This window comes from Vulcanisaeta sp. JCM 16159 (genome assembly GCF_001316265.1).
Taxonomy (GTDB): Archaea; Thermoproteota; Thermoprotei; order Thermoproteales; family Thermocladiaceae; genus Vulcanisaeta.
Window position 1 is genome coordinate 113,229 of sequence record NZ_BBDN01000001.1, and the last position, 56,478, is coordinate 169,706.

General features: G+C 44.8%; 65 protein-coding genes and 13 pseudogenes (1 of these 78 cut by a window edge). 33 read left to right on the plus strand and 45 right to left on the minus strand.

Translation table 11 applies throughout. The features are described from left to right. Together ndhC and JCM16159_RS00625 are read right to left on the minus strand one after the other, a co-directional pair. Positions 1 to 190, minus strand: the beginning of a protein-coding gene (gene ndhC, locus JCM16159_RS00620; protein ID WP_243665443.1) for an NADH-quinone oxidoreductase subunit A. The gene continues 206 nt to the left of window position 1, outside the view; only the first 190 of its 396 coding nucleotides appear in the window; the start codon lies at positions 188 to 190; its stop codon lies off the left edge, out of view. Between the two features lie 44 nt (positions 191 to 234). Continuing rightward, complete coding sequence (locus JCM16159_RS00625; protein ID WP_054856602.1) at positions 235 to 687, minus strand: RecB-family nuclease; 453 nt, start codon at positions 685 to 687, stop codon at positions 235 to 237. A gap of 76 nt (positions 688 to 763) precedes the next feature. Between JCM16159_RS00625 and JCM16159_RS00630 the strand changes: the two genes are divergently transcribed. Together JCM16159_RS00630 and JCM16159_RS00635 are read left to right on the plus strand one after the other, a co-directional pair. Next, positions 764 to 994: a CBS domain-containing protein gene (locus JCM16159_RS00630; protein ID WP_054856603.1), complete on the plus strand. Its 231-nt coding sequence runs from the start codon at positions 764 to 766 to the stop codon at positions 992 to 994. Then, positions 973 to 1,920: a CBS domain-containing protein gene (locus JCM16159_RS00635; RefSeq protein WP_054856604.1), complete on the plus strand. Its 948-nt coding sequence runs from the start codon at positions 973 to 975 to the stop codon at positions 1,918 to 1,920. The genes JCM16159_RS00630 and JCM16159_RS00635 overlap by 22 nt, the downstream gene beginning before the upstream one ends. A 189-nt stretch (positions 1,921 to 2,109) precedes the next feature. Here the strand turns inward: JCM16159_RS00635 and JCM16159_RS00640 are convergent, their stop codons facing one another. The 4 genes from JCM16159_RS00640 to JCM16159_RS00655 all read right to left on the minus strand — a co-directional run bounded on the left by JCM16159_RS00640 (position 2,110) and on the right by JCM16159_RS00655 (position 3,794). After that, on the minus strand, positions 2,110 to 2,592 hold the full coding sequence (locus JCM16159_RS00640) for a hypothetical protein (RefSeq protein WP_243665444.1): 483 nt from the start codon (positions 2,590 to 2,592) through the stop codon (positions 2,110 to 2,112). Between the two features lie 156 nt (positions 2,593 to 2,748). Then, entirely contained in the window at positions 2,749 to 2,991 is a 243-nt protein-coding gene (locus JCM16159_RS00645; RefSeq protein ID WP_243665445.1) for a hypothetical protein, read from the minus strand. 68 nt (positions 2,992 to 3,059) lie between these two features. After that, a complete protein-coding gene (locus tag JCM16159_RS00650; protein WP_243665446.1) occupies positions 3,060 to 3,287 on the minus strand; it encodes a hypothetical protein in 228 nt (75 codons plus the stop codon). Positions 3,288 to 3,455: 168 nt separating this feature from the next. Further along, positions 3,456 to 3,794, minus strand: coding sequence for a hypothetical protein (locus JCM16159_RS00655; protein WP_054856608.1), 339 nt, complete (start codon positions 3,792 to 3,794; stop codon positions 3,456 to 3,458). A 226-nt stretch (positions 3,795 to 4,020) separates the two neighbouring features. On the opposite strand from JCM16159_RS00655, the gene JCM16159_RS00660 reads away from it, so the two are divergent. Together JCM16159_RS00660 and JCM16159_RS00665 are read left to right on the plus strand one after the other, a co-directional pair. Beyond that, entirely contained in the window at positions 4,021 to 4,335 is a 315-nt protein-coding gene (locus tag JCM16159_RS00660; RefSeq protein ID WP_054856609.1) for an RpoL/Rpb11 RNA polymerase subunit family protein, read from the plus strand. Continuing rightward, the gene (locus tag JCM16159_RS00665; RefSeq protein WP_054856610.1) at positions 4,332 to 4,913 is read left to right on the plus strand and encodes a hypothetical protein; all 582 of its coding nucleotides are present in this window, start codon (positions 4,332 to 4,334) and stop codon (positions 4,911 to 4,913) included. Before JCM16159_RS00660 ends, JCM16159_RS00665 begins: the two co-directional genes overlap by 4 nt. Here the strand turns inward: JCM16159_RS00665 and JCM16159_RS13165 are convergent. Further along, entirely contained in the window at positions 4,842 to 5,117 is a 276-nt protein-coding gene (locus tag JCM16159_RS13165; protein WP_243665447.1) for a hypothetical protein, read from the minus strand. The two genes, JCM16159_RS00665 and JCM16159_RS13165, sit on opposite strands and share 72 nt — an antisense overlap. A 101-nt stretch (positions 5,118 to 5,218) precedes the next feature. On the opposite strand from JCM16159_RS13165, the gene JCM16159_RS13170 reads away from it, so the two are divergent. Further along, on the plus strand, positions 5,219 to 5,443 hold the full coding sequence (locus JCM16159_RS13170; protein ID WP_243665448.1) for a hypothetical protein: 225 nt from the start codon (positions 5,219 to 5,221) through the stop codon (positions 5,441 to 5,443). A 5-nt stretch (positions 5,444 to 5,448) separates the two neighbouring features. Then, positions 5,449 to 6,207, plus strand: coding sequence for a winged helix-turn-helix transcriptional regulator (locus JCM16159_RS00675; RefSeq protein WP_243665520.1), 759 nt, complete (start codon positions 5,449 to 5,451; stop codon positions 6,205 to 6,207). Here the strand turns inward: JCM16159_RS00675 and JCM16159_RS00680 are convergent. Further along, on the minus strand, positions 6,193 to 6,378 hold the full coding sequence (locus JCM16159_RS00680; protein ID WP_054856612.1) for a hypothetical protein: 186 nt from the start codon (positions 6,376 to 6,378) through the stop codon (positions 6,193 to 6,195). The genes JCM16159_RS00675 and JCM16159_RS00680 overlap by 15 nt on opposite strands. A gap of 127 nt (positions 6,379 to 6,505) precedes the next feature. Between JCM16159_RS00680 and JCM16159_RS00685 the strand changes: the two genes are divergently transcribed. The 3 genes and pseudogenes from JCM16159_RS00685 (at position 6,506) to JCM16159_RS13175 (ending at position 10,502) form a co-directional block, all read left to right on the plus strand. Beyond that, on the plus strand, positions 6,506 to 7,159 hold the full coding sequence (locus tag JCM16159_RS00685) for a hypothetical protein (protein WP_054856613.1): 654 nt from the start codon (positions 6,506 to 6,508) through the stop codon (positions 7,157 to 7,159). Positions 7,160 to 7,419: 260 nt separating this feature from the next. Continuing rightward, positions 7,420 to 10,108: pseudogene (acnA, locus tag JCM16159_RS00690) on the plus strand (aconitate hydratase AcnA). A gap of 256 nt (positions 10,109 to 10,364) precedes the next feature. Next, complete coding sequence (locus JCM16159_RS13175) at positions 10,365 to 10,502, plus strand: hypothetical protein (RefSeq protein WP_243665449.1); 138 nt, start codon at positions 10,365 to 10,367, stop codon at positions 10,500 to 10,502. A 5-nt stretch (positions 10,503 to 10,507) separates the two neighbouring features. Here the strand turns inward: JCM16159_RS13175 and tpiA are convergent. The 4 genes and pseudogenes from tpiA to JCM16159_RS13185 all read right to left on the minus strand — a co-directional run bounded on the left by tpiA (position 10,508) and on the right by JCM16159_RS13185 (position 13,307). Further along, positions 10,508 to 11,178 (minus strand): annotated as a pseudogene (gene tpiA, locus JCM16159_RS00695) (triose-phosphate isomerase). A gap of 501 nt (positions 11,179 to 11,679) precedes the next feature. Beyond that, positions 11,680 to 12,534, minus strand: a complete 855-nt coding sequence (locus JCM16159_RS00700) for a metallophosphoesterase (protein ID WP_054856614.1) — start codon at positions 12,532 to 12,534, stop codon at positions 11,680 to 11,682. Between the two features lie 51 nt (positions 12,535 to 12,585). Next, a complete protein-coding gene (locus JCM16159_RS13180) occupies positions 12,586 to 13,053 on the minus strand; it encodes a hypothetical protein (protein WP_243665450.1) in 468 nt (155 codons plus the stop codon). After that, the gene (locus JCM16159_RS13185) at positions 13,053 to 13,307 is read right to left on the minus strand and encodes a ParA family protein (protein WP_243665451.1); all 255 of its coding nucleotides are present in this window, start codon (positions 13,305 to 13,307) and stop codon (positions 13,053 to 13,055) included. Before JCM16159_RS13185 ends, JCM16159_RS13180 begins: the two co-directional genes overlap by 1 nt. Before the next feature lie 84 nt (positions 13,308 to 13,391). Between JCM16159_RS13185 and JCM16159_RS00710 the strand changes: the two are divergent. From JCM16159_RS00710 to JCM16159_RS00720, 3 genes and pseudogenes are all read left to right on the plus strand, one after another. Beyond that, positions 13,392 to 13,864 (plus strand): annotated as a pseudogene (locus JCM16159_RS00710) (PaREP1 family protein). Positions 13,865 to 13,904: 40 nt separating this feature from the next. Further along, positions 13,905 to 14,294 carry a hypothetical protein gene (locus JCM16159_RS00715; RefSeq protein WP_054856615.1) on the plus strand — a complete coding sequence of 130 codons (390 nt, stop codon included), beginning with the start codon at positions 13,905 to 13,907 and terminating at the stop codon, positions 14,292 to 14,294. 46 nt (positions 14,295 to 14,340) lie between these two features. Beyond that, on the plus strand, positions 14,341 to 15,795 hold the full coding sequence (locus JCM16159_RS00720; protein WP_054856616.1) for a DUF402 domain-containing protein: 1,455 nt from the start codon (positions 14,341 to 14,343) through the stop codon (positions 15,793 to 15,795). Here the strand turns inward: JCM16159_RS00720 and JCM16159_RS00725 are convergent, their stop codons facing one another. The 11 genes from JCM16159_RS00725 to JCM16159_RS18150 form a co-directional block, all read right to left on the minus strand. Continuing rightward, positions 15,796 to 16,455: a translation initiation factor IF-6 gene (locus tag JCM16159_RS00725; protein ID WP_054856617.1), complete on the minus strand. Its 660-nt coding sequence runs from the start codon at positions 16,453 to 16,455 to the stop codon at positions 15,796 to 15,798. 370 nt (positions 16,456 to 16,825) lie between these two features. Further along, positions 16,826 to 17,122 (minus strand): hypothetical protein, encoded by a 297-nt coding sequence (locus tag JCM16159_RS13190; RefSeq protein WP_243665452.1) that lies wholly within the window; start codon positions 17,120 to 17,122, stop codon positions 16,826 to 16,828. Beyond that, the gene (locus JCM16159_RS13195; protein ID WP_243665453.1) at positions 17,041 to 17,556 is read right to left on the minus strand and encodes a radical SAM protein; all 516 of its coding nucleotides are present in this window, start codon (positions 17,554 to 17,556) and stop codon (positions 17,041 to 17,043) included. Before JCM16159_RS13195 ends, JCM16159_RS13190 begins: the two co-directional genes overlap by 82 nt. After that, positions 17,549 to 18,376, minus strand: coding sequence for a hypothetical protein (locus JCM16159_RS13200; RefSeq protein ID WP_243665454.1), 828 nt, complete (start codon positions 18,374 to 18,376; stop codon positions 17,549 to 17,551). The genes JCM16159_RS13195 and JCM16159_RS13200 overlap by 8 nt, the downstream gene beginning before the upstream one ends. A gap of 4 nt (positions 18,377 to 18,380) precedes the next feature. Then, a complete protein-coding gene (locus JCM16159_RS00735) occupies positions 18,381 to 19,061 on the minus strand; it encodes a hypothetical protein (protein WP_054856618.1) in 681 nt (226 codons plus the stop codon). 58 nt (positions 19,062 to 19,119) lie between these two features. Beyond that, positions 19,120 to 19,938 (minus strand): pseudouridine synthase, encoded by an 819-nt coding sequence (locus JCM16159_RS00740; RefSeq protein WP_054856619.1) that lies wholly within the window; start codon positions 19,936 to 19,938, stop codon positions 19,120 to 19,122. A 52-nt stretch (positions 19,939 to 19,990) separates the two neighbouring features. Continuing rightward, complete coding sequence (locus JCM16159_RS00745; RefSeq protein WP_243665455.1) at positions 19,991 to 20,239, minus strand: sulfurtransferase TusA family protein; 249 nt, start codon at positions 20,237 to 20,239, stop codon at positions 19,991 to 19,993. 101 nt (positions 20,240 to 20,340) lie between these two features. Beyond that, positions 20,341 to 20,574 carry an acylphosphatase gene (locus tag JCM16159_RS00750; protein WP_243665456.1) on the minus strand — a complete coding sequence of 78 codons (234 nt, stop codon included), beginning with the start codon at positions 20,572 to 20,574 and terminating at the stop codon, positions 20,341 to 20,343. Positions 20,575 to 20,688: 114 nt separating this feature from the next. Next, positions 20,689 to 21,018 (minus strand): aldo/keto reductase, encoded by a 330-nt coding sequence (locus tag JCM16159_RS18140; RefSeq protein WP_367834183.1) that lies wholly within the window; start codon positions 21,016 to 21,018, stop codon positions 20,689 to 20,691. After that, complete coding sequence (locus JCM16159_RS18145; RefSeq protein ID WP_367834196.1) at positions 21,003 to 21,455, minus strand: aldo/keto reductase; 453 nt, start codon at positions 21,453 to 21,455, stop codon at positions 21,003 to 21,005. The genes JCM16159_RS18140 and JCM16159_RS18145 overlap by 16 nt, the downstream gene beginning before the upstream one ends. Beyond that, positions 21,395 to 21,529: a hypothetical protein gene (locus tag JCM16159_RS18150; RefSeq protein ID WP_367834184.1), complete on the minus strand. Its 135-nt coding sequence runs from the start codon at positions 21,527 to 21,529 to the stop codon at positions 21,395 to 21,397. The genes JCM16159_RS18145 and JCM16159_RS18150 overlap by 61 nt, the downstream gene beginning before the upstream one ends. A 190-nt stretch (positions 21,530 to 21,719) precedes the next feature. On the opposite strand from JCM16159_RS18150, the gene JCM16159_RS00760 reads away from it, so the two are divergent. Beyond that, a complete protein-coding gene (locus tag JCM16159_RS00760) occupies positions 21,720 to 22,118 on the plus strand; it encodes an Sjogren's syndrome/scleroderma autoantigen 1 family protein (RefSeq protein ID WP_054856621.1) in 399 nt (132 codons plus the stop codon). On the opposite strand, the gene JCM16159_RS00765 is transcribed toward JCM16159_RS00760, so the two are convergent. After that, the gene (locus JCM16159_RS00765; protein ID WP_054856622.1) at positions 22,099 to 23,151 is read right to left on the minus strand and encodes a pelota family protein; all 1,053 of its coding nucleotides are present in this window, start codon (positions 23,149 to 23,151) and stop codon (positions 22,099 to 22,101) included. The two genes, JCM16159_RS00760 and JCM16159_RS00765, sit on opposite strands and share 20 nt — an antisense overlap. A gap of 36 nt (positions 23,152 to 23,187) precedes the next feature. Continuing rightward, positions 23,188 to 23,925, minus strand: coding sequence for a hypothetical protein (locus JCM16159_RS00770; RefSeq protein WP_243665457.1), 738 nt, complete (start codon positions 23,923 to 23,925; stop codon positions 23,188 to 23,190). A 105-nt stretch (positions 23,926 to 24,030) separates the two neighbouring features. Here JCM16159_RS00770 and JCM16159_RS00775 point away from each other — a divergent pair, with 105 nt between their 5' ends. The 3 genes and pseudogenes from JCM16159_RS00775 to JCM16159_RS13205 all read left to right on the plus strand — a co-directional run bounded on the left by JCM16159_RS00775 (position 24,031) and on the right by JCM16159_RS13205 (position 26,514). Continuing rightward, positions 24,031 to 25,266: an MFS transporter gene (locus JCM16159_RS00775; protein WP_054856624.1), complete on the plus strand. Its 1,236-nt coding sequence runs from the start codon at positions 24,031 to 24,033 to the stop codon at positions 25,264 to 25,266. After that, positions 25,256 to 26,169, plus strand: a pseudogene (locus JCM16159_RS00780) (carbohydrate kinase family protein). The gene JCM16159_RS00775 and the pseudogene JCM16159_RS00780 overlap by 11 nt, the downstream one beginning before the upstream one ends. Positions 26,170 to 26,277: 108 nt before the next feature. Further along, positions 26,278 to 26,514: a hypothetical protein gene (locus tag JCM16159_RS13205; protein WP_243665458.1), complete on the plus strand. Its 237-nt coding sequence runs from the start codon at positions 26,278 to 26,280 to the stop codon at positions 26,512 to 26,514. 119 nt (positions 26,515 to 26,633) lie between these two features. Here JCM16159_RS13205 and JCM16159_RS00790 read toward each other — a convergent pair whose 3' ends face one another. Continuing rightward, a complete protein-coding gene (locus JCM16159_RS00790; protein ID WP_243665459.1) occupies positions 26,634 to 26,870 on the minus strand; it encodes a hypothetical protein in 237 nt (78 codons plus the stop codon). A 46-nt stretch (positions 26,871 to 26,916) separates the two neighbouring features. On the opposite strand from JCM16159_RS00790, the gene JCM16159_RS00795 reads away from it, so the two are divergent. Continuing rightward, positions 26,917 to 28,242 carry an MFS transporter gene (locus tag JCM16159_RS00795; RefSeq protein ID WP_243665460.1) on the plus strand — a complete coding sequence of 442 codons (1,326 nt, stop codon included), beginning with the start codon at positions 26,917 to 26,919 and terminating at the stop codon, positions 28,240 to 28,242. A 7-nt stretch (positions 28,243 to 28,249) separates the two neighbouring features. Here the strand turns inward: JCM16159_RS00795 and JCM16159_RS00800 are convergent, their stop codons facing one another. Together JCM16159_RS00800 and JCM16159_RS13210 are read right to left on the minus strand one after the other, a co-directional pair. After that, the gene (locus JCM16159_RS00800; RefSeq protein ID WP_243665461.1) at positions 28,250 to 29,023 is read right to left on the minus strand and encodes an ATP-binding protein; all 774 of its coding nucleotides are present in this window, start codon (positions 29,021 to 29,023) and stop codon (positions 28,250 to 28,252) included. 86 nt (positions 29,024 to 29,109) lie between these two features. Beyond that, positions 29,110 to 29,328: a hypothetical protein gene (locus JCM16159_RS13210; protein ID WP_243665462.1), complete on the minus strand. Its 219-nt coding sequence runs from the start codon at positions 29,326 to 29,328 to the stop codon at positions 29,110 to 29,112. An 89-nt stretch (positions 29,329 to 29,417) separates the two neighbouring features. Between JCM16159_RS13210 and JCM16159_RS00805 the strand changes: the two genes are divergently transcribed. Beyond that, positions 29,418 to 29,975, plus strand: a complete 558-nt coding sequence (locus JCM16159_RS00805) for an ADP-ribose-binding protein (protein ID WP_054856625.1) — start codon at positions 29,418 to 29,420, stop codon at positions 29,973 to 29,975. 314 nt (positions 29,976 to 30,289) lie between these two features. Then, complete coding sequence (locus JCM16159_RS00810; RefSeq protein WP_243665463.1) at positions 30,290 to 30,658, plus strand: hypothetical protein; 369 nt, start codon at positions 30,290 to 30,292, stop codon at positions 30,656 to 30,658. Between the two features lie 33 nt (positions 30,659 to 30,691). Here the strand turns inward: JCM16159_RS00810 and JCM16159_RS00815 are convergent, their stop codons facing one another. From JCM16159_RS00815 to JCM16159_RS00845, 7 genes and pseudogenes are all read right to left on the minus strand, one after another. Further along, positions 30,692 to 31,108 carry a 30S ribosomal protein S12 gene (locus JCM16159_RS00815; RefSeq protein WP_054856626.1) on the minus strand — a complete coding sequence of 139 codons (417 nt, stop codon included), beginning with the start codon at positions 31,106 to 31,108 and terminating at the stop codon, positions 30,692 to 30,694. Positions 31,109 to 31,180: 72 nt separating this feature from the next. After that, positions 31,181 to 31,633, minus strand: coding sequence for a NusA-like transcription termination signal-binding factor (locus JCM16159_RS00820; protein ID WP_054853275.1), 453 nt, complete (start codon positions 31,631 to 31,633; stop codon positions 31,181 to 31,183). Positions 31,634 to 31,638: 5 nt separating this feature from the next. Beyond that, on the minus strand, positions 31,639 to 31,950 hold the full coding sequence (locus JCM16159_RS00825) for a 50S ribosomal protein L30e (RefSeq protein ID WP_054856627.1): 312 nt from the start codon (positions 31,948 to 31,950) through the stop codon (positions 31,639 to 31,641). Positions 31,951 to 32,012: 62 nt separating this feature from the next. After that, positions 32,013 to 33,163: pseudogene (gene rpoA2, locus JCM16159_RS00830) on the minus strand (DNA-directed RNA polymerase subunit A''). Positions 33,164 to 33,186: 23 nt separating this feature from the next. Further along, positions 33,187 to 35,858 (minus strand): annotated as a pseudogene (rpoA1, locus tag JCM16159_RS00835) (DNA-directed RNA polymerase subunit A'). 39 nt (positions 35,859 to 35,897) lie between these two features. Further along, positions 35,898 to 39,282: pseudogene (locus tag JCM16159_RS00840) on the minus strand (DNA-directed RNA polymerase subunit B). A gap of 157 nt (positions 39,283 to 39,439) precedes the next feature. Continuing rightward, positions 39,440 to 39,711 (minus strand): annotated as a pseudogene (locus JCM16159_RS00845) (DNA-directed RNA polymerase subunit H). Between the two features lie 129 nt (positions 39,712 to 39,840). Between JCM16159_RS00845 and JCM16159_RS00850 the strand changes: the two are divergent. After that, a complete protein-coding gene (locus tag JCM16159_RS00850; RefSeq protein ID WP_367834185.1) occupies positions 39,841 to 41,106 on the plus strand; it encodes an arginine--tRNA ligase in 1,266 nt (421 codons plus the stop codon). Between the two features lie 29 nt (positions 41,107 to 41,135). Continuing rightward, positions 41,136 to 41,738 (plus strand): arginine--tRNA ligase, encoded by a 603-nt coding sequence (gene argS / locus JCM16159_RS13215; protein ID WP_367834186.1) that lies wholly within the window; start codon positions 41,136 to 41,138, stop codon positions 41,736 to 41,738. 7 nt (positions 41,739 to 41,745) lie between these two features. On the opposite strand, the gene JCM16159_RS00855 is transcribed toward argS, so the two are convergent. The 5 genes and pseudogenes from JCM16159_RS00855 to JCM16159_RS00870 form a co-directional block, all read right to left on the minus strand. Further along, positions 41,746 to 42,963, minus strand: a complete 1,218-nt coding sequence (locus JCM16159_RS00855) for a redox-regulated ATPase YchF (protein WP_243665464.1) — start codon at positions 42,961 to 42,963, stop codon at positions 41,746 to 41,748. A gap of 53 nt (positions 42,964 to 43,016) precedes the next feature. Next, complete coding sequence (locus JCM16159_RS00860) at positions 43,017 to 43,655, minus strand: mechanosensitive ion channel domain-containing protein (RefSeq protein WP_054856715.1); 639 nt, start codon at positions 43,653 to 43,655, stop codon at positions 43,017 to 43,019. 125 nt (positions 43,656 to 43,780) lie between these two features. Next, positions 43,781 to 44,065: a thiamine phosphate synthase gene (locus JCM16159_RS18155; protein WP_367834187.1), complete on the minus strand. Its 285-nt coding sequence runs from the start codon at positions 44,063 to 44,065 to the stop codon at positions 43,781 to 43,783. Then, positions 44,034 to 44,396, minus strand: coding sequence for a thiamine phosphate synthase (locus JCM16159_RS18160; protein WP_367834188.1), 363 nt, complete (start codon positions 44,394 to 44,396; stop codon positions 44,034 to 44,036). Before JCM16159_RS18160 ends, JCM16159_RS18155 begins: the two co-directional genes overlap by 32 nt. Positions 44,397 to 44,533: 137 nt before the next feature. Continuing rightward, positions 44,534 to 45,479, minus strand: a pseudogene (locus tag JCM16159_RS00870) (aldo/keto reductase). A gap of 120 nt (positions 45,480 to 45,599) precedes the next feature. On the opposite strand from JCM16159_RS00870, the gene cutA reads away from it, so the two are divergent. Further along, entirely contained in the window at positions 45,600 to 45,929 is a 330-nt protein-coding gene (cutA, locus tag JCM16159_RS00875) for a divalent-cation tolerance protein CutA (protein WP_054856629.1), read from the plus strand. A 47-nt stretch (positions 45,930 to 45,976) separates the two neighbouring features. Continuing rightward, positions 45,977 to 47,220 (plus strand): annotated as a pseudogene (locus tag JCM16159_RS00880) (2,3-bisphosphoglycerate-independent phosphoglycerate mutase). 13 nt (positions 47,221 to 47,233) lie between these two features. Here the strand turns inward: JCM16159_RS00880 and JCM16159_RS00885 are convergent. Then, positions 47,234 to 47,787, minus strand: a pseudogene (locus JCM16159_RS00885) (GNAT family N-acetyltransferase). Between the two features lie 50 nt (positions 47,788 to 47,837). Then, entirely contained in the window at positions 47,838 to 48,269 is a 432-nt protein-coding gene (locus JCM16159_RS00890) for a signal peptidase I (RefSeq protein WP_054856630.1), read from the minus strand. Between the two features lie 87 nt (positions 48,270 to 48,356). Here JCM16159_RS00890 and thsA point away from each other — a divergent pair. Both thsA and JCM16159_RS00900 read left to right on the plus strand, forming a co-directional pair. Next, positions 48,357 to 50,017, plus strand: a pseudogene (gene thsA / locus JCM16159_RS00895) (thermosome subunit alpha). A 58-nt stretch (positions 50,018 to 50,075) separates the two neighbouring features. Continuing rightward, positions 50,076 to 50,429, plus strand: coding sequence for a DNA-directed RNA polymerase subunit K (locus tag JCM16159_RS00900; RefSeq protein ID WP_054854385.1), 354 nt, complete (start codon positions 50,076 to 50,078; stop codon positions 50,427 to 50,429). 2 nt (positions 50,430 to 50,431) lie between these two features. Here JCM16159_RS00900 and JCM16159_RS00905 read toward each other — a convergent pair whose 3' ends face one another. Next, entirely contained in the window at positions 50,432 to 50,776 is a 345-nt protein-coding gene (locus JCM16159_RS00905) for an arcadin 1 (protein WP_054856631.1), read from the minus strand. Between the two features lie 137 nt (positions 50,777 to 50,913). Here JCM16159_RS00905 and JCM16159_RS00910 point away from each other — a divergent pair, with 137 nt between their 5' ends. Both JCM16159_RS00910 and JCM16159_RS00915 read left to right on the plus strand, forming a co-directional pair. Next, on the plus strand, positions 50,914 to 51,411 hold the full coding sequence (locus JCM16159_RS00910; RefSeq protein ID WP_054856632.1) for a hypothetical protein: 498 nt from the start codon (positions 50,914 to 50,916) through the stop codon (positions 51,409 to 51,411). Positions 51,412 to 51,421: 10 nt separating this feature from the next. Beyond that, on the plus strand, positions 51,422 to 51,994 hold the full coding sequence (locus JCM16159_RS00915) for an ATP/GTP-binding protein (RefSeq protein WP_054854390.1): 573 nt from the start codon (positions 51,422 to 51,424) through the stop codon (positions 51,992 to 51,994). A gap of 57 nt (positions 51,995 to 52,051) precedes the next feature. Here JCM16159_RS00915 and albA read toward each other — a convergent pair. Together albA and JCM16159_RS00925 are read right to left on the minus strand one after the other, a co-directional pair. Further along, a pseudogene (albA, locus tag JCM16159_RS00920) lies at positions 52,052 to 52,334 on the minus strand (DNA-binding protein Alba). Positions 52,335 to 52,493: 159 nt separating this feature from the next. Beyond that, complete coding sequence (locus JCM16159_RS00925) at positions 52,494 to 52,748, minus strand: hypothetical protein (RefSeq protein ID WP_243665466.1); 255 nt, start codon at positions 52,746 to 52,748, stop codon at positions 52,494 to 52,496. Between the two features lie 72 nt (positions 52,749 to 52,820). Here JCM16159_RS00925 and JCM16159_RS00930 point away from each other — a divergent pair, with 72 nt between their 5' ends. From JCM16159_RS00930 to JCM16159_RS13230, 6 genes are all read left to right on the plus strand, one after another. Further along, positions 52,821 to 53,153 carry a hypothetical protein gene (locus JCM16159_RS00930; RefSeq protein WP_054856633.1) on the plus strand — a complete coding sequence of 111 codons (333 nt, stop codon included), beginning with the start codon at positions 52,821 to 52,823 and terminating at the stop codon, positions 53,151 to 53,153. A 6-nt stretch (positions 53,154 to 53,159) separates the two neighbouring features. Next, positions 53,160 to 54,470, plus strand: a complete 1,311-nt coding sequence (locus JCM16159_RS00935) for a heat-shock protein Hsp70 (protein WP_054856634.1) — start codon at positions 53,160 to 53,162, stop codon at positions 54,468 to 54,470. Positions 54,471 to 54,541: 71 nt separating this feature from the next. Beyond that, complete coding sequence (locus JCM16159_RS00940; protein WP_243665467.1) at positions 54,542 to 55,024, plus strand: hypothetical protein; 483 nt, start codon at positions 54,542 to 54,544, stop codon at positions 55,022 to 55,024. Continuing rightward, entirely contained in the window at positions 55,000 to 55,227 is a 228-nt protein-coding gene (locus tag JCM16159_RS13220) for a kinetochore protein SPC24 (RefSeq protein WP_243665468.1), read from the plus strand. The genes JCM16159_RS00940 and JCM16159_RS13220 overlap by 25 nt, the downstream gene beginning before the upstream one ends. Beyond that, entirely contained in the window at positions 55,220 to 55,396 is a 177-nt protein-coding gene (locus JCM16159_RS13225; protein ID WP_243665469.1) for a hypothetical protein, read from the plus strand. The genes JCM16159_RS13220 and JCM16159_RS13225 overlap by 8 nt, the downstream gene beginning before the upstream one ends. Beyond that, positions 55,380 to 56,474 carry an AAA family ATPase gene (locus tag JCM16159_RS13230; RefSeq protein ID WP_243665470.1) on the plus strand — a complete coding sequence of 365 codons (1,095 nt, stop codon included), beginning with the start codon at positions 55,380 to 55,382 and terminating at the stop codon, positions 56,472 to 56,474. Before JCM16159_RS13225 ends, JCM16159_RS13230 begins: the two co-directional genes overlap by 17 nt. The last annotated feature ends 4 nt before the right edge of the window (positions 56,475 to 56,478 follow it).

The following is a 56,478-nucleotide window of genomic DNA, read 5'->3' on the forward strand; positions in this document are numbered from 1 at the left end:
CGTACTGTATGGGGAAGACATACCTAGCCTCACCAACCGGTGGGTTACCAGCCTCATACCTCTGGAGCTTAGATGCGTTTGGGTTCCTTGCGGCAATTCTCCTCGCTATGTATATTATTGAGGCATCGGCTATTAGGGCTATCACCACAAGCACTATCAGTATCGCCAATGCATCAATGAAGGCTGACATCGTGACCGAAAGAACTAATAATGAAGCATTTTTAAGTAATAACCTCATTCAACACATTGTCCAAGCAATTTATTAAGCGCCAGTGTTAGTAGTGCCGTACTACCCACGTCCCTACCAACAACCTTAACCTGCCGCCCCAGGCTCAACTCGCTCTGCATAAATGGCTGGTCAGACGCCTGTATCACAACCAAAACCCTACCCCTAACCTCATCCCCCATGGAATCACCCCTGGTGCTCAAGAAGTATACAGAGTCTGGGTGAAGAAGCTCAACGGCATCCTTAATGTCAGGCAGTACAATCAATGTAGCCCCAGACCTGAGCACAAGCCTAAAGGCCTCAGGCACGCCCTGCTGAGCCGCTGTACCCACGGCCTTAGTAACCACTATGGTCTTCAAGCCAAAGCCAAGCGAGACCTTAACCGCATCCAGTAATTTCTGCACACTGGCTGGGTTATGGATTACGGGTATTACGTTGTTAACGGCTTGTTGGCAATCCATCACGCCGCAACCCAGCGTCTCCTATAAAACTATAACCCAATTAAATTATTAAAGGGCCTTACAAATTAAATTCCCAATGAGTACACCACTGGTCAGTGAACTCATGGATAACGTAGTAGTTATTGCAAAGCCCAAGGACATTATTTCCAAGATAATTTCAGACATGAGGGATTATAAGGCTTGGGTTGTCCCAGTCATTAACGAGAACGGCAAATTAGTGGGCGTACTGAGCTACAGGGATTTGCTTGAGCGAAGGATCAGCTTAGATCAAAGGTTTCAAGCGCCATGTCACCACCATACTCGATAAGCCAGGACTCAGACCTCGTTAAGGCAATGACTAAGATACTAACCCTAAGGGTTAGGGCGATACCCGTGATTGACTCAAACATGAGCCTTGTCGGTATACTGACAAGAGAGAAGATAATGAGGTACCTACTTAATAATAAGATGCTACCCCGCATGTCTGTTTCATCAGTGATGTCTAAGCCGGCAATTACGATTGATGCCGACGAGGCTGTGGCAAGGGCCAAGTGGCTCATGATTAGGCATGGAATAACACGCCTACCAGTGCTTGATTCAGGGAAGCTTTACGGCATAGTTTCAATGCGAGACATAGTTGAGCGATTATACTATGCATCAATACCACGGCGTAGCAGAAGGGGCGACGTTGTTGGTACCGAGGACGACGTACTCGCGGCCCCCGTGAAGGCGATAGCAACTACTCCGGTAATAACCGTTAATGAAGCCGATGATGTTTACACAACGGTCAATTTAATGCTTGATAAGGGCATTTCAGGAATGCCCGTGGTTTCAGGAGAGTCCGTGGTGGGCGTCGTATCGAGCTACGACGTGATAAGGGCCGTACTTAAACCCTACGAGGAGATACCCGTTGAGGCGAAGCTCACCGAGATTGACGAGGACACTAAGCCACTAGTTGAGAAGGTTGTTTCAAATTACATCGCCAAGATCAATAGGATGACTAATGTCATCGACATGAAGATAAACATTAAGAAGTACGAGAGAGGAGGCGAGGAAAAGAGGAGTAAGTACTCAGTCCACATAATGCTCAAGGACAATGCAAACACGTACACGGTCAACGAGGTTGATTGGGACCCAGTAAACGCCGTCAGGTACGCCTTTGAGACCTTGATCAAGAGAATCGAAAGGGAAATAAACAGAACAAGGGACATAAAGAGGAGAGGAAGGCTACGCGGAGGACCACCCAGCGAGTAATTGATTAGCCCGTGATGAACGCACCCTTTAATGACCGGTGATTACTTCGCCAACGACTGACACAAAACAAAAGAATATCACTACATTTCACAAAACAAGCATGATAAACATCAAGACCTCATTACCTTAGTCCCTAACCCGTGCGCCAACATCATGCGCTTCCAATAGGCTTTAAGCTTCGTTTCCTATTTAGCCTGTGCATGCCTGTGTTGTTTGGTTCGTTGGTATGTACGTCGTTGCTGTGCATGTTATTGTTCTCGTGCCAAGTGGCGTTTGGTATGTTGATTGCCAGGTGACTACGAAGCTTGTTGGTGGTGAGAGCATGAGCTGTGCGGCCTGGCTCAGTGATATGCCGCCTATCAACACAGTAACATTCACAGAATTTGGCTGCAGCTCAACCGGTAGGTACTCTGGCTGTAGTGTTATGGTTACGCCATCACTGAAAGCCACAGTGGCGCTAGAACTAACTAGACTCACTGGGTACGGGTTCGGATTCTCAAGCCAATACCTAACATAAATAACAACACTTGCTATGGAACTCTGGCTCGAAATACCCCAATCGCTCGAGACGACCTCTGGAGACTTAAAAGTCATGTATGGGTACAAAAACACGAGGACCAGAGCTACAACAATAATAACCACAACAATCAAAACCAAAGTACGAAAATGCATACAAAAAGAAAAACAAAGAGACCCATATTAAAGCATTGCAATGCCGCTACACTTACGTATCAACGCCCTTAATTAACTCCATAAGCTTGGCAACACCTGCCCCTCCTGGTCTTACGTCTTCTGCCGTGTCAATTCCGTTGTTACGTAGTTTCTCTCTCACGCTATTCGGCACGGTATAGCGTGTAACGAGTATTGCCCTTCTAGCATGAACTGCCTGATGTATGGTATGACTTGCTCGTCAATATCATTCTCCCAATTTCCATAGGGTAATGCCTTACACTTAATCAATAAGTCAATCCCACTGCTTGACTTAATGAGGTCGGTGACGTTGTCAAACCTGCCCCTAACAACAATGTTGTCAGGCCTAACAGTCCTTCTACCTGGTGGTCTAACAAACACTAACTTACCGTTTTCATGAACAATATTGGCATCCAGAAATACATGAATGGCCGGGTTTACCTGGAATTCTACCACATTGTAAATTCGCCATGTGGCGTGTCGAGCATTGCGAAGCTTGTTTCACCACCCTGCTCAAACCAAACAGTTACTGGTCTATTGGCAAATGATTCAATAGTCTCCCAACTCCTCCTTATCAACTCCCTCGTATTCAATGCCTCGGCGACCTTTGCGGCTACCCAATTCTCGTAGATTAGGGACATGGTTGTTTTTAACATCTCTAACCCTACCGGCATCACTCGGTATGCTTAACTCCGTGAAGTAGTAAATCCTTGGGTCAGTGAAGAATTCATGTCCCCTAGAGGCATGACCCATGAAGCTCAATTCGCCATTAATTGACTTCCAATAGTTCCTTGTCTCATTAGTCATTACAACGAACTCGCTAAATAACTCACTCAGTAAGTCCCTTAACTCGGGGTTTTGAACTCTGAAGCTAACATTCTAACATTGCTCAGCCAATCATTTACCGCATCCTCGATGGTCTTACTCTCGCAACGTCCTACAGAGGACGTTGCATCGACGTAGTCACCGGGTGGGCATCTAATGACACTGCCATAACCACTTCTACTGAAGTGGAATATGTATATCCAGGGTGAGACGTTGCTCGGTACTTCATATACATACTCATCATCACCACGCCTAACAAGCCTACCAACCTCAGAGACATGAACAAGCTCATTACCAATGAGGACGTAGGCATGCACAGAGCCACGGGTACCACCCCTCCTCAACTCACGAATAAGCATAAACCATTCACAGGAACTAGTAAGTGAATGCAATTAAGTGTTCCTAAGTTATGAATTGACAAAGCAGACAATGAACTCGTATAAAGCTGGGTTAGGTGTGGTCAGTCGGTACGTGAATTCTTCATTGGTCTGTTCCGGGGGTTGTCATCACTTTGTTATTCGCTTAATGTATTATTTTTAAGCTAGAGCTAAAGCTTTTATTTTGCTACTATTCCACATTGTTTTCGTGATCAAGATAAACATTGTTAGGGCTGAGGATAACTACCTGGAGGCTGTGGTGCAGGGTGAGACGTATACGTTGTTCGCGCCGTTGATTGAGTACTTACTTAAGAGGCCTGATGTTGAGTATGCAATGTACGATGTTGATCACCCATTGACTCAGAATGTTAGGTTTAGGATAAAGACCAAGGGGAAGCCACCGCTTGATGTTATTAAGGATGCCGTAAATGCGATATTGAAGGATATTGAGGAGTTGGAGAACGGTTTTTTTTACACTCGTCTTAAGTGGTTAATTTTTCCATCCCTGGTGATTGAGCCTTGATTTATATATTTGGTAAATCACCACAATGGCTTGTTGATGTGGTTAGGAAGTTGGGTGAAGAGGTTGTGGAGGTTGGTAATTGTGACGTGCCCCCACGTAGTGTCGTTATTTCGATAAGTGGTGCATGCAGAGCTAGGGGTTCCGTTGTTTTATCGTTGCTGCCCTATGGAAATTCCATACCAATTCAAAGGGGTACTGCGAGGGGTGTATTATTGTCGGTAGTGAACATGCTTAGGAAAATTCAGGGCGTGGGTACCATGGGTGATGCGTTGTCGCTGCTCGGCTTTGTTAGTGTTAATGTAATTGATGTGGTTGGTGTGGCTGAAATTGCGGTTAGTGACCGTGTGGTCCCTGGTTCTATTTATACCGTTGTTATGGCCAATAAGGACCAGGGGGAGTACGTTGTGGCGTTGGGTAGGGGTACTGCAAGGAATACGTTGCTTCTTGATTCACCAGTAACCTGGCTGTTGGATAATGGTGGTGATACGTATTTGGCCAGGGGTGATTTAATGCTCGAGCTCGTTGCCCTGTCCATGATTTTTGGAATTAGCCTTAGGCGTTCGAACCCGCCTTATTAGGTTGATTGCGGAGAGTATTGTTGATGCGCCGTTTAGTACTAGGAATATGGTGTTCCAATTTAGTGCTGAGTATACCGTTAATAGGGTGCTCCCTAGTAAGTACGGTATTGTTAACTTAAGTGGTGGTACATCACCTAGCGTGAGTGTCCAGCCTACTGCGATGAATACTAGTCCGAGTATGCCGATAATCATTGCTGTTAGCATTCAGGTAGGTGCCTACCCGCGGTTTTTAAGGCATACATTACAGGGGTTTCTGATGGGTGGTAAAAAAATAAAATTCCTTGATTATTCTATAATTAGCAAAGATGAAGGGATTATTGATAGCGATGCCCAGTGTTATTGATGAGGTTAAGAAGATCATTGGCAATTATTCTTCCTTCACCGTCGTCACCGAGGTAGGTAGTGATGTCGATGGATATGATGTAGTGGGTGTTATTGGGACAGATAGGTTCATACTCATGAACCTTCATAGGTTGAATTCGTGGGAGGGGCCTGTCCTTACCGTGGGCTTCGGATTAAGTTTTTTTTGAATTCCGTGGATATAACGAACCTAGATAAGGCATTGACCACAATAGTTGATGGTAATTACGATATTGAGGAGATACTGAGACTTTCCGTGAATATTAAGGGGAAGAAATTACCATATGCAATAAATGAGGTTGCGATATTCCCGTCAAGGAGTGCGATGACGCTTGAGTATAGCCTTTACGTGAATAATGAGTACCTATGGCATGATGTGGCTGATGGTCTAATAATATCGACGCCCACGGGCTCCACGGCGTACGCGATGTCGGCGGGAGGCCCATTAATACACTCGAGAGCCCAGGTCATCGAGATCGTGCCTGTAAATAGTACGAATTTGGCTCGCGTACCCGTTATCGTGCCCAGTGATTCTGTGATCATGATTAGGGACCTAATCTCCAGGTCTAGGGTTGAAGCGATAATTGACGGTAGTATTAGGACATACGTGGGTAGCGAAGTCAGGATAATGTCTGGGAAACCACTCAAGCTTATTAGGATTGGTGAGATCTCGAGTGCGATTGGCCGTTATGAGAAGAAGATAAGTCTACTGGCTAACATGGACCTGCCTCCAAGTGCTAAGTTCATACTTAAGATCCTTGAGTACGAGGGTCAATTAACGCAGAAGGAGATTGTTGAGAAGACCATGCTTCCGAGCAGGACTGTTAGAAATGCATTGAGCATTTTAATTAGGAAGGGTTTGATCCAGAGGCAAGTAATTATTAGGGGTAATAAGGAGGTCATTGTTTATTCCCTTAAGTCAGCTGAGAGGTGAGCCACGCTTCATTAATTCAATACTTGAGCACCTAATGTTCCTGACCTCGTCTTTACCTGTTGTACTTACGGTTAGCAGTATCTTGATGTGGTTTTTCATATTTATGACTAATCTGGGCCACATAATTAATTGTCCATAGGTTATGTACTTTCTTAATTCATGCTTTATCATACAATTAATTGTTGCTATGCCTCATTAAAAAGTAGTTTGTAAGGTGCATAATCTGCACAATTTCCACATGGCAATATTATCATTATGAACCATAAATTTAATAAATTCTATAAGGTATAGAATATTGATGGCTATTAACGATGAATCGAATAAGGTGAGTAATGAGGGAATCATTGAGGAAGGTCAGGATTTCATAAGGAGGATAATAGAACCCTCACCGGCAATTATTAGGGTTCATTGCTATAATTGTAATTTCGACAGTATAAAAATACCCAATGGTGTCGAGTTCAGGTTTAGGTTGTTGATGCCTTTCATGGCTGCCGTGATTAGGTATAGGCAATTCATTAAGGACTTATTAATGCTTGATTCTAAACCTGTAATAACGGCAATTTACCAATCAAGAGTTAGGGAGAAAAAGACCGAGAGACCTGTCGTAGTGATTTACGGGGAGATAAACCCGATAAAAAGGATATGGAGGGTATTGAGCATCTATAACCTGGTCCTCGATGATTATAAGGACTCCATAGTTAAGCAATTCAACATAATAACTAAGAAGGAGATTTGGCACTATCACCAGAGCGTCTCGCTTAATGGTAAGACACAGCACATAGGCATAGTCCTTGCAAACAAGGTACTTCTTAGGTACTTAACGAGGTTCGGTGAGGACGGTGCATCAGTGAAGATGGTATTACTTACGCCCGATGGAATGCAGACAAGAAGGCTACATGTTGACTCAGAGGAGGAGATAACCGCTGAAGAAAAGTCAATGATTGGCGATTAAGTAATATTAGTAAAAATTAAACAATTACATTGAATAAACTTAGTATGATTTGACGGTTTGTTCACGTGCTCGAGGTCGAACATGTAGGCGAGTTCACTATCGAGAGATATTGCCAGTACCATTCCTGGTAATGGTTAGTGCGCCTTCGGGATAATATAATTCGCTAAATAGTACATTGAGAGCAAATAATTAAAAAAACCATAACTAATCATAACCTCGTGGCCAAGAACCTGCCCAATTTATGGAATACTTTAAGCGTAATGGATGTGGGCGGCATCAAGGTTCGCTATTACTCATTAAGGGCGCTTGAAAGGGAGGGCTTTGACATTGCCAGGTTCCCATACACGATCAAGGTCTTCATAGAGAACCTGCTCAGGAATTACGACGGGCAAGCAATCACTGAGGAGGATATCGAGAATTTACTGCACTGGAACCCGAAGAGCCCAGGGACTAAGGAGGTCCCAATAAAGGTGGCGAGGGTCCTAATGCAGGACTACACGGGAGTACCCGCCCTAGTCGACTTGGCAGTGATGAGGGAGATAGTGGCTAAGTACGGTATCGACCCAAAGGTCATTAATCCACAGGTACCGACAGACCTAATAATCGACCACAGCGTACAGGCCGACTACTGGGGCAGGCCTGACGCTGTTAGATTGAACATTAAGCTTGAGGTTGAGAGGAACGCGGAGAGGTATGAGTTCCTTAAGTGGCTCAGAACGCCTTTAGGAACTTCAGGGTCTTCCCGCCGGGCACTGGTATAATACACCAGGTGCACCTTGAGCATATTGCGAGGGTTGTGATGACAGAGGACCTCGGGCCTAACGAGAGGCTTGCGTATTTCGACACCGTCGTTGGCATGGACTCCCACACCACGATGATTAATGGGCTTGGTGTTGTTGGTTGGGGCGTTGGTGGTGTTGAGGCCGAGGCTGCGCTCCTTGGTCAACCAATAGCGGTATTACCGCCGCAAGTCATTGGTGTTCACCTTTATGGTAAGCCGAGACCTGGCGTCACGGCTACAGACATAGTGCTGTACGTAACTGAGACCCTTAGGAAGTATAACGTGGTTGATAAGTTCGTTGAGTTCTTCGGAGAGGGTGTTAAGGAATTGCCCGTCCCTGACAGGGCAACAATAGCCAACATGGCGCCTGAGTACGGCGCAACAACTGGGTTATTCCCAGTGGATGAGCAGACGCTGGCTTACCTAAGGCTTACGGGTAGGGATGAGTGGTTAATATCGCTTGTTGAGAGGTATTTCATGGAACAGGGAGTCTTTGGCTCGCCGAAGGAGGGCGATGTTGAGTATAGCCAGGTGATTAATATTGACTTATCCGCCATAGAGCCGAGTCTCGCCGGTCCCTCGCTTCCGTGGCAGAGGAGGTCATTGAGCGACGTGCCTAAGAGCCTTGAACCGGTCATCGAGGATAGGAATAAGAAGAGGAACATAAGTGGTAGGAAGAAGGTCGTCATAGAGCTTGACGGTAAGAAGGTAGAGCTTGAGGATGGTTTTGTGGCCATTGCCGCAATAACAAGTTGCACTAACACGAGTAACCCATACCTATTAATGGCATCTGGTTTAGTTGCTAAGAAGGCTGTGGAGCTTGGTGTCTCACCGCCTCCGTACGTTAAGACCGTGTTGGCGCCAGGTTCTAGGGTTGTTGAGGAGTACTTAAGGAGGTCAGGACTACTCCAGTACCTTGAGAAGATTGGCTTCTACATAACTGGCTTTGGCTGTATGGTCTGCATTGGCAATACAGGCCCATTGCCAGAGCCCGTTGTTAAGGCAATTAGGGAGAATGACTTGGTGGCGGCGGCCGTACTCTCCGGTAACAGGAACTTTGAGGGTAGGATACACCAGACGTCAGGGCTAATTACCTGGCCTCACCACCCATGGTCGTGGTTTACGCATTAGCGGGCACCATCAATAAGGACCTAACGAAGGAGCCTGTGGCGTATACCAGCGATGGCAAGCCCGTTTACCTGAAGGACCTATGGCCCAGTGATGACGAGGTTAGAAGTTACGTTGAGAGGTACGTAACACCTGACGAATTCACGGAGAAGTACACGAAAATAGGAGACCTAGTGCCTGATGAATGGAACACGTTGAAGGCGCCAAGTGGTGACCTGTATCAGTGGAATCCAAAGAATACGTACATAAGGAGACCACCGTTCTTTGATGACTTTGATCCAGATAGGCTTGTGGAGGTTAAGGACATAGTTGGCGCCAGGGCATTACTGGTGCTTGGCGATAACATAACCACGGACCACATATCACCGGCAAGCTCAATACCCGCTGACTCACCCGCGGGTAAGTACTTAACATCGCTTGGCGTTAAACCAAGTGACTTCAACACCTTCGGTACTAGGAGGGGTAATTGGGAGGTTATGGTGAGGGGCGCATTCTGGAACAAGGGCGTTAGGAACAAGATGGGTGGTAAGGTCATTGAGGGTGGGTATACCATTCACTGGCCTGATGGTCAGTTAATGACCGTGTTTGACGCAGCCATGAGGTACAAGGATGAACATGTACCATTAATAATACTGGCTGGGCAGACCTACGGTGCCGGTAGCTCGAGGGACTGGGCTGCGAAGGGTCCGAAGCTCCTGGGCATTAAGGCAGTTATTGCGAAGAGTTTCGAGAGGATACACAGGAGTAACCTGGTTGAGATGGGTATACTACCGCTACAGTTCATGGAGGGTGAGGACGCGGATAAGCTGGGTATAGCCGGTGATGAGACCTTCGACATAGTGGGGCTATCCCAGGGATTAAAGCCAAGGCAAACTGTTGAATTAGTCGTACATAAGCCCGATGGTAGGGTTATTAAGACGAAACTGCTCGTGAGGCTTGACACGCCGATGGAGGTTCAGTACTTCCTTAATGGAGGAATTCTGCAGTACGTGCTTAGGCAAATAATTAAGAGGCATAGGCAGGAGGGCAAACAATCATAATCGCTTAGCCGCTTCTCGGTAAATACTGTCTAAAAATTCGTAATCCTTAATTATACTAAAAGGCATCAGCCTATTAATGATAATCCTCAGCTCATATACTTCATTGAAAAGCTTACTCCTCACTTTTAGGCCTTGAATTAAATAAGTTCCGCACTAGAACTTAGTTCCGCTCCGGAACTATAAACCTAAAACGTTCTATAACGTACTCATTCTCGATGAGTTCGGTTTTAAGTCACGATGACATATTAAGTATGCCATGAAGATAAGCCGTAGAGATGACGGATTAACAAGGAAGAGCGAGGAAACGTACTTAACGCTTGTCCAGTGGGTGATTAATTACATTGGTAGGTTAAGGTTTTCACATAGGATAGCTGGGAATAATCATAATAAGTAAGTCAATTAATGCAGGGCATTCGCGAGTTCCATTATTTTCTGCCTCCAATCCTTAGCCCTAACTATCGCACTTGCCACCAACACGCCCTGCGTACCAAGCTCCAGGGCTTTCTTAACATCTTCATAACTCTCAATACCAGCCCCCGTAATCACGGGAATACCTGGGTTAACCCGCTTCACGAGCTCCACAGTCTTCACAATTACGTCAGGCTTCTCCCTACTCACGGCCTTACCCGTACCAATCAGCTCAGGCGGCTCAACAGCCACAGCCGTTGGCTCCAGGGCCGCGGCGGCCGCACTTGTGTATGGATCTGGCGCACACACAAGGGTTTCCAGACCGAGACCCTTCGCCCTACTAACGAGCCAGCCGAGATCATTTAGAAGAAGCCTATTCTCGCTGTGGTTAAGGATTACCCCCGACGCCCCAGTCTCCTTAATGAACTCAAGCGGCACATGCCCTGTCCTAGCCCCGGGCTCGACCGGGTCAGCGCCCTGGGCATAAACGGGTATTCCCACGTTCTCAGCCACAAGCCTAAGCTCAGTGATTGGTGGGGCTATCGCGATTGATACGCCCAATTCCCTAGATACGGCCTCGGCCACTTTGGCCAGTTCGAGAGCCTTTTACCAAGTACCTCAGGGTACACCTTCATGTTTATGATAAGTATCGGTAACCTCATACGCGCAATAAGCAGGACTAATGCTTATTAAATTACTAGGGTTTAATGGGAATAATTATTACAATACCCACTAGACAATCCTTAACTGCATATTTGATGTGCCAATTATTACCAGTGTTGAGTATAGTAGGTGCTTGCTGTGGTCAGTGGTACGAATAACCCGGTAAGTGGCGTAGATAAGTTATGATTACATGAAATATTAAATCATCCCTGATTTTGTCGTAACTGTCTTAAATGGCATTACATAGCTTAATTGAGGCCCGCATTAACCGTTATCATTATAATGAGAGTCACTGTGATAACGGCAATTATTGAGATAATCATTATCAAATGCCTCGTTCTTAATTCCATAGACATTAGTTATTATTTCCTATAGAGCTTTTAAGTCCAGTTACTTCATTTTAATAAATATGAATTAAGAATGTAAATTACTTTTAACATTTATTAATGCATAATGTCGAGAAATTCCCATTGAGATTCCGAGCTCCTTATTCGTAACTCTTATAGCCAATCAATGTCATAACCCCCCTCGCCAATGTCCTCCCTTATCCTGGCAAGTATATCCATTGTGCCGAGGTACGTCATGTCAGTCAGGTAAACCTCAATGTTACCTAGTATCTCCCAGGTGCGTGCATAGTGGAGTATGGTTTCAACCTCTACTAGATCCTTTGGGAATATCTCGAACACATCCATACCCACGGTCAGTGGGTTAAATGTGGGTAGTACTATTATGTTCATGGGCCCCGTGGCGCCTATTTCGGCATTATACATGTTCTTACCGAAAACGGACTTATCGACACGTACCTTAACAATGACTGGCGCCCTCATTACGTAACCGGTCACGTCCTGTATGAATATGGCTGGGTGGGTGTGCCCCATTATTATTACATCGGCATTCATGAAATCCTCAATTCTAGGCTTTGAATTTCCATGGAGTAATAGGAGGTTTTTACCATCTTTACTCTTTATTATGAAGCCCCTGGAGTCTATGAGGTATACATTGGGCTTTGCATCACTACTGAGTATTAGGTCTAGGTTACCATCATGGTTACCCTTAACCAGAACCACCTTATTGAATTTACCACTAATCCTATCTAGGAATTCTCTAACCTCCCTGACGCTCTCGACTATGCTCGCTATCTCATGCTTAACATCACCGAGTATTGCCAGCGAGGTCGCCCCGGTCCTCTCGGCGAAGTCCAGGACTAGCTGTGCTATCCTGGCTGATTGGCTAGGTATCCTAACACCCTTCTTACCAAGTTCAACCTCCAGGCCGACGTGAGTATCGGCAATAAGTAGCCACCTCTCACCATCATCAGAATCCACGGTAATGCCTCGAAACTCCTCAACGGACACCGCATTAATGACTAGTAATTAATGCCTTAAAACCATTTTGCGTAACATCTACTAACTTAGTATCTCCCTAATTACGTATGACAAAGCCTCTTTGACACCAGCACCATACTGACTAACACCATCATGAACCCACCTAATTACCCAGGGATCATAATGAACCACGCTGGGCTCCAAACCAACGAGCTTACCAACGGCGGCAACCCACTGCTTACCCAGGGACTCCCTAAACATATTAATCACGGGTCGACCAACATTAATCGAAAGCCTCTTAACAAAATGTACCAGATTCCTCAGGGCAACCACTGAGCCAAGGTCCTGAATACCCACTGGATAAACAATATCGCACTCGCTTAATGCCTCATTTAGCACGTTATCTAGGCTTGGCTCAAATGATGGGAAATCAATAACCACGTGATCAACCCCAACCCTATCAATCAAATACTTAATCAAGGAGTCCAACCTCTCCTTAAAATTCCCGTACTCACTAATAAGCGCTAAATCCCCATATCCCGAAGGCACTAGGTAAACAGTCCATGCTCTGTTGGAACTACGTGGATGACCTCATTAACCTTAGATGCACTGATTACGTAGGTAGCCAGGGTATGCCTCGGTATATTACCAAGTAGGTTGAGGGACGTGCTTGGATTACCCATGGCTAAGTCAATAATGGCTAGCCTAATGCCGAGTGCAGGTGCGGCCCTAGCCGTCAGTATTGCCAGCGTGCTCTTACCAACACCACCCTTCTGGCCTGAGGCAATGCACTTAATACTCACGTCAATATAGTAACACCTCAATTAATAAGGCACTAACGTTATTACGAACAAACATTTTTTAACTCTGCATCAACAATATAAATCGTGGAAATACCAAAGCTAATAATCGACGAGGCAGAGAGAAAGGGAATAGACATAGTGGACTTAATAGCCAAGGCACTATCACTTGATCCATCAACAAGTAAAGCCCACCTTGAGCTTGCCGAAAAATTCCTAAATGAGGATAGGGAACTCATTGATAGGGATCCCGTGCAGTCCAGCGAGAAGCTCTACAAGGCTGCTAAGGAGGCCATTAAGCGATAGCCATAACCCTAGGCCTAGATGAGGCGAAGAAGGCCTCCGAGATTGGTAGATGTACGGCACAACTATTATTTGATGCAGTGGATAATATTGCCAATAGGCTTGGCAGGAGAGAGGTTAGGTGGTGGGGACGAACTTGGTTTTTGCATGTTGAGGGATTTCATGAGGCAAGGTTAAGGCCTGACCAAGTCAGGAGAGACCTACCCGATATTGAGACTCTCGTGAACCTTGCAAGAAGCATTTCGGGAACTAGTTAATGGGAAACATTTAATTATTGTTCATACTTTACTTTAGTATATGAGTAGTCAAGAGTTTAATTGCGGTAATGCCGTAATGAGTAGGAGGTTTATGATTGTTTACCTAGTCATTGCTGTGTTCTTTTTAATTACGTGGATAATCAACACGTCTAATTTCATAGGGTTGGTGGCCTTTTTAGTATTCCTAGTGTTTTCCTTCGTTACTGTTAAGCCGCCGAGGATACCAAGTGCTGAGGAGCGTAAATGGAGTATCATATTTAGTGTACTTATGGTTCTATTTTTCATAGTTTACTTACCACTATCTATCTATATGGCCGTTAGGCAGCCGGTCATTGGCCCAACGCTTATACTTACATTCCCATTAGCGATCTCAGTGTTGTTTCTTGGCTTAATAATCGCCTCGTACATTAAATATGGTATTTGCCATTAAATTACATGGTCGTAAATTATTTTAGCCCTTGATAAGTTAATTTTCTGTGAATAAATATAGCTATAGGATTAGGATTAGGGGTAAGTACGCAACTGCAATTAGTAAGTTAGTGCTTGATCTCGGTTATACCATTGTGCAGGCCTCTGACGTGATAATCAGTAGGTTTGGTATTAATGTTGATAATTCCGCGCCCGACGTTACGATTAAGGACTCTGAGAGAGTTCCTGGGGCATTAACGATAATGGGCAAGTGCGGTGTGGTTAATGATGTTGTCAATAACCTACTCAGGGTTACTGAGGAGGAGGCGTTGGTCTGGAGGTCTGTCGTTCCTCTTCATAGGGTCGTCATGGGTGTCGTCAATGTTGTTGACGGTAATTATTTCGTTGATGTTGGTAATGGCGTTAGGGCCGTACTTAAGGCGCCGGGCGGCGCGTATAATGATGGTGATGTGATCCCTGTCGTCATTAGTAGGACTAGGGTTTACCCAGGCGATGAGTTGGTGGCTGTGCCTGGCGTTAGGGTTGATACTGAGTACGTCTCCATAGTGCCGGGCAGCGGTACGGTGTTATTTAGCAGGCATATTAAGGATTATGAGGTTAGGCAGGCACTGCTTAAGGTTGGTCTTAAGTACGTTGGTAGGCTGAGTGGTTATAGCATTAAGTGGAGGAGTAGTGCTCAATTTCTGGATGAGGATGAGGCCATTAAGGAAATTGAGAGAGCGTTAAATACGCTTAATGAGGTTGAGTCGGTTAGTAAGTCATCGGCTCCTTACACGGTGCTCCAGGATGGTGAGTGCATTGTTGAGGTTATGCTTAATGGCAGGGCTAAGCTCCTTCTTGATAATGTCAGAAATAACGTCATACCAACAATAATTGGTCATCACACGTATAAGACCTTAAGGAGGAATACCGCGTTGTTAGACATCGTTGAGGCATTACTTGGTCGTTGTAACGATAGGGCTGGGTTTAGTGCTGAGTTCATGAGGCAGTTAATGGGTAGGAGGTATAGGATCGGCATTATCCATATAAGGCCTAATGGTGAAGTACTTAGGCTGGGTACTGCCGATGTGATTAAGCTCGAACCTGACGATATAGTACTCCTACGTAGATTAAGGGGTGGTGGTTATCTCGATGGTCTTGGTCTTCCTAAGGAGGAGGGTGATTTGGCAATCACCTGTACATCATTGGGTAGTGAGTACTTAACCCATGTGTATGTTGATGGCTCCTGGAGACCTAAGGGTATATATATTAACGTTAATACGCCCGTTGAGTTCACAGGCGCCAACATACTTTATATCGACCTGGCAGTAGATGTAGTTAAGAGGTGGGACTCCAATGAGGCTAATGTAATTGATTATGATGAATATAAAACATATATCAGCATGGGCATCGTAACAAGCAAGTTACGTGATAGGGTTGAGCAATTAATAAATAATTTAATTATCAACTCGCATAAACTTGGCGAGAATTGTCTATCTAAGGCTGAGGAATATTACCGTTGATTAGGAACCACTGAATACCTGCATTATCCTCACTATCTCGAATCCTGTTGTGTCGCTACCAACTAAGCCACCATTGTCATTAACGACCAGTCCACCCCTGAGGAAGCTCCTACCCCTATTGACTGTGCCAACATTAACTGGTAAGCCAAAGTACTCCTTAACCTTCTTTACATCCTCATCCTTAGCCTCGGGACTTAGTAAGACGCCTTTATCATTAGCTACCGCAATCGAGCCCACCAGGTAAGTGCCGCAAACCTCATCAACTATGACTTCAGTACCCAATGTATCCCTTATCAACCCTACGTATTCCTTCTCAATTATTGGCGACACAATCGTCTTCTTATTATTCGTAAGTACTAGGTTGGCGATGGCTGTGTATCTCGTGCGTATTATTGACACGTTAAGGCCATTCTTTTTCAATTCGTTTATCTCATCCTCCGTGACTATGCTCGGCACCAATACACCATTGTCATTACCAACCATGAAAATCCCTATTAATGGTGATTTTGCAAGCGATGCCTTAATCACGTTCGTGTTGAGGATATCCCTTATTGAATTAACGACCTTGTCAGGGACGTCCATCGGCACTATCGTCAGGGCATTATTTGTGAATATATAAACACCTATTGTTGATGTCCCATAAATACTTAATGGCGCCACCTCAAACCTGCGCTACTCATTTCCCTCGACCCAAACAACTTAGCAACTATTTAAATAATTACCATGGGTTGTATGGTACGGCCTCATTCCAGGAAGCCAGATATGCGTATTCCCACTATGAGTAACGCTATTAATAATGCAACGGCTATATAATTAATCCTGCTCATCCTGATATCCCTATAGTACGTCCTCCTCCTATAAGCTAAACACCTTTATGTCAGCGAGCTTCCTCTCCTTAACATTGCTTAGTAATGGATATAGTGCCATGACTACTATGAACATTATTGCCAATATCTGCTAAATCGTTATTGCGGCGTCTGTGGTAACTATTATTGGGAGCAATATCTTCGTCCTGGGTCCATCTTATGGGTTAAGCGGGAAGGCTTATATTAACCTCATTGACGTACTTGAGCATCAATGACTTGAGGTTTTCCTCATCAGCACCTGGAATTCTTATGTGGCTCCAGGGCAATTCGCCGTTAAGTGACTTCCATGAATATACGTACTTATTAAGTAAGTCCTCATACTTCCTAAGCAGTCTTCTCCAGGAGCCTCTATCGAGCCCTGTTAATGAAGCCTCAAATATTAAGTTACCAATATCCCTATCGCCGAGCGATAGTAGTGCCTGAACCTTTGCATCAAGTATGTTGTATGTCGAGAACTCCATGTACGTCTGTGCGTTTTTTTTAATTCCTTAATCCTGTCATTGATTATTTCATCATTAGCCATTGGTAACCATTGTAATGGTGTATGTGGCTTGGGTATCCATGGATTAACAGAGAGTGAGTACTTAATGCCTAGTCTCTTAAGCCTTGATAACAGGTTAATTACTGACTTCACATCGTCATCACCCTCACCCGGCAATCCCACCATGAAGTATAGCTTTAGGTGATCAATACCCACGCTAACTGCATCCATGGCTACCCTAACAATGTCGTCATCCGAAAAACCCTTACCCAATGCCCTCCTCAGTCTCTCACTTGACTCTGGAGCTATCGTGAGGACTCTTTGACCGCCCCTTGCAATTAATCTAATGATATCCCTGTCTAATGAGTCAACACGTAAAGAGGGAACAGAAACATTAAGACCTAGCTCATCCACTAAAAAAACTCATCAACTCCTTAAAACCTGGGTGATCAGTTACGGAAAGACCTATCAAGGATACCCCGTTAACCAGTCCTTCACCCTTACCTAAATCCCTAAGGACAAGTCCCTTAATGGAATTAATGTCCGCAAACCTGACGGGCCTTCCAACAAAGCCCTCCATACAGAATAAGCAGCCTCTTGGGCAGCCCCTCATAACCTCAAGAATGGCTGGGTTACTAAATATGGACTTAACATTGCCGAGGCTTAGTTCAATTGCTGTATCATGGATGAGCTTTATTGAGTATGACAAGTCCCTTACAAATGCCTTGGTTACGTCATGCTTACCAAGTGATGGTACGTAAAATCCTGTTAGGTTTGCGTATTCCTCAACATTCTTACCATAATCTGGGTAATAATTAATGAGAGCTGGGATTAGCATTTCAGCATCGCCGATAAGCACAATGTCGGCAAAGGGTGCCATGGGCTCTGGATTAGCCATTAGTGTTGGTCCACCCATTACAATTAATGGATCATCTACGGTCCTTTGGGAGCTGTATGGATTTATCCCACTAATTCCCATCATCTTCAGTATCCGTGGATAATCAAGTTCGTAATGTACAGAGAATATTACTATGTCGAAATCCCTAAGTGACTTGGTTGTGGATTTACCGTCATCACTCATGAATACGAAGTCTGAATACACATTGGAGTGCTCATTCAGTAGTCTCCTGATTATGTGTATTGATAGTGATTGGAGGGCAACCCTGGAATTCGATGGGTATGCAATGGCTACCCTAATCATTCCCTTCCTGTAGGACTTACGGTAAGCGCTCATTGTGTTATAAAATTCCCTGGTATGGTTGTGATGGGCTAATCCTAACCCTAAGTATCACAAGCGGTTGATTAGAATCCCTTATTTCCATTATCTTCCTTAACAACCTTAGGCGTACACTCGTGACATTCGTCGATATTAGCTTCAATGCGCCGTCCTTCCCATACTCATTAATGAGCTCGCCAAACGTAGTCCTTAATATGAAGTCTGAAACTACGTCAAGGCTGCAAACCTCATTCTGCCTTATTAACTCCACAATAATCTCCTTACGTAACCTATCAATTAGGTTCTTGGGTATGCTCTTAAGAATTTCATCAGCCTCAGTCTGAGGATTAGCGTTATTATCATTATTCATCTGCTCATTCTCACTAAAGACAAGCTTAACCCTCTGCCTCCACTTAATGACCCACCAATTAAACCACTCATCAACAATCCTCGCCACCTGCTCCTCATTCTTCAAAATTCTCTTACATAATTCGTATGATGCATCCTCATTACTTAAGTTAAGCAACCCAAACTTATGTAATAGGTAATATCTTAAATCCTGATAGGCATAGCTTGTTAGGAAATCCTGCTCATTGGAATCTAAATCCCAGGATAGGGAATCTATCCGTTGTTGAATCATGGAAACTAGCTTACGCTCACCAAAGCCCTCCCTACAAGCTATGTCAATGTCTAAATATGCCACAAAACTCCCGTATGCATATTATTTTATTTATTATTTAAACATTTGGTCCATGTTATGTTTAAATACGACTAAATAATTTATTTATATCCATAAAATCATGAAGAATTTTTGAAATAGCAAACGAACTAGATAACGAGCTATACCACCTACTTACTAAGTAATTAATTACGTATGAAACATCTTCACCACTCAAGAACCATGCTGGTTCCCGATCGCCATAACTCACATTCAGCAGTAACAATCCGTAGGGCGGTGCAGGCGGTATCGGCCTTCTAATCCTCATCTCTATCAAGTCCCGTAATTCATCAATAGTCAATACATTAGAACCAACCATTCTAAGGGCGTTGACAATCTTCCTAATCATCTTATTCCTAAACCCACGACCAACGACGGTAAAAACCAAGTAATCACCAAGCCTCTCAACGTTAACGCTATTTATCATTACCGTGGTCGGCACACCCCTCTCCCTAACCTGGAAATTAGACAGATCATGAACACCCACAAATAATTCCGCAGCCCTCCTAATTAAATCAACATCCTCATAGAGCCAGGGCATTACATAGACATAGGTCCTAGACACCGCAGCCCTTGCATGAAAATCATCACTAACCTCAGCCCAGGCCCATATCCTAACTCCATTCGGCAACCTAGAATTTAACATACCAGACGTTAACCTAATACCGTCGCCATACTTTACTGAGATTACGTTACCGATGGCACTAACCCCTGGGTCAGTCCTTGAGGCCTTACTTAACTTAAAGTCCTTAATGAAGTACCTAATGGCCCTCCTCAGGTAGTACTCAATGGAGTTAGTACTGCCAGTAAATCCACTAAACAACGATCCATCATAAAACACCTTAAAGGCCATCGTCGGCATTGAATATACGTAATTACTACTAGTAGGGATTAAAAATAGTGCCATTATTAAGTTATTGGGTACCTTTAGGAGACTTAACGACGACTATCCTATAATTACCATCATCTAACTGCACGGCCTCCCTAATCTCCACATTAAGGATCTTCAATATCCTTTGTATCATCATGAAGCATATGAAGTCGTCTGTTATTACCGTAAGTGTTGACCCTACCTCGGCCTTATCCACCGCATTGGCAACAATCGTAACTGGCGTTGGGCATCGAAGACCCCTAACATCAATAATACTACATATCAACCACACTTAATCAATGTCGTATTAAAATACCCATTACATGTGCTAATTATTAATTGTGCTGATGGGTTTAAAAGGCGTAGATCATGCATAGTTGATCATCAAACTGATTACCTTATTTCAAAATCCTCAAATTCACCATAGTACTGCTTAACAACGTAATTTATAGTCTTAACAGAGCCAACGGGACTTGGCTTAATCCACTCAATGAGCGCCGAGGCATCCTCCTTACAACCCTCAGCAACTACTTCAACCGAGCCGTCTGGAAGGTTCCTCACATACCCGGTTAATCCAAGGGATAGGGCTTGCCTACGTAGTGTCGGTCTAAAGCCAACACCCTGCACATTACCAAGACTTAGTCTCAGCCTCTAACCCATTCCGGAACATTACCTTATTATTGAATTAATTAGACGCATTAACACACCGTAATTGAAGCGCTTGAATTAGTAACACCTAACCTAAACGAACCTAATACCCTCAAGATACCTAATCTCCTCCTCAGTTAACCTCCAACCAGCAACGCCCAGGTTCTCCCTGACATGGTCAGGGTTTGATGCCCTAGGTATTGGGAATACATGCTCATGCTTACTAACAATCCAATTAAGTACTATTTGAGCCACGGTCTTTGGACCATGATTCCTAGTTATAATTTCCAGGGCATCCCTCGGAAACCTAGTAATGAGCTTACCATGACCAAGCGGGTAATAGGCTATCACGGCCATACCATTCCTCCTCGCGTACGGTATTATATCACTCTCAATCCTCCTATCCATTAGGCTATAGGGCATTTGGATGGAGACGATCTCATACTTCTTAAGGGCGCCCTGCGCTCGATTATTTGGCTGAGATTGAAATTGCTTAGTCCAATGAACCTTATTATTCCAGCATCAACTAGGTGCTCCATAGCCCTCATGGTCTCCGTGATTGGAATCCTCCTGTTAGGGAAATGTATTTGATATAGATCTATGTACTTAATGCCCAGTCTCTCAAGGCTTCTCTTTGCAGCCTTAATAACGGCGTCGTACTTAAGGTGCGTCGGCCATACCTTAGTGGCTATGAACAATTCCTCCCTGTTGAAATCCTTTGTGGCTTCACCGACCAGTGGTTCTGAGCCGTAAATCTCTGCCGTATCTATGAAGTTAATACCTCCCTCCAGGCCGACCCTTAAAGCCTGAGCTTCCTCCCGTAGCCAGGCCTTATGCCGAGTCTTGACAGTATTATCCAGCCTGGGTCGTAGTACGTGCCCATGCCTATTATGGATACTTTAACGCCAGTCTTACCAAATACTCTATATTCCACGGATGCCGTATGTAATCAGGCCCTATTAACCTTAATTCCTTAGTTAAGTGTAATCAGGTACCCCAGGATCGATCACCAGTCACATGGCATGTCACTCATCACTTAGCGAAGAGCTCAATCAGGGTCTTAAAATACTTAACTTGGGCATTGCTTCGTTGGGTTTATAAGCAGGTTGCATTAGCCTAGCAACGTGAGTGTTAGTAGTAGGGACTTGGTCGCTAAGAAGATGGCTCAGTTAATTAGGGCTGGGGCAACACTGACTAGTTATACATGCCCAGTCTGCGGTACCCCACTGCTTAGGCTTAAGACTGGTGAGTATTACTGCGCCAATTGTGATAGGCCTGTAGTTATTGTTAGGTCTGACGCTGAGGAGAAGGAGGTCATGATTAAGTACGGTCTCATGGACATTAGAGACACACTCTATGAGAGGTTGGTGATGATTAATAACGAGCTTAAGGAGACTAAGGATATTGATAGGATAAATGAGCTCGTCAAGTCAATGGTACTCATCCTGGAGGCTTATGATAAGGTAACGCAGATAATAAACCAGGGATCGCCGGGAACCAGCACTAAGGCTGAGAAGAAATAGGGAACCTAAGTAGTGCGGCAATACCACCGATGCTTCTCAACTTCTCACCACCCTCGGTGCTTGACGGTATTATTACGAGGTTCGCCCTGGTCTTAAGCGCCATGCTTATTAAATCCCTCATTTCACCACCCCTCTCCTTATATGTCTCATCGAGGACTATCATCGTCTCAGCAGCGCCAAACTCAAGTGCCTTCCTAACCTCGTCAATGCCCACTGCGACTAATCCATTATTCATGCCTAATCTATTGAATACTTCATCCACATACTCCTGCCCAAGGCTTATGTTCAACTTCCTAAGAACATCAACACCGACCCTCTCAAACTCATAAATACCCGCTAAACCACCCTCACCCTGCTCATGGTAAATAATTGATATGCCAAGTTTGTTCAGTTCATCGTTAATAACGTCCCTGGCAATTGAAAGCGTCATGTGATTACCAACAACCACGATATGCGTCGGCCTCCTAACCTGCACCCACTGCTTAACCTGAGTAAACGCATTCCTAAGTGACCTCCTAAACCTATCAAGTGAATCCTCACCCTCCTTACCACTGCCCTGTATTGGTATCGTCCCAAGCAATTCCCTACCAAACCTACGAATATGAGCAACAGCGACCTCCTCCATGGAGACCGAAACCAACAACACACTTATTGAAGCCCCACTGAACATATCCAGGACCTTGCCAATGAACTCCCTATCAATCCCATTAGGCTTAACTAACCTATACTCAAGCCCGTAGGACAACTCCATCGTATGGTGACTACCCCTGGCACCTTCAAACCACTCAGGAACCTCAATAAGCACGCCCCTAACCCTAAGCGTACCCCTGAAGGCGTGGTACTCAAGCTCCTCAACCCTAAGGCCAACATATATCCTAACCCTCTCACCCCTGGAACCCTCCCTACCCCTAAACTCCCTAACAGTCCAGCCATAGATAATATCTCCAGGTTCAATTAGTAGGTAAATTACGTATAGGTCATCCTCATTCTCAACCACGAAGTCAACCCAATCCTTACCAAGATCAATCTTCACGAGAGAACCAACGAACCCAGGCAATTAAAACCCTAACTATTCACCAGAACCCCTTCCCTGACCCTCCCTCGCCTTCTTCTCTTCAAGTTTCCTAAGCGTTATACCGTGCATTGCCGCCGCGTACCATAACAACTTCCAAACATCAGGCCCCTTATCACCATACTCCATGACGAACTTCCTAGCCAACTGCAGTAACTCATCGGCCTCCTCAAGCGTTAACTCATCCTTATCAATGAGCTCAAGCAACCTCCTCTTCTCAGCCTCTGTAAGCGGATTAATAGCCATTGTAATCATACTGCGCAGCGTAGCCTTAACGAAACTTACATCCTTACTATCAAGAACACCCCTAAAACCGAGAAACTCGGTGATGAACTCATTCTGGCCAGAAATAACATTAATGAGCCTATTAAATCTTCCATCCATGTAATTCCTAAACTCACTAAGTTTTGAGTCAACATAACCCTTCAACTCATTAATCCTTAAATCAACATAACCCTTGAGTTCACCAAACCTGGTGTCCACGTAACTCTTCAAATCTCTCTCGATTACGTCAAACCTCTTATCTATTTCATTAAAGCGTTCATCTATCTTTTCGAATCTCTTATCTATTTCCTCGAACCTTCTGTCGATTTGCCTAAACCTTTCGTCTATCTGCTGGAACCTCATGTCAATCTCCCTAAACTTACCACCAAGCCAATAAAGCGTCGTACCCAAAATCGTAACAATAGTAACTATAGGCCCAACAATACCCAAAACCAACGATAAATCCATCATTTATTAATGATCGTGATTAATTAATATTCCTTGCGCAAATCATGCTTTAATTCATTAGCGGGTTCGTGTTGGGAAGTATTTAATAAATAGGATGTATATCCTATCATGATGATTAGTGAAAAATGGAATGAAGCGCATGCGTTATTTTTCACGGTATTTTCCATAAGCACCACGATTGAGGCTTACGTATACTCCATAGCCTACATAGCCTCCAACTGGGTTTCAGTACCGAGGGCCCTAATTGCCCTACTATCTGTCTGGCCACCTCTATGGTTACTAATTGGCGGTGCTATAATGGGACCCATATCGGACACCATTGGTAGGAGAAGGAGCCTCTACTTATCGTTAATTATGTACGTAGTGGGCTCCCTGAGTCTAATACTCAGTATTAACTATGCATTCTTGCTATTTTCCATAGCCATATTAATGCTCGCCGTTGGCGGTGAGTATAACACGGTCATGGTATCATCCCATGAATATTTCCCAAGCAGTGTCAGGAGTCGTGCTGTCTACCTAATTCTTAACTTCACGAACTTTGGCGGCGTTTTAGCTGCTGCCTTGGCCCTGGCCAATATAACGTCAGTGACGCTTCAAAAACTCGCACTTGGGTTGACAATACTCGTAATAATCCTAGTGCTTTACCTACTTAGGTCATTAATTCCCGAATCACCATACTGGCTCAGGACTAGGAAGGTTATTCCTGAGGATCAGGGACTTAATTTAGAGGAAGGTAATCGAAAAACCATAAGGCTACCACCATTACCAATTAGGGTAGTAATTGGAGGCTTAATTGGCTGGTCATACACTGCCGGTTTCACACTAATGGTATTAACCTTCGGACCTTACTATTTCCCCAGTCTCACTAATTGGCTTATCTTCACCTTCTCAGTGGTATCCTTTATCTCCGGAATACCGGTAAGTATGTTCGCTGATCGAGTTAGTAGGAAATTACTGTTACTCGTCTCATCGTTGGGATCTCTAGTTACCTCAGTACTTATACTATCATTAATTAGTGGTCTCGTGAATAATCAATACATCTTCTGGGTGCTCTTCGTATTATTCTCAATACTCGTAAATACGTACTTCTTAACTGAAGATACATTGAAATCTGAGTATTGGGTTACGAGGCGCAGGGGTTCCTACACTGCGGCTGTTAGGGTTATGTCGTTGGGTGGTTCGATACCAGTAATATTCCTGTCGTCTTACCTGCCAGTGAGTTTGTATCTAGCATTGGCGGTTACGATATTCGGTGTTGGTTTCGTAGCTTCCCTCGTCTGGTACTTAATCGGTGTTGAGACTGGTAAGGGAATTAGCATTAGTGCGTGGGAACATGAGAAGTAATGAGGATAAATTTGATCTGGTAATAATCTCTGACTGTGTTTTGGATATTTATTATAGGGTTAGGGAATTACCAATTAGGGCTGGTGACGTTTCTGTATCCGATATAATCGCGTTATCACCAGGTGGTGCATGCACAACGGCCTTGGTTGCGCGTAAACTCGGTCTTAAAGTCGCTGTTATTGATAGGGTTGGTGATGACCCCTTCTCGGACATACTCATTAATTACCTTAGTAATAATGGTGTGTATACAGGATTCATGAAAAGGGTGCATGGTTTCACGACAATATCCAATAACATTATTGGTACTGGCGGGCACGCATTCGTGGGTTACCTAGGAGTGGGTAAGGACTTAACAATCAGCGATATTAGTGAGAACATTATTAGGGTCTCAAGAACCATTTTTATCAATGGTTTTTACGCAGCATTTACGAGGAACATTATTAATGCATTCGTGGAAGTCGCCAGAATCGCCCATGAACGCTCAATACCTGTTTTCCTCGATACGGGACCCTCCATTAACAATGAAGACCTCATAATCGATCTAATTAAATCAGTAAATACTGTCTTTATGAATGAGGAGGAGATGAGAAGGTTATTTGGTGATATAACGGGGCTTGTTAGCGCTATGCATGGTTCTGACGCTATTGCTGTAGTAAAGTTGGGTAGTAAGGGTGCCGTTTTAGTGCGTAATGGCTTAATTAGGCATTGCCAAGCTCATAATGTGGGTAATGTGGTGACTACAATAGCGCTGGTGATGCATTTAATGCAGCCTACATAGCTGGTATATTACGAGGTCTAAGCCCTGAAGATTCATGTAACCTAGGCAATAGGGTCGCCGCACTAAGAATTCAGTACCTAACCCCATTGGAATTGCCTAATCTTGAGAATTACTTGATTAAGTAAGCACCGTATTCGTTAATAATTGGTAAAGAATTGGTTATTTTATATCAATAATAATTCATCATTATTCCCGAACTTAGTAACAACCCTTTTAATGGCGCACTACCCAGTATGAATTTCGTGAGGATAATACTTCACACAGCAAAGGGACCCTACGAATATAAAACACCAAGTGGTGAGTCAGTGTGGATATGCATGTGTGGTTTGAGTGACACATACCCAATATGCAGTGGTAAGCATAAGCTTGTGCGTGATGAGGAGGATAATAAGGTCTATGCATATGATCAGAATGGCAATAGGCTTGGTGCAATAAATCTAGAGAATATCGAGAAATTAAGGAGGGTTTAATCGAAGCCTCAGTATATACTTAACTTAAAATACCAATACCTGATACCCATTGTTTATGTAATACGCCACCCTATCACCGGCAGGGTGCAATTTAATGCCCATCTTAGTTAGCTGCTGGTCTATTCCCTTATTCCTCGCATAATTAATGCATGCACTATCAACTGCACCAGCCTTAACAACTTCTCAAAATTATCCTTAGCAGGACCCTCAAGCCTTAGAAGCCTTTCCTGGGCAGGGCCCCAAAAGATAACCCTGAAGTCCTCATACCTATTCGTACCGACCGTATTTGCGGCCATCGTTAGTGCTAGATCCATCTTAACGTCGTCACTCATTATTAGGAAGACTACCTTCGACATCGTGTCCCACTGCATTGATTAATTTATGTGCATTACGCGCCTGTTAGTGGTTCATTACCCGTTTCATGAATTCTCGCTAGACGCGATTGGTTTAAAAAGCATTAGGGTAGCCCTAACGCTAATGATACAGGGAGAAAGAAGCAAAGATAGGGCAACAATACTTGGATTAACATCAATAGGGCACTTCATTAATGATGGAAACATGTGGCTAATACCCGGAATAATACTTCCTGTCCTAAATCAAATGGGCGTTAACTATGCAATAATTGGATTATTATCAGCACTCTATGCCGCAGTATCAGCAATAGCGAGTCCATTGGTACCCCTTAGCATTAAGTGGCTTGGTGGCCACATGAGGGCCATGGCATTAGGCATGTTCCTATGGGCATTCGCCATCGGGCTATCAGCAATAGGCTTCTTGACACATAATCTATACCTCGTGTATATAGGCGTTGTTATAGCCGGTGTAGGCGCCGCCTACTATCACCCAATAGGTAGTGCATTATTATCGGCCACCTATGGTGGAACCGCCGGCTCTGCCCTGGGCATAAACGGCGCATTTGGGAGTCTTGGTAGGACGCTATACCCATTAATTGGGTCAATACTTGTGTTTGCAGGTACTGTAAGTGCCGTTTATAACTTATGGCTACTCGCCCTGACAACCTTTATTGTGGGTCTCGTAGTATTATTATATGGTATTTACAAATTCGATATTAAGGCTTACGAAAGAAAGGACGGCGGGAGAGACCCACCTAGTAATTCCAGGGCCCTTAAGGCATCAATAATGCTAATAATATTACTATTCTTAATAACATTGCTTAGGAATACCGCTGGGCAGGGTATACAGACATTCCTTGGCATATACATAAATAAGGTGCTTGGCATAAAACTTAGTATAACCTACGGTGAGGTCCTATCGATATTGCTTGCCTCAGCTATAGTAGGTCAGCCAATACTCGGCTGGTTAAGTGATAGGGTTGGTAGGAGGTTCATGGCCTCCTTCTCAACATTCGCCTTTGCCATACTATTCATAGCCTTCATATACACGGGAAACCTAATCTTCGCATTCTTCGCCATACTCTTCGTACTCAGTAACTTCCCATTGATAATGGCCGTACTTGGAGACTTATTCCCGAGGGAACAGGTTAGTTGGGCGACGTCTATTGTCTGGAATGGCGCGGTTACAGGCGGTAATGTTCTTGGCTCATTAATAACAGGATTGCTCGCGCAGTATTACGTGCCCATTTATGGCGAGATCGGCGCCCTAGAACACGCCCTGCTAATAGTGCTTGTACTGGCATTTATATCAGGTGCTTTATGGGTTGCTGTACCCAAGCCGCCGAAGCGTACCAAGGTACCTCTATTTGGGTGAATGGCATTTAAAATGCCCTAGCTATCAATGGGTCACTTGGCTTATAGATGTCACCATCCTTAACCAGAAATGATGAATCCACTAGGTTTTGTATCAACTCTGTTACTTTCTTATCATCAATGCGATAACCCTCCCTAGCCTCCAGCATTCTCTTGACATCGCTCCACCTACATCCATTCTTGCATAGGCTCATTATGACGCAATAACGTTCCCTAGCCTCCTCCCTACCCTTCAGGAAGTTTTCAAATTCCTGCTTAACAAGTTGTACTGCATACTCCAGCGTCCTCTTTATCGCCTCCTCATGATTGCCGAATTGCAGGTAATTAAAGCCGTAGTACGTTAACCAACCAGGTATACCACCCAGCTCATTATATGCACTTTCAAGTATGTTATTACTTACGGAAATACCGACCTCCCTAAACCCGGTCTTAAGAAACTCAATTGATTGCTCTTTTGTAAATGGATTTACGCGAACCTCAAACATTGCTCTTCCAAACAATGGCGAACTTGGATCCTTAAGTCTTAAAAACCTATAAACCATGCCGATTTGAGACCCAGTAAATATGAAGCTCAATTTAAGATTATCGTATGCATAGGCAAGCGGATACAGTATATTAAACCCCTTCAGCTTCCTAAGCTCCTGGGACTCATCAAACACGATTATAACCCTACGGCCTTCACGCTCACTAATGCTGGACAACCTATCAAATAAATCAGCAAGCTCAACTCTATCTTTACCCCAACTTAATCTAATCTCAAACCCAGACCCTGAAATAATCACCCCACGAATTCCACGCAGTAATTCCCTCAGGAATTTCGGCCAAGTATTTAATGCCCTCTCAAATTCGTTTAATAGATGTTTATAGGTTATGTATGCATGGCCTCATACTTCCTCAGGTCAAGGTATATCCATATTACGTCTTTCTCCTCACTCATAAGCACCTTAACTAATGACGACTTACCACTCCTCCTTATACCAAGCAATAAAGTAACCGGATAATCAAGCCCAGTCCTGAGCTTGTTCAATTCATCATCTCTATCAAACAAATCCTCTCTTCTTTCCTTAGGCTTTGGATCAAAGAGCACTGGCTACCTACAGTAACTGGGTAGGTAGCCAGTTATAAAGTTTACACTTTAATGCATATAAGGATGCCTTATTAAGTTAAATATTGTATATGCCCAGCTTCAGATTTCCCAATGGAGTCACTGTGGAGTTAACTAAGGGCGATATAACAGAAATTGAGGCTGACGCCATTGTTAATGCCGCTAATTCATATCTTGAACACGGTGGTGGTGTTGCCGGAGCCATTGTTAGGAGGGGTGGTTGGGTTATTCAGGAGGAGTCCAGGGAGTGGGTTAGGAAGCATGGTCCTGTCCCGGTTGGTGGTGTTGCCGTTACCGGTGCGGGTAAGTTAAAGGCTAAATACGTGATTCACGCCGTTGGACCTAGATGCGGTGTTGAGCCCATTGAGAAGCTTGATGATGCAGTCACAAACTCGCTTAGGAAGGCTGAGGAATTGAGATTAACTAGCATAGCCTTCCCTGCAATTAGTACCGGTATATTCGGGTGCCCATATGAGGATGCGGCAAGGATAATGGCGCAGGCAATTAAGAGAGAGGCATCGGACCTTAGGAGTGTGAGGAGGATAATTATTTGCCTTTATGGTGATGAGGCATTCAACGTATTCGATAGAGTATTTAGTGACGAGTTAAGGGAGTATAAGGCGGGTTGAGTTGCCATCAGTAAGGGGTGATGTCATCAATTTGTCAGGCCGGAAACCTTTACATCACTTTAAATTATGTCTAGCATAATCTTCTTTAAATACTTATGTCGCGCAACTTTTATTAAATGGCGATCAATTTCTCTTTTTAATATGAAGACCTGGCTATTAATAGCACTGGCCTTCCTCGCAGGACTCAGCGGCATGGCTGTTGCCGCAAACATGAATGGCGTACTCGCTACCTAAGCTATCACCTAATCCTACCACCACCTCCTACGTACAGTACCGTTGCTGCCCACATAAACCTCGGTAACCTAACACCAGGAATGAGCGGCACCGCTAAGGCCATGGCATATCTATACGTTAACTCCTCGGGATACTTCAAGATTGAACTTCACCATGAAGGCTTGGATGACGTCTTTAGTAATTTCACAGTTGTTGTAGCCATTGGTAATCAGACATTAATTCTCAATCTACATAGGGATGAGTATACCGTGTACTTAACACCAGGTAATTACACAGTATCAATAACCGTTTACTACACGGTTAAGCCCAACCCCAAGGGACCACCCAATGTTGCTCACAAACCATTAATAACTATAAAGCCCGTTGGTGAGCATGAAGAGAAAAACGAAGGTAATTACACAGGATCTATCAATCAAGGTAATGATAATAATCAAGAATCTGAGGACTAAGTTAAATATATAAAAATCCATAAATCTATTAAATTACCTAACGGGTTTCTGCTTCTTACCCTGTAAAATCGCCTTTAGGCTAACGCCATTAACCATTATAACCCTAAACCTAACGCCGGGTAGGTCTCCATAAGCCCTACCCTCAGGGCCGCCTATCCTCTCGATTATAACCTCATCATGCTCATTTATTATGTTTAAGCCGCCGTCCCACGGCACGAATGCCGTGACCACCTTACCATTCTTAGTTATTTGGACCCTGACGCATTTCCTCACGGCAGCGTTTGGTTTTCTTGCCTCAACACCGACCTTCTCAAGGACTATTCCCCTTGCCATTGGCGCGCCCTCGAGTGGGTCGAATTTCTTGGCTATACCAAGAGCCCTCCTTTTATAATATGTATCACTCCACCTAAACCTCTTCCTCCTCTCCTTCAATCCCCTTGCTGCGAACATGCCAAGTGGTGATTTTTTTACCGGGCATTGCTATCACCGTTGATTTAAGTGCTTATTTACTTTTTCCTCACGTCACTGGCTTTGTTCCGGTGATACTATTTTTACTCTGTCAATGTCGAAGTAACGCTTAGCCAGTAGTTTGGCCCTGTTTATGTTTCGTCCCTGTTTACCTATTGCTATTGCCTTGTCTTCATTATGTACTGTGGCTATGGCAATGCTGCCATTGTTTGGTAACTTGGTTATCTTCACTGAAATAACCCTTGCTGGATATAGGCTGTTCTTAATTAGTTCCTCAGGTGTTTCTCCGTATTCGACTACCTCGACATCCTTACCCGTTAATTCCTTTAGCTTCCTAATGTTAATACCATTTTTACCGACGGCAAGCGGCGCAAAATTCTTATCAACAATGAATATTATCCTATTATACTGAGAATCAATTACCGTATCCCTCGGCGTTATCCCAGTTATCTTTTCAAACAATGCCACGTACCTGATTTCCTCTTCTGTTAATCTAATGCTTGGCATTATGATCACCCGGTACGTTGTGCTGCTAAAGTCAATATATTGCTTTCTCCTGGGTCAATTATGGCTATTGTTGAGATCTTGAAGGGCTTTCTAACAGCTGCGCCAAGGTCCCAGCTTGATCCCTGAAACACATATACTGGCACATTTGAGATCTTTGCATAATGCTGCACTGTATTCATAACGTCAGCGGGCGCATTTGACGCTATTATTACTAGTTTCGCCGATCCATCAATTACTGCCTTAAGTGATTCCCTATAACCAAGGGTCACCTTACCTGTGTTCAACGCTACCTGTAGTTCTCGTGAAATATCAATCATTCAAGACAGCCCTGAAAAAAACCCTATTTAAACCTAATGCCAACGATAAGTGAGATAATATTTTACTCAAACTCCATTAGTAACTGAACAATGCCGGTGCCAATGGGTATGTACTTACCGGCGAGTACGCTCTCAACAACGCCCCTGAAGTTCTCAGGCTCACCCTTAATCGATGCCTCAACTAGGTTCTTAACCGTAACCTCAAAGGCAGCCCTGGCCAGCGGGCTCTCCTTCTCACCCACAACACCATGCCTACCAACCTGCCTGACCCTGCCTGTCCAAGTCATTACGTCGGAAACAAGCATTAAGTGCCTAATGTCCGTATCCAGACCTTGTTGATCAAGGACCTTCTTTAACTCCCTCATTATGACGGTCCTGGCGGCCTCTATGCCAGTACCTCCGCGACCTCATGAATATCATTAGTTATTGTCCTCCTATAATCAACACCGTCTATCGTGAGGACAGCCTCCAGGTTTGTGCCCTCAGTCTCTATTATCCACTCACCATCCTTATACCTAACCAACGTCTTCTTAACATTCTTAATGCCCGCTAGTCTCGTCTGCATTACCTTATCCCTAATTCTCCTGAGCTTTATTATGTCGGCCTCCTCCAACGTAATCCTAATGACATTACCCTCAATCTCCACCTGGGCACCTTTACCCTTGATCCTCTCAACAACCTTCCTAACATCCTCCATACTCAAGCCCCTCTGCTTGAGTTCGTTCTCGTCAATCTCAATGATTATTTGCGAATTTATGTAATCAACCTCTACACTCTTTGTTACATTTTCTATTGTTGTTAACTGAATCTTGTAGGCAACTTCCTGAGCCTTGTTTGGGTCCTTCCCATGTTCCTCGTCTAGGTATATGGTCATCATAGGTACTGAGGGCTTCCTCCTGGCGTCAACAAGCTCTATCATCCTTGGTAGACCAAGTGCCATTGAGAATTCCCTAAGGCCTGCGAAGTGGAACGATCTTAGTATCATTTGGGTGCTTGGTTCGCCAACTGACTGCGCCGTAACAATGCCTATTGCTTCCCCAGGGTCAACAAGCATTTTATAATATTCATTAACCAATATCCTTATTAAATTCGCCAATTGTTCCCTAGTGATTTCCACATTCGACAACTTACTCTTTAATTCATTAATGATCCTTGGAGGTAATATATTAGCTAACTGCGCCAGTAAGTTGCTTATTTCCTCCTGGGAGACCACGTTCTTTACCTCGGACATCCCCATCACCTACTTATACCCGCCCTCCTAAATATCTCATCTAAATTAAGCCTTCCGTGATCACTCTTGCTAACGTCAATGCCATCCTCAGCATACTTAGTCTGTATTATGGAGCCTGAGGCATTCCTAACCGTCCCATCATAAGCAACGTAAATATCCTGCAACGCATTAATGAGCCTCCTCTGCATGTAACCGCTTTGGGCAGTCCTTACGGCAGTGTCTACTAGGCCATCCCTACCGCCGGCTGCGTGAAAGAAGAACTCGAGCGGTGTTAGGCCAACCTTGAAGTTATTCCTAACAAATCCCTTTGCCGTTGGACCCAGGTCACCAGGCTCAAAGTGCGCCGTGGTTCTTTCAGCAAAACCCCTCTTTAAGCGTTCACCCCTTATTGTCTGCTGGCCTATCATTGCAACCATCTGTGTTATATTAACGATGCTACCTCTGGCACCTGTCTTAGCCATTATGTAGGCTTCGCCGTCCTTATTGATGTACTTCTCCGCAACACGGGCCGCAGCCTCCCTTACGCGGCTTAATTCAATTGTTACGTCATTCTCCAGGGTCTCATCAATTGTATAACCCGGCTCAGCCTCAAGTTTTCCCTCTCTATACTTTTGTATATAGTCAAGGACCTTCCTCTCACTCTCCTCATAGAGCTTCTCAAGCTCCCTATAGCTCTCGGGTGGCATCTCCAGTGAATCAATACCCATCGAGAATCCCCTAAGGTCCAGGAACCGGAGTAATGCCCTTAGTATCGAGTCAACCCACCTCCTTGCGTAGTCATTGCCGTACCTCTTAACTATCACGTGCCATAGCGAGTCAACCTGCTCAGCACCTATGGACTTCTTATCAAGGACCCCAGTGGCCATGTAACCATTAACAATTAATATGTACTCATCAGTGTAGCAGTTATATGGGTCCTTGCAACTCTCCTTAATTGCCGTTGGCTGAACCCAGTTTAGGTCCTTGGGTAGGAGCATTGATATTACCTGCTTACCAGTCCAAAGTTCCTTCGGATGCATTATGGCTGGTTCATCTATTTCACCGTCATAATTAGCCGCGGCCAGTATGTACATGAGCAATTCCCTGTTTATGAATGTGTCCTTCCTAGTCAGTAGGTAGCCGCCGGTTATGTAGTCCTGCCTAGCGCCTATTATTGGTCCGCCGTACCTAGGCGTTATTATGTGGTTCTGAACAAGCATTAACGTCTTTGCCTCTGCCCTGGCCTCCTCATTCTGAGGCACGTGTAGGTTCATCTCATCCCCATCAAAGTCCGCGTTATACGGCGGACAAACAGCAAGGTGCAGCCTGAAGGTTCTGCCCGGTAATACCCTCACTATGTGGCCCATCATAGACATCCTATGAAGACTTGGCTGCCTGTTGAATAGTACTATGTCACCATTTATTAAGTGTCTCTCGATTACGAATCCAGGGGCTAACTTATTGGCTAGTTCACGCCTATCCCTGAAGTACCTAAGGTCGACCCTCCTACCATCTGGGTAAATCACATAATTAGCGCCAGGCCAGACCTCCGGTCCATTGAGCACCAATTGCCTGGCTAATTCTAGGTTCCACTCAGTGACTGTCATGGGCACCGTTAATACCTTTGCCACGTCAATTGGCACACCAACCTCATTAATGCTTAGGTTGGGGTCCGGACTAATTACAGTCCTTGACGAGAAGTCAACCCTCTTACCTGATAGGCTTCCCCTGAACCTACCCTCCTTACCCTTAAGTCTCTGGGCTAGGGTCTTTAGAGGCCTACCACTCCTGTGTTTAACGGGTGGCAGGTTTGGTAGCTCATTGTTGAAGTAAGTGGCCACATGATACTGAAGTAAGTCCCATAGCTGATCAACAACACTGCTTGGTGCTCCTGATTCAACGGCCGTCCTAAGCTTCTCATTAACCCTAACAATATCGACAAGCTTATGTGTTAGGTCATCCTCACTCCTCTGCCCAGTCTCCAGCTGTATTGAGGGCCTAACTTGCGGTGGCGGTACTGGCAACACGGTTAAAACGGCCCACTCAGCCTTGCAAGCTTCGGATCCCAGCCCAATAACTCCAGGTCACTATCCGGAATCTTCTCAAGCCTCTCCCTAATCTTCATTGGTCCAGCTTCTCCAAGACACCATTCTCCTTCTCCTCATAGAACGTATACGGTCTCTCAAACCTAACCCTGTACTGCTTAGCACGCAGTGTGGGCATACGGTCCTCTCCATGGCCTTCTTCCTAATCCTCTCAATAAGCCTATCCGCAAGCAATTTCCACCTGGCCCTTAACTTAGTCAATCTCTTGCTATACTTCTCAATTTCCTCATCCGTAAGTAATATTCTACCACATTCCCTACACGTTGTCCTGAGCAGATCATGTATATACTTGGCATACTCAACATGTATTACCGGCCTTGCAAGCTCTATCCTACCGAAATGCCCAGGGCACTTATCGGTGGATTGCCACAGGTCTCGCATCTGGCACCAGGCTCAACGACGCCTAATCTCCTGTCCATTAATCCACCAACCATTGGCCTACCTGCCTCATCGTAGGTCTCCGATGTCGTTATCTCCATGACCGACATCGACCTTATAACGTCTGGTGAAAGGATAGAGAACTTAATGGCCTTTATGGTCTTTAGAGGTATCTCCTCTTCCCTAATGGAGATCTTCTCTGTCTGTGTCGCCATTACTCATCACCCCCTTGACAGACCATTAAATAAACCTTATCAGGCCCTCCTTTCCTCAATTAAATCACCCGCCTCAATTCTTGGGTAAATACCAAGGCTCATTAACTCCTGAAGCAACAACTTAAATGCGTATGGCACAACAACCCTCACAATCCTACCCTTATCACCATGTATTGGACAGACAGGTTTACCCTTATTGGAGTCGTACCAAGCAATCATTCCACAATCCTCACAGACATACATAACGTACTTATCACTGGACTCAACAAGTCTCTCCCTAAGTAGGCAGCCGCGCCATGAGCTATCAACACGTCCCTCTCCATCTCACCAAGCCTGAGACCACCCTCCCTAGACCTACCCTCCGTTGGTTGCCTAGTCAATATCTGTACGGGACCCCTCGCCCTGGCATGTATCTTGTCAGCAACCATATGATGAAGCTTCTGGTAATAAACAACGCCAATGAATACGTCAGCCTCGAGCCTCCTCCCCATTAACCCACTATACATTACCTCCTTACCATCCCACCTAAAGCCGGACCTAATGAGCAAGTCCCTGAGCTCCTCCTCAGTTACGCCTTCAAACGGCGTCGCATCAATCATCACGCCCCTCAATGCTGCGACCTTACCTGCCATGGACTCGAGTAATTGACCAACGGTCATTCTACTCGGTAATGCATGTGGGTTAACGATTATGTCCGGTGTTATTCCGTCCTCCGTGAATGGCATGTCCTGCATTGGTATCATCATACCCATGACGCCCTTCTGCCCATGCCTACTGGCGAACTTATCACCAAGCTCCGGCACCCTCAACTCCCTGACCTTGACCTTAACAAGTTTATAACCCTCATTTGTCTCTGTGACCACGACGTTATCAACGATTCCCTTCTCACCACGTCTAACAGTTATTGAGGAATCCCTCCTCGCACTAGATACAACGGCTTCGGTATAAACACCATAAAACCTGGGCGGCGATGTCTTACCTATGAGAACCTCACCACCTGATACGAATACCTCGGGGGATACGATACCATCTCGTCCAGGTGCGCATAGGCCTCAGGCCCCTTGTAACCCCTGACCTCGGCCGATGGTATCTCTATCCTATCCTCCTCACCGCCGGGGTACCTCATTTGCTCTGTCTCGTACGTCCTAAAGAACACGCTCCTGAACATTCCCCTCTCAATAGTTGACTTGTTTAGTATTACGGCATCCTCCATGTTATAACCGGTATATGTCAATAATGCAACAATGGCATTTTGACCAGCCGGTCTCTCTAAGTAACCATTGAGTTCTATACCCCTCGTTATAACCAATGGTTTTTCAGGATAAATAAGTAGGTGACCCCTACTGTCCATCCTAAATCTATAATTGGCTGCTGGGAATCCGAGGCTTTGCTTTGCCATTGCGGCCTCGTATATGTTCCTAGGTGATTGATTATGCTCTGCGTATGGTATTATAGACGCAACGGCGCCTATCATGACGGACGGTATAATCTCCATATGCGTGTACTTGCTCATGTCCTCCTCAGGATTAATGGCGACAAGGGCATTCTCCTCCTCATCACCATCAAGGTACTCAATAATGCCATTACTAATTAAGTCACTCCATGTCCACTCACCCTTCCTCAGCCTCTCAATGTGCTCAGGCCTTAGCTTTAGCTTCCCATTCTCAATAATTATCAATGGCCTCCTTAACCTACCACCATCACAATTAATCCTCACTTCATCCAAGTACTTGTCCCTAATCCTTGCAATATTAATTTCATGACTTATCTGACCCCTCCTCCTCATTTCCCTAATCGTACTCACAAGCTTGTCGGGATCGGTGTGAATACCTATTAACCTACCATTCAGGTAAACCTCAGTGCCCTTAACGCCCTCCTTCCTAGCCTTCAGTATCGGGACAACACCGAGGCCATAAAGCATCTTCTCTACCTCCTCCTCATTAACGCCAACTGTTATTGTGGAGAGTAGGGCTAGGTTCTTCACCAAACCGCAGTTTTGACCCTCCGGTGTCTCAATGGCGCAAAGCCTACCCCACTGGGTTGGGTGCAGGTCTCTTGCCTCAAAGTGGGGCTGTGTCCTGCTTAGGTTGGATACGACCCTCCTTAGATGACTCAATGTTGATAGTATGTTAGTTCTATCAAGCATCTGTGAGACCCCGGTCCTACCGCCTATCCAGTTACCCGTGGCCAATGCATGCCTAACTCTCTCGGTTATTATGTCAGCCCTTACAAGAGTAACCAAGCTCGGTATCTTACCCCTCGAGTAATGCCTCTCCAATTGTTGCCTAATGTCCTGGAGCACCTGCTTAAATACGGCCCTGAACAACTGAGTCATCAAGTCACCAACGAGCCTAACCCTCTTGTTGGCTATGTGGTCCTTATCATCAGGCTGCCTACGTCCAAGGTACATCTCAATGACCCCCTTAACCATCTGCCCAACCATCAATGCCTTCTTCAACCTAGCATCCTCGGTAGTGCCTAGGTGAGGGAGGAAGTACCTATCGAGCACTTGCTTCGCCCTCTCAATCCTAACCTCCCTGGGCTGCCCAATGGCCACCTTACTGCCTATGAAGTCCAATGCGTCATCAACGGTGCTGGCTATCTGTACGGAGAACTGTAGTGATGGTAATAACTCATTCTGTATATCGGCATCATCACTCACCGCAAGCACTATGTCCTCGTCCGTCTCTAGGCCAAGCGCCTCATCACTATTGGGAATGGTATCCTAGTGGCTATTGCCGGAAACGTCACGTATATAATACCGTCCCTGTGCCTCTCGACCGTGACCGTGGTCTTATAACCGGCGCCAATTGATATTACCTTAGCCACATGCGTAATGCTGGCCTTGTCACCCTTATCGTAAAACGGCTTATTCGGGGCTAGATCCTCCTGGGAAACAATGACCCTTTCACTACCATTAATTATGAAGTAACCACCCGGGTCATCAGGTCCTCAAGCTTACTTATTAGCTCTTGCTGCTTAAGACCGTATAGGTTGCAAAACTTTGACCTTACCATTATTGGTAAGTCACCTATGTAGACCTTCTGTCTATCAACCTCCTCATCATTCACGTAAAGCACCATTGTTAGGTAAAGCGGCGCCGCGTAGGTCAGGTTCCTAAGCCTGGCTCCATTGGATATAGGATATGCTCGCTGGCGTCTGCCTCCCTAACCCTTGGCTTACCAACCTCAATCCTCTCAAGCTTTATGTAGAGGCCCTTAACCTCAGTCTCAATTATGTTATTCTCATTAACTATCTCCTGCAGCTTCTTCTCCACAAAGTCATTGAATGAATCAATCTGATGCCTAACGAGGCCGCCCTCCCTAATAAATGCCCTTACCAACTCCCACCTATCGTCTGATGATGGGAATGCCGTGTAAGCCCTCTTAGACCTAAGTATCGGTATTGACACGGAATCCACCATCTTACCACGATCAACATTAGGATTATCTATCGGCATGATTAATCACCCCATGCTTAAATTAATATTTAAACTCTTTTTTTCCAGAACAATAATCCATAAACCGAACAGCCATGGCTCCTACTAATCTATAAAGAACTTATTTATATTGCTTTGTATATTAGCCTGGAACCACGAACCTATACGTGACGAACTCCCCGGCCGTGTCTGACTTCCTAATTATCCTAATTACATTACCAGGCTTGGCGCCTATGGCCCTAGCCAATGGGTCGCTCGCCTAATCCATGGAAGTTGAAACACCTTAGCATTCAATTGCTTGAGTATTTCCTTAACCTCCTCCTTGGGCACTATCTCAGCCTTAGGCATGTACTCATGCTCAAGAATCCTCCTAAAGCGCTCCTCAGTCTTCCTCCTCCTACCCCCCGAACTCACGGTGATATATGGATCATAAGGTTATATAAGCCTTACACCAATGGCCAAGCAATGACACTAAAACATTTAATATATGTGAGAGTAACAACACTCTTGAATGAATAATCCTATGATGAAGTAATTAGGGAGGTGCAGAGACTTCTTGAGCTTCTAAGTACGGAAATTGGTACTGACGTGACTGGGTACGTGAATAACGTGATAAGGGCACCGTCACAATATGGTTATTTAGCAATCCCAATGCATAACATCGTAAAGGAATATAGTAATATTAATGAAATAATAAATAATAAGGTAATGAATCAATTAAGGCTAATTAATAAGGCTGTATTAGTTAATGGTTATTTAAACATTGATGTTAATATGAAGAACTACACAGGCATGGTTTTGTCAGCAATTAACAACCTCGGTAATAGATACGGTCTTACTAATAAGTGTCCAGGGGGCAGTTATGTAATAGAACATACGAGTGCGAACCCCGCTAAACCCATGCATATTGGTCATGGTAGGAATGCCGTGCTCGGCGATTCACTGGCTAGGCTTTTAAGGTTCTGCGGTGCCTCCGTCAGGGTTCATTTCTACGTTAATGATTGCGGAGATCAAATGCCATACGTCGGTATTGGCTATTACGTGGCTAAGGACCTGGTATTAAGTAGGATTAATAGTGGTTGGAAACCTGATGATGTGATGGGCATCATTTACTCAGTAACATATGCGGTGAGTGAGATTAAGAGATTGAGTAAGCAAATTGAGCAATTTAAGAGCGAGGGTAAGTATGAGGATGCGAATAAACTAATTAGCGAGAGAGATGAGTGGGTTTCCGTAATCAACAACTTTATGGAAAGGGATAAGGAACTTACTGAGGGTTTACTTAAGGGATTAGGTAAGTTTGAGGATCTTCCATTAATGGTTAAGCAGTGGTCTAGAGCTTATGAGGAGGGTGATGAATTCGTTAGGAAGGTCATTAGGGAAGCAGTGGACATAGTGCTCAGGGGCTTTAGGATAACCCTTGATAGGCTCGGCATAAGCTTTGATTCGTGGGATTTCGAGAGCGAGGTTGCTGTTGATAATGGCGGGGTATCTAAGGTCATTAACGAATTACTCAGGAAGGTTCCGCAATACATGGAGAGAGATAATGGGGCTTTGGTATTTAGGGCAGATAGGTATGCACAAGACCTTGGGCTTTGGAACGAACTTAAACTACCTAGGTACATACCGAAGGCCACCCTACTCAGGAGCGACGGGACGAGCCTATACCTAACGAGAGACATCGCCTACGCCCTTTGGTTCTGGAGCAATTTTAAGTTTGATAAGTTGATAAGGGTTATTGGCTCTGAACAAGCCCACCCACAAGCTCAGCTTAGATTGGCATTACATGCATGGGTTATCATGATTTAGCCAAGAGCCTTATTCATTATTCCTATGAAATGGTTAATTTGGCTGGAATGAAGATGAGCGGTAGAAAGGGGATTTACGTATCACTTGATGAATTATTGAACGAGGCCAGGGATAGGGTTATGGAGATCGTGAAAGGCAGGTTCTCGCTTGACGAAGCCGGTAAGGTTGCCGAGGCCGTGGCAGTCGGCGCGATTAGGTACTCATTCCTCTCGGTAAGCCCGAACAAGCCTTTAACGTTCTCATGGGATAAGGTACTGAACCTGAGACAGAATAGTGGTCCATTTGTTCAGTACACATACGTTAGGACAAATGGAATACTCGAGAAAGCCGGTGAGATCCCTAGAATAACCCAGGTGCCAGACAACGTTGTTGATGAGGAGAAGGAATTAATATTACTACTCGGTGAGTATCCCGAGGTAATCGCCAAGGCTGCCCAGGAGTTAAGGCTTGAGAACATCATTGAGTACGTGAATAGGATATCCCTGGTGTTTAACAGTTATTACGAGAAGTATCCTGTACTTAATGCTGAGCCGGGTATTAGGGAGTTTAGGATAAACCTCGTGAATGCTGTGAGAACCGTACTTGGAAATGCCATGGATATACTCGGAATACCCAAACTCAGAAGAATGTAATGTCGAGTTACTTCGTTATGTAGATCCTCACGACTGCCCTATGCCAAAGCTTCGAGTTAACACCAAGCCTCTTACCGGTAATAGCATCAACACCCGTAACAGCCTTCTCAGCAATCTCGCTATGAACTTCCCTGGCCAGATCTAGAACCGTGGCACCTCTGGGTAATAATAATACGTCGGGTAACACATTGCCTTCGGTATCTGTGAACTTTTTCTCATCAGCCACTGGGTAGACCGCAATCATGCCGAGTACATCGAACACGGCAGTATTCAACGCCTTAATAACGCCAGTGCCACCCCACTTATGCATGAAGTCCCTGATCCTCTCCAGGGCATCCCTCTGGGCATTCGTTAAACTACTTGATATGATCTCAAAGTCGTCATCACCAGGTATGTACTTAATCAAATTTGCCTTAGCAGCCCTTCTCAGTGCAAGTTCGTAATCAGCACTTACGGGAATAACCCTGTACTTACTACCAACCTCCTTAACAACCCTCTTATAATTATCCTCAGCCTCAGGAATATCCATCTTATTTGCCGCGATGACCATGGGCTTACTTAACTCCCTAAGCATGGAAACGAAACCCCTAATATCATCATCACCCCACTTACTAAGTGGCTTCTTATCGAGACCCAGCTTAGTTAAGGCATCACTTATCTGCGCCTGGGTTATGCCAAGCCCACTGAACCTATCGTATAATACATCGAGCAGAGGCTTCTTCGCGTAATCCACGAGCCTAACAAGCTTATCCCAATCCTTACTGAGCATCTGAACCATCCACATGGTAACCTCATTACTAAGGAACTCAATATCAGTCAATGGATCATGAGCGCCAGGCTTAACAAGCCTACCCTCCTCATCGGTCGCACCGGCCATATCGACCACGTGAATAAGCACAGGAGCCCTCCTAAGGTGATCAAGGAATTGATTACCCAAGCCCCTACCCTGCCAAGCCCCAGGGACTAAGCCAGCAACATCGATTAACTCCACTGGTATGAACCTATTACCCTCAATGCATATGGAGTTCCTGGGATTATCCTTAACGCCCAGGTCCCTACACACGCAGGGTATCCTAACGTAGCCAATACCCACATTAGGCTCTATCGTGGTGAATGGGTAGGGTGCGATCTTAACGTCGATCATAGTTGCCGCGGCGAAGAATGTGGACTTACCAACGTTAGGCTTGCCGACGATGCCAATCTGAACATGGCTCTGTAAAGGCACGAGAAATGAAAACAATACCAATTAATAAATTTAATATTATTTATGTTGACGAATCACTTCTGCTGTTGTTGTTGCTGCTGTTGAGGCTGCTGCTTAGGCAGCAGGTATATCTTATTACCGATTATTGAATTATTCGGTATCAAGACCTTACTACCATCACTCTTGATAACCTCGGTAAATAGTATTGCCACATCATTAACAATGCCATCCTCGCCAAGCAAATTCACGTGATCATTAATCTTGAACGGCCTAGCCAATAGTAGGAATAGACCTGCCACTGCCTGCCCAAGGACCTGCTGGACAGCAAAGCCGATTACAATACCTAGAAAGCCACCGACAGCCACACCAGCAACTCCTCCACCAATTGCACCCGCGATACCAGCGACTAATGCACCAATGCCTATTAGTAGGAATACGTTTCTCATGGCCCTAGCTGTTGGGTGGTCATACCTAAACCTCATGGCCCAATAAATGACGTCGGCGAAGGCAGACACTATTAGGTAGCCAAAGGCAAGTGCAAGCAGTACATTTACGTAACCCTCATATGGTTTAACATCTATGTGAAACATTGTTGGCAGTAAATACACTATCAACCAGTGAACTACTGCGGCGACTACTACATATACGACTATGTATACCACGAGCTTAACTATGGCATTAGCATAATGTCTAGCGATCTCCTTTCTATTCATTTGTGGTGTAGTAGTTGCCACGTTTTATTTGCTAAATATCAAGTTATTAATAAAGATTTCTCGGGGTAAAATATGGCGTAGATCCTTATATACTAGTAGTTATAAAATTACGCTAATAGAAAGAACTAGGCATTTTCCCATGCCTCAACGAATGCCCTAGCCATCTTAACCGGGTCCTTTGACGCCAGTATTCCTGAAATGACGGCCGCACCCCAGGCACCAGTAGCTTTAATGGTTGGTATACTCTCAAGCGTTATACCGCCTATTGCATAGACAGGCACATTCACGGACCTCACAATGCTCCTTAGCCCATCTATACCCGTAACCCTGTAATCCGGCCTAGTTGGACTTGGAAATACCGAACCTGCGCCTATGTAGTTAGCACCAGCTCTCGCCCTGTACAGCCTCACCGACCGTACTGGCACTAGCACCAATCACTAGGCCACTAAACCTTCTCTTAATTTCATCCACGGGCGCATCGTCAAGCCCCACGTGGACCCCGTCCGCATCGCTAAGTATCGCTATGTCAACCCTATCGTCAACGATAAATACGGCCCCATACTCATTACAAAGCCTCCTAATGGCCCTGGCCTCCTCAAGCATGACCCTAATGCTACCCTCCTTACGCCTATACTGAACAATCCTAACCCCACCCTCGAGGAATGCCCTGGCTGCATCCACGTGGTTCTTTACCGTGTAACTCGTATCCGTTATTCCATATATTCCCTTAGGAAGTTTCATACAATGTTATTACCTGCGGTCCCCTTATTTTGCTTTGTTCAGTCTTCTACACATTGCCAGTGTATCTTAACCGTTAGCCTAGTTATTTTTCTAGGACTGGAAATACGTGATGAATAACTATAAATTTAATGGCTTAATCACCATGTAACATACGTTATGATTAAGGAGTTACTTGCAGCGTCGAGCTTCTTAAAGTCCTCCTCGCTTAACCTCCAACCGGCCGCACCAGCATTCTCAATGACTTGCGATGCGTTCTTGGCCCCGGGTATTGGCACAACATTGTCATGCATTATAAGCCAATTAAGCGCTATTTGGGCCGGCGTCTTGCCGTACTTACTCGCTAATTCCCTAATCACTGGTACTAACTTAGTACTTACCTCCCTAAGATTATCAGGATAGAATACCGGCTCGTTTTCCCTAAGGTCACCCCTGGCCTATTCTCCGGGCTGTACTTACCAGTGACTGCACCCTTCGCCAATGGACTCCAGGCAATTAGTGTAATCCCCTCACGTTGTAAGTAGGCAGGAGTTCCTTCTCCGCATCCCTCTCGATCAGATTATACCTGTTTTGGGAGCTGACAATGTCAGTCTTCTTAAGGCATGAGCGAGCAGCCTCAAGGAGCTGGAGCGGGTAGTTGCTAACACCAATGTACCTAATTACGCCATCATCAACCAACCTCTCCATTGCCCTCATAGTCTCGCAAATTGGTACATTATGCCAACAGGCTGGCCAATGGAGTTGAAGGAGGTCAATAACATCCACACCAAGCCTCTCCTTACTTCGTCTCGCTGCCTTGAGGACATCATCATACCTATGCCAATCACCGGGTATCTTAGTGGCAATAACAACATGATCCCTAATCCCCAACTCCCTAATTGCCCTGCCCACAATCTCCTCACTACGTCCACGCCCATAGACGGCCGCGGTGTCTATGAAATTTATACCGAGCTCAACGGACTTGGCGATAACCTCCTTGGCAATCCCATATTCGTAGGGACCCCAAACATCACCACCGAATTGCCACGCACCGAGACCTATTCTTGAAATCCTCAACCCAGTCTTGCCAAGGTTTATGTACTCCATCGAGAATGACGTTAATTATTTCGCATTTAAACATTATTACGATGTTCATTACAAATTGATTTAATTTACAATGAGGATAATGCTTTAGTAAATTATTCCTATAGATTATGGGGAGGAGTTATGGTTGAGGATAGCTACGTAATTATTCTTGTTACGGTGCCTAGCAGAGATGTCGGTGCCGAAATAGCTAGGTCGTTAATTAATAACAAACTGGCTGCATGTGTGAATATTATTGATGGGTTAAGAAGTATTTATTATTGGGAGGGGAGGGTTGAGGAGGATAATGAGGCATTACTCATTATTAAATCAAGGAGGGATAAACTTAATGAATTGATAAGATCAATAAGGGAGAGACATCCATATAAGGTCCCCGAGATCATTGCGTTACCAATAATTGGTGGTCTTGATGAGTACTTGAGGTGGATTGATGAAACGCTGAACCGAAGTTAACCCCACTTAAAGCAAATACTTTTAACGCCCTAGTACTGCTTAGTCCTATGCCTAGGGCATTACTGGTTATTTTAGACGGCTGCGCTGACCGACCAGTTAAAGAGCTTGGTGGAAAGACTCCGTTGGAATTTGCCGTTAAACCCACAATTGATAGGTTGGTTGCTGAGGGTTCCTGTGGCCTTATGGACGTAATATCGCCAGGCATTAGGCCAGGTAGTGACACGGCTCACCTGGCCATTTTTGGCTATGACCCGTACAAGTATTACCCTGGCAGAGGACCGTTTGAGGCATTGGGTGCGGGATTAACGCTTAACCCCGGAGATGTTGCCTTTAGGACGAACGTAGCCACTGTCAACAATGACTTAGTAATCGTTGATAGGAGGGTGGTAGGTACATAAATCCCGACGAGGTTAGGGAAATAGAGAATATAATCAATAACGAGGTATTGCCCGTATTAAGGAGTAAGTATGGTATTGAGGCTGTTTATAAGCAGACTGTGGAGCATAGGGGTGTCCTAGTCCTTAGAGGTAATGTATCACCGCATGTCAGCGATACTGACCCACATGCCACTGGTGTCAGGGTTTTAGAGACTAGGGCCTTGAATGATGATGCTAGGACCACGGCTAATTACATTAATGAATTCACAAAACTCGTTTATGAAAAGCTAAGCAAGGCAGAATTCAATGAGAGGAGGAGGAGGGAGGGTAAGGGCCCAATAAACATGGTCCTCCTCAGGGGTGCGGGTTCCCTGAGGAACTTTGAACCATTGAGTACTAAGTATAGGATTAAGCCAGCGATAATTGCTGGAGTCGCGTTAATTAGGGGTATTGGTAGGGCGTTGGGTATGGACGCTATTAGTGTTAATAACTACATAGGCTCTAAGGATGATGACTTCATGGCAGCATTCCAGGCAGCGGCTAGGGCCTTAAATGACCATGACTTCGTATTCGTCCATGTAAAGCCCACAGACTCGATGTCACATGATGGTGATGCCAGGGGTAAGGCGATGATCATTGAGAGGGTTGACGCTGGCATTAGGAGGTTCCTTGAGGAGGCGTCCAGCGATACCTACATATTCATAACCTGCGATCACGCAACGCCAATAACGGTTAAGGATCATACGGGTGACCCAGTACCTTTCATGGCGTGGGGGCCTGACGTTATGAGAGATGACATTACTCAATTCGGTGAGAGGGCTTGTGCTAAGGGTTTTTGGAGTAGGATTAGGGGTATCGATGTTATGAACATCATAGCTAATTACTTAGGTACGCTCGAGAAGTTCGGTGAGTAATTAAAGTTTATCATCACTCAAAGTTGTTTAGCGGCCTAGCCATTATGTAGGCATCTTCACCATCATGATAATAACCCTTTATTAAGTCAACTACCCTATAATCCAACTTCTTGTAAAGATTAATGGCAGGCGTATTTGAAACCCTAACCTCAAGATAAACCTCCTCAGCGCCGTAGAAGCGCTTCATAGCCTCATGCCCCTAATCATCATGTTATACGCAATGCCCAACCTCCTCGCCTCAGGTAATACGCCAATTGAAATAACGTGACCCTTCCTAGTCGGCTTACCCTTCCAGATGTAGCTCCAACCAAACTCGACCCTATTCATCATGTAACCAACCACATCACCTTCAAGCTCAGCCACTATGAAGGCCTTGGGAAAGCTTCTATAGTGTTCCACGAAGAAGAACTCTGGGTAGTTCTCAGGCAGCACCCTCCTGTTTATCATGACAACAGCATTTAGATCCGTTATCTCAAACTCCCTAAGCACGAATACCCTGCCATCCCTACCCCTTATGTACTCACGACCACTCAACTTAGTCGTTATATCCCGAACATCCTCTCCCATTAAAATCCCAGAGTCGCGAGACTTAATACGTTTTTCCTCATAAAATATCATTACCTATCAAGTAGGTATGCTGGGATTACAACCAGTATAATGAACCCTAGGGTATACAAGGCGGCGGTGGGGGTCCTGTATGAAAGGCTTAGAAAACCTAGCTGAGGTATTACAAAGACCACAACGCCAACAACATCATTATATGGTACTGGCGGATCAGATAGTGAATTTGCATCACCCTTAAAGGTGTATATGCATCCCTGGGTATTCTTGATGGCTATTACCCTATGTACTATATAGTCGTAGTATATTGGTGAGTAGTAAATGGCCACATGTCCCAGAAGTGAACCACAGGATCTACCTGGTGGTACCATTACTACTAGATCGCCAACCTCGAGTGTTGGCTCCATGGAATACGAACTGACCACCGCCCACGGTATTATAAATAACGACATAACCACAAGCATTATTAATAAATGCCCCAATCCCATTGCATTGGCTGTAGCTATTGCGGTACTTATTTTTTACTCGCCCTTTTTGGAGAAAGGTTTTTATAGAAGTGCTTTACGGAGACGCCGATGAGCAGCGGTACACAGCAAAAGGGAGGAGTACCAGTGATGGTTCTTAAGGAGGGTTCACAAAGGACAACTGGCGCGGATGCCAGAAGGAGCAACATAATGGCTGCCAAGGTAATTGCCGAGATACTATCAACGAGCCTGGGGCCCAGGGGAATGGATAAGATGCTCATTGATGCCTTCGGTGACGTAACAATAACCGGCGATGGAGCCGCAATACTCAAGGAGATGGAGGTTCAACACCCAGCCGCTAAGTTACTCATTGAGGTTGCCAAGGCCCAGGACGCAGAGGTGGGTGATGGAACGACGACGGCCGTAGTACTGGCTGGCAGGTTACTGGAACTCTCTGAGGAGTTATTGGATGAGGGTATTCACCCAACAATAATTATTGATGGTTATAAGAAGGCCATGGACTACGCAATACAGGTCGCCAATGAAATCGCCCAACCAATAAATGCCGAGGATAAGAATCAACTGGCACTTGTTGCAATGAACTCACTGAGTAGTAAGATTGTTGCCGAGGCCAGGGACTACCTGGCAAAGATCGCCGTCGATGCCTCCGCCATAGCCGTGGAGAAGGTTGGTGATAAGTACAACCTTGACCTAGACTGGATTAAGATCGAGAAGAAGAAGGGACAGTCACTCTTTGAGACGCAGCTGGTCCAGGGTATTGTGCTTGATAAGGAGGTTGTACACCCAGGAATGCCCAAGAGGGTTGTTAATGCAAGATAGCTGTCCTAGATGCGCCACTTGAGATTGAGAAGCCCGAGTGGACCACGAAGATATCAGTCTCATCACCACAGCAGATAAAGGCGTTCCTCGAGGAGGAGTCCAACATACTGAAGTCCTACGTCGACAAGCTTGCCGAGATTGGCGCCAACGTTGTTATAACGCAGAAGGGCATTGATGAGGTTGCCCAGCACTACCTAGCTAAGAAGGGCATTATGGCCGTTAGGAGGGTTAAGAGGAGCGACATTGAGAAGCTCGCCAAGGCCACTGGCGCCAAGATCGTAACCAGCATCAAGGACATAAAGCCCGAGGACCTTGGTACTGCTGGGCTTGTTGAGGAGAGGAAGGTTGGTGAGGAGAAGATGGTGTTTGTCGAGCAGTGTCCGAACCCAAGGGCAGTAACAATACTCCTTAGAGGCGCCGCCGATAGGATACTTGATGAGGCTGAGAGGTCAATGCAGGACGCGCTACATGTAATTAGGGACCTATACAGGGAGCCTAAGATAGTGCCTGGCGGTGGCGCATTTGAGATGGAGATCGCAAGGAGGCTCAGGGAGTGGGGTAGGAAGTTACCTGGCAAGGAGCAGTTAGCAGTGCTTAAGTTTGCGGAGGCTCTTGAACACATTCCGACGATACTAGCCCTAACCGCTGGCTTAGACCCGGTGGACGCTATTGCCGAGCTAAGGAGGAGACATGATGCTGGTGAATTCGATGCAGGTGTTGATGTGCTTAGTGGTAAGATTGCCAACATGACCAAGATCAATGTTGTTGACCCACTGTTGGTTAAGACCCACGTGATTAGGAGCGCCGCTGAGGCTGCAATAATGATACTCAGGATCGATGACATAGTCGCAGCTGCCCAGACAAAGACCGGCGGTGCTGGTAAGTCAAAGACCGAAAGCAGTGGCGAGGAGAGTGAATCAAAGTCTGAATAATAAAAATTTGGCGTTCATAAAGTTAGATTTTTAAACAAATTTATTTCCGTATTCTTCAATGTCATCGTCAAATCAAACCTCAAATTCAATCCTTAAGGAGGATGCATTAGCCGGTATTTTGGGCATTGTTAATGACTTGATTAAGGGTAAGTTGACGTATCCACCGAGGATAACTAAGTATGAGCTCGCCAGGATAGTGGCGTCTAGGGCGAAGCAATTGGCCATGGGTGCTCAACCACTTATTAACCCACAGGAGTTGGGTACGTATGACCCAATCGACATTGCTATTGAGGAGGTTCGTAGAGGATTACTCCCGTTTATTATCGTTAGGACGTTACCAAACGGTAAGCACGTGAGGATTAAGCTGAAGGACTTACTTGATTTAAGTAGGGAATTTGACGTAAAGTTATAACACTAAATTTTAACCAACTCCATTTTGCCATTATCTATCCTAATCTCCACAGCATCTCCGACATCCAGCTTGGGGCCCAGTGCCTCGGCCTCGTCCTCATTAAGCCAAATTAGGAGTCTGGGTATTGGGACCTTACCGCTCATTAATGGGCCAACCATGGGCATTGATCTAAGTAGCTGTTGGACGAGGGGCATCACGTCCCTCATCATTTGCGATGCCTCGTCAGTACCGGTAATGACCGGACCTGGTGTCTCCCTCTCCTCAACAATTTGTATTGCTATCATTTTACTGCCGGTTGGATCAGTAACCAGGGTCTTACTTACTACATAACCCTTTATTGTTATCATCCGTATTAACCCACATCATGCATTTAAAAAAACTTATTAGATATAACCTATGCTCTTTCGACGTTTGAAATTATTATTGTCTTAATCAATATGAATGGAATCGAAAGACTTAAAAATTATATTAAATAGAAAGCATTGTGGATAGTGATATTCAAAGAATCATAAATGAGGTTAAGTTGTCAGCTGAGGGGATAGTTTCAGAAAGTCCTGATCAAATAAGGGCTGTTTACATTATGGATAAGGATGGCACGGTAATAACCTACGTCACAAATACCATGCTAATTAATGCTAGTAGTACATTCCTTGCAGCGCCTAGGTTTATCTCGTCATTAAAGGGCCTAGTGTCGGCACTACCTATTGGAGGAATTAATTACGTACTGATGCAGGGTATTGAGGGCATTATTCAACTAATGAGTATCAAGGATGTGGGGTATATAATGGTGATAATTAATTCTGAGGCATCAATAGGTCTCACCAGGATAATACTTGAGAAATACGCTGACAAGCTATACGGCTTATTAAGGAAGTTACTTAGCGCCAGCGAGGAAGAAATTGTTGAGGTTGTTAATGTTGAGATAACGCCTAAGGATATTGAAGATGTGATTAACTTCATAAGGAGTAAGGCCGCCATATGAGGTGAATAACATGCCAGTGAAGACTATAAAGATAGTAATAGCTGGACCCTACGGTGCCGGCAAGACAACATTCGTAAAGACCCTAAGTGAGGTATTACCTATCGATACCGAGGCACCTATAACGAAGGGACTTATGGATAACAAGAAAAGTACTACTGTGGCCTTTGATTACGGTAGGATGAAGGTTAGGGAGGACCTTGTCGTGCATTTATTCGGCATTCCCGGCCAGGAGAGGTTTAGTTTCATGTGGAAGATAATTGCCAGGGGTATGCATGGTTACTTGTTCATAGTTGATAGCTCGAGTGAGGAGAGGGTTAAGGAGGCCCTGGGTATGTATAACTTCTTTAGGGAGAACTTCCCATCAACGCCGCACATAATTGCCGCGAATAAGCAGGATATACCCACCGCAGTAGATACGTTTACTATTAAGAATATCTTAAAGGCGCCGTATGAGGTTAAGGTAATGCCATTAATAGCCACTAATAGGAGAAGCGCGTTGTTCGTCCTTGTGACACTTCTTGAAGAGATTAAGAATTATCTTGTTGAAATGACGAAGTATAGCAATGAAGAAATACAACAATAATAAATTAATTTATTGTATTTATTTAGTTTTTGAAGTTCTCGTTGATGTTTTGTCTCCTTAGACTCTCTCAAGCACTATCTCTATTGCCGCAACGGACCTCTCCTTTCCTCCCTGCCCAGTTACCTTGTCGGTCAGTAGCTTTATGTCACTTATCCTTACCTGGTTTGGTAGGAACCTATCCCTTATCATTACTGCCGTTGAGACGGCCCTAGCGATGGCACCGCCCCTGGCCTTTAGTATTACCTTCTTGGCTCCCGCGTTGAAGCTCATTACCGTGGCTATTACGTAGCTTGTGGTTGGTTTTTTTACCCACTAGTATTGTGGTTTCCTGCGTGCTCATACCTCTTTCGCCGTATTCGGTACCTCCCCAACCCTTTAAAAGCTTAATCCTAATTACCTAATCGAAAGCTTTATGGAGTAGCCACCATTCAATTTACTAAGAAGCTCGGCACCATTAATTACGTAACCAAGTACATTAATTTGCTCACCTAAGTCAACATTACCCAACGCGATTACTAAACTCCTTTTTTTTAACCCAATAACCAACCTCATATGGCTTTAGGCCAGTCCTCTTACCCTCACTAACTAAGCCAAGATCTAGTGGTATTAGTATGACTTGGCTATACTTTATCGCATTTGCCCTTGCTGGTAATGACTTACCTAACCTAGCGTATGTCAGTGGGGATAGGGCTGGCTCCAACCTAACTACAATGTTTCCAAGATCCTTAACCTCGAGGATTAACTCACTCTCCATAATACTATGCACCTTATAATCTCGTCACAAGAGGCGCAATCTCCTTATAAACCTTATTGCTAATAAACTTACGTGAGCTGTCAGGAGTGTAAGGTTGGCGAGGTAAAGGATGAGGATGACGTTATTAGGGAGGGACGTAAATTCATATCATGCATACTGAATAGCCTTAATCTTAAGTTCATAGCCATAGATAATGGGATTAAGTATCAGGCGATGTATTACGTGGAGACCACAAGCGAGCATTTAAAGGACGCCCTTGATCAAGTGCTCAATTGCCTTAATGGATCCATTAACTCATTGCCGGATAAATTAAGAGATTATTTAAAGCCCAGGGTTAAGGCGTTTGATGATACGTACGTAATAATGTTTAATAATGAGTTCGTAGCAATAAAGGCGATCTGGTGATTCGGTATGATTGATGAGAGTAAGTATAAGCTTAACTACGTGTATGCGGAGGACTTCGGTACTGGGTATTTTAAGTATGGTCCAATATCTCTTAAGGACAGGCCATACATGATTCAAAGCCGTGGGTTATTCCTTAGGGATTTACCAGAGAGCATTAAGTTACTGGTGCCTAAGGAGGTTCTTGAGAGGGGTGTCGTGGTTGGCGATGACATACCTAAGTACTTAAGCTCCATTAGGGATGCCATCAGGAACCTGCGTTATCCACTTAAGGATGGCGTTATTAGAAGAGAAGATGAGGATTCCTGGAAGATAATTAAGGAGCTTGCTAGGTATGGTTTCTCGCAATTCTACCCGGACTTTATTAAGAGACCTGATTTTAGGGGTCTCTTCCTTGTCGTTGCATTATCGGCATTGGCGCCTGACTACATGAGGGATAGGATGATTGAGGTTCATAAGGAGATCGATGAGGAGTTTGACGGTAAATTACTCCAGGCGGTGACCATAATTGATCAACCCTTTGCCGTTGCAATCGCCGAAAAGGCGGTGACTTGCACTGTTATTGAGGCTGGGCATGGCAATATACAACTCGTGCCGATTAGCTATGGGCCGATTAGGGAGGGAATCGTGGCACTTAATAGAGGTGGTGCGGAGGCAAATGCGGTTACTAGGGAGGTCCTTAAGGACTCGGGCTATGGTGACTTGGCTAAGGATGATTACGTGGTTGAAATTGTGAAGAGAGCCGTTGGCCTAGTGCCGAGGAATCTAGACGATGCCATTAAGAGGGCTAGGGAGGATCCCGATAGGTTTGCGGTTAAGGTTAGGGTTAATCCGCTGGTTGAGGTTGAGTTGAGGGATACTGCATGGATGAGGTTCCTGATTGGCGAGGTTATATTCAATCCAAGGCATGAGGTGTTTACGAGTTATATTCAGCAGGGTAGGCTCGTAATTGAGGATGCCACGGTTGGTGATATGGTGTTTTATGGCGAGATGGATATTGCTGAGGCATTGATAACGAGTATTAGGAAGGTTCCTGTGGAGATTCAGGATAAGATAATGAGCACGATAATACTTAGCGGTGGTGCCTTTAATTGGTCTGTGCCGCCTGGTCTCGAGGATGTGGCTGTTAATAGCGTGGATAAGATCAGGTTAACGGTATCAGAGAGACTTCCAGACCTAGCTAATAAGTTAAGTATCAGTATCGTTAAGGATCCGCAATTCAGTGTTTGGAAGGGGGCCATTATATACGGCTATGCACTGCCCAGTAACGTGAAGTGGAATGAGAGGACTAAGGAGGGTTGGTATTACCTTCATCAATAGGCCCTTTCATTCTAATCCTATGATTCAATTAGGTTAAAAAGTGAGTTGTTAATTAGTAATGTGTAGGTGTAATGAGTATTGAGATTGCAAGGAAGCTTCTTGAGGAGTGGCTATTGCAGAGGGGTTTCAGGGTAGTGGATAAATTGAGTGAGAGGGAGGTCGTGCTCATGGAGGGTAATAACACGGTCTACCTCAGAATATCGACCGAGGAGTTCCCAACGGAGTCCTACATAATTGATGAGCTTAGTAATGTCATGAGAAATAGGTTTAATTACAATAAGGCGTATATAGCGTTTCCACAGAGCGCCAGGGGATTAATCAATGGTAAACTATTCAGGAGTAACAGGGTTGGCGTTTATATTTATGACCTATCATCAAGTGATCCTGAAAGAGCCGTGGAGGAGTTAATACCGAGCATACCAATACAGCTACAGCAGGGTATTGATGAAAGTATTAAGAAGAGAATTGATGATCTCGAGAAGGCGATTAATGACGTGAGGAGTTCCTTATCGGGCATCAACATTCAGCATTGGCCAAGGACATTAATGAGTTGAGGAATAGGGTGATGAGGATTGAACAAACAATTAATGAATTAATTGAACGCCTCAATAGGCTCGAGAGTGTTGGACCGCAAGGCACAAGAACGTCTAATACCGCTGCGCGGGAGGGCTCGACAATTAGTAATGAGTTACCTGACTTCCTCAGTAACAATCCATGGATTGAGGTGTTGAGGAGGAGGGGTGGTGGGAATGGGTGAGCTTGATGAATTAATAATTAGGTTCCTGAGGGAGAGGCTCGGGCAGGATGCTGAATTGGCTATTAAGCTTTACATGGCTTATAAGGAGGGTGGTAGGAGGGGCGTTATTAAGGCGATTAATGAGGAGTTGAGTAAGGTTGGCGTTGAGGTGGGTGAGGGTGAAGGTTAGGATTAATGAGTTAATCATTAGGGACTTCAGGGGGTTTAGAGGTGAGCATAGGGTTGTTTTTAATGACGGTATTAATATAATTCATGGACCCGTTGGATCTGGCAAGACAAGTATTGTTCAGGCGATTGAGTATGCGCTCTATGGAACCCAGTTGGAGGTTAAGGAGAGGGTTTCGAAGTTGGTTGACCTAATAAATGAGGATTCGAATTCCTCACTTGTTAGGCTAGTGCTTACTGGTGGTATCGAGATTGTTAGGGAGCTTAAGAGGTCTGGTGAAACTGCGAGGGAGAGCCCTACTGCCATAATTGACGGCACTAGGTATAAGGGCGATGATGTCAATCCTAGGGTCATAGAATTCCTGGGTGTTGATGATGATGACTTTGAGAGGCTTGTGCTAGTTACGCATAGGACCCTTGAGGCGCTAGTCTATGGTAATATCACGAAGAGGAGTTTATTCATTGATAAGTTGTTTGGGCTTGAGGCGCTTGATAATTTAAATAAGTCGTTGCCCATGTCTCAGCTTGAGGAATTGATTAATAGGCTTAGGCAGAGACTTGCCAGTGTTAAGGAGCTCCCTGAAATAATTGTTAAGTATGGCTCCATCGAGAGGGCGCGGGAGAAGGTTAATGAGCTTAGGGAGGAAATTGATAGGTTGAGGAAGGAGGAGGAGGAACTCGGTAATGCCTACAATGACTTATTGAGAAAGAGGGAGGAAATACTGAAGAACTTCAGGGGTGTTGAGGAGGTATACAGTAATTATATCGCTACTAGGATTAGGAGGGAGGGCCTTGAGCAGGAGCTTGAGAGGGCGGGCATTAAGGAGGTTAATGAGACGAGCATTAGGCTTAGGCTTGAGGAACTTAGGGATTCATTGGTTGAGAAGCTTGAGGAGTACGCACTTGTTAATGAGGCTGATGAGGTTAGTAAGTTAGTGATAACTAATGATAACCTGGCTGAGGCTGCGAGAATATATACAAAGCCTTTGAGGGACTCATTAAACTTAAGGATAAGCTGGTTGAGGATAGGGAGTACCTTAGTAATGTTCGTAATGACCTCGAGATCCAGGTCGAGTCACTGAAGGC

Coding starts and splice junctions, on each gene's coding strand:
- JCM16159_RS00625 (WP_054856602.1), bottom strand. CDS start 687: ATGGATTGCCAACAAGCCGTTAACAACGTAATACCCGTAATCCATAAC.
- JCM16159_RS00630 (WP_054856603.1), top strand. CDS start 764: ATGAGTACACCACTGGTCAGTGAACTCATGGATAACGTAGTAGTTATT.
- JCM16159_RS00635 (WP_054856604.1), top strand. CDS start 973: ATGTCACCACCATACTCGATAAGCCAGGACTCAGACCTCGTTAAGGCA.
- JCM16159_RS00640 (WP_243665444.1), bottom strand. CDS start 2,592: ATGCATTTTCGTACTTTGGTTTTGATTGTTGTGGTTATTATTGTTGTA.
- JCM16159_RS00655 (WP_054856608.1), bottom strand. CDS start 3,794: ATGCTTATTCGTGAGTTGAGGAGGGGTGGTACCCGTGGCTCTGTGCAT.
- JCM16159_RS13165 (WP_243665447.1), bottom strand. CDS start 5,117: ATGCTAACAGCAATGATTATCGGCATACTCGGACTAGTATTCATCGCA.
- JCM16159_RS13170 (WP_243665448.1), top strand. CDS start 5,219: ATGAAGGGATTATTGATAGCGATGCCCAGTGTTATTGATGAGGTTAAG.
- JCM16159_RS00680 (WP_054856612.1), bottom strand. CDS start 6,378: ATGATAAAGCATGAATTAAGAAAGTACATAACCTATGGACAATTAATT.
- JCM16159_RS00685 (WP_054856613.1), top strand. CDS start 6,506: ATGGCTATTAACGATGAATCGAATAAGGTGAGTAATGAGGGAATCATT.
- JCM16159_RS13175 (WP_243665449.1), top strand. CDS start 10,365: ATGAAGATAAGCCGTAGAGATGACGGATTAACAAGGAAGAGCGAGGAA.
- JCM16159_RS00715 (WP_054856615.1), top strand. CDS start 13,905: ATGAGTAGTCAAGAGTTTAATTGCGGTAATGCCGTAATGAGTAGGAGG.
- JCM16159_RS13190 (WP_243665452.1), bottom strand. CDS start 17,122: ATGGAGTTCTCGACATACAACATACTTGATGCAAAGGTTCAGGCACTA.
- JCM16159_RS13200 (WP_243665454.1), bottom strand. CDS start 18,376: ATGAGCGCTTACCGTAAGTCCTACAGGAAGGGAATGATTAGGGTAGCC.
- JCM16159_RS00740 (WP_054856619.1), bottom strand. CDS start 19,938: ATGCCGACGATGGCCTTTAAGGTGTTTTATGATGGATCGTTGTTTAGT.
- JCM16159_RS18140 (WP_367834183.1), bottom strand. CDS start 21,018: ATGCCCTATAGCCTAATGGATAGGAGGATTGAGAGTGATATAATACCG.
- JCM16159_RS00770 (WP_243665457.1), bottom strand. CDS start 23,925: ATGATGGATTTATCGTTGGTTTTGGGTATTGTTGGGCCTATAGTTACT.
- JCM16159_RS00775 (WP_054856624.1), top strand. CDS start 24,031: ATGATGATTAGTGAAAAATGGAATGAAGCGCATGCGTTATTTTTCACG.
- JCM16159_RS13205 (WP_243665458.1), top strand. CDS start 26,278: ATGAATTTCGTGAGGATAATACTTCACACAGCAAAGGGACCCTACGAA.
- JCM16159_RS00790 (WP_243665459.1), bottom strand. CDS start 26,870: ATGTCGAAGGTAGTCTTCCTAATAATGAGTGACGACGTTAAGATGGAT.
- JCM16159_RS00805 (WP_054856625.1), top strand. CDS start 29,418: ATGCCCAGCTTCAGATTTCCCAATGGAGTCACTGTGGAGTTAACTAAG.
- JCM16159_RS00810 (WP_243665463.1), top strand. CDS start 30,290: ATGAGCGGCACCGCTAAGGCCATGGCATATCTATACGTTAACTCCTCG.
- JCM16159_RS00815 (WP_054856626.1), bottom strand. CDS start 31,108: ATGTTCGCAGCAAGGGGATTGAAGGAGAGGAGGAAGAGGTTTAGGTGG.
- JCM16159_RS00820 (WP_054853275.1), bottom strand. CDS start 31,633: ATGCCAAGCATTAGATTAACAGAAGAGGAAATCAGGTACGTGGCATTG.
- JCM16159_RS00825 (WP_054856627.1), bottom strand. CDS start 31,950: ATGATTGATATTTCACGAGAACTACAGGTAGCGTTGAACACAGGTAAG.
- argS (WP_367834186.1), top strand. CDS start 41,136: ATGGTTAATTTGGCTGGAATGAAGATGAGCGGTAGAAAGGGGATTTAC.
- JCM16159_RS00860 (WP_054856715.1), bottom strand. CDS start 43,655: ATGAATAGAAAGGAGATCGCTAGACATTATGCTAATGCCATAGTTAAG.
- JCM16159_RS18160 (WP_367834188.1), bottom strand. CDS start 44,396: ATGAAACTTCCTAAGGGAATATATGGAATAACGGATACGAGTTACACG.
- cutA (WP_054856629.1), top strand. CDS start 45,600: ATGGTTGAGGATAGCTACGTAATTATTCTTGTTACGGTGCCTAGCAGA.
- JCM16159_RS00890 (WP_054856630.1), bottom strand. CDS start 48,269: ATGGGATTGGGGCATTTATTAATAATGCTTGTGGTTATGTCGTTATTT.
- JCM16159_RS00900 (WP_054854385.1), top strand. CDS start 50,076: ATGTCATCGTCAAATCAAACCTCAAATTCAATCCTTAAGGAGGATGCA.
- JCM16159_RS00905 (WP_054856631.1), bottom strand. CDS start 50,776: ATGATAACAATAAAGGGTTATGTAGTAAGTAAGACCCTGGTTACTGAT.
- JCM16159_RS00915 (WP_054854390.1), top strand. CDS start 51,422: ATGCCAGTGAAGACTATAAAGATAGTAATAGCTGGACCCTACGGTGCC.
- JCM16159_RS00925 (WP_243665466.1), bottom strand. CDS start 52,748: ATGGAGAGTGAGTTAATCCTCGAGGTTAAGGATCTTGGAAACATTGTA.
- JCM16159_RS00935 (WP_054856634.1), top strand. CDS start 53,160: ATGATTGATGAGAGTAAGTATAAGCTTAACTACGTGTATGCGGAGGAC.
- JCM16159_RS00940 (WP_243665467.1), top strand. CDS start 54,542: ATGAGTATTGAGATTGCAAGGAAGCTTCTTGAGGAGTGGCTATTGCAG.
- JCM16159_RS13225 (WP_243665469.1), top strand. CDS start 55,220: ATGGGTGAGCTTGATGAATTAATAATTAGGTTCCTGAGGGAGAGGCTC.